At 36.9% G+C, this 57,671-nt stretch carries 46 protein-coding genes, 1 tRNA gene and 1 CRISPR repeat array (2 of these 48 only partly in view); of the genes, 8 read left to right on the forward strand and 39 right to left on the reverse strand.

The genetic code is table 11. The features are described from left to right. The 18 genes from guaA to ACSSV9_RS04870 all read right to left on the reverse strand — a co-directional run. Positions 1-196: the start of a glutamine-hydrolyzing GMP synthase gene (gene guaA, locus ACSSV9_RS04785; RefSeq protein WP_437346091.1), read on the reverse strand. The gene continues 1,346 nt to the left of window position 1, outside the view; only the first 196 of its 1,542 coding nucleotides appear in the window; the start codon lies at positions 194-196; its stop codon lies beyond the left edge, outside the window. Between the two features lie 6 nt (positions 197-202). Then, on the reverse strand, positions 203-580 hold the full coding sequence (gene gcvH / locus ACSSV9_RS04790) for a glycine cleavage system protein GcvH (protein ID WP_437346092.1): 378 nt from the start codon (positions 578-580) through the stop codon (positions 203-205). Then, positions 577-1,929, reverse strand: coding sequence for an acetyl-CoA carboxylase biotin carboxylase subunit (gene accC / locus ACSSV9_RS04795; RefSeq protein WP_437346093.1), 1,353 nt, complete (start codon positions 1,927-1,929; stop codon positions 577-579). The genes gcvH and accC overlap by 4 nt, the downstream gene beginning before the upstream one ends. A gap of 11 nt (positions 1,930-1,940) precedes the next feature. Continuing rightward, positions 1,941-2,399 (reverse strand): acetyl-CoA carboxylase biotin carboxyl carrier protein, encoded by a 459-nt coding sequence (accB, locus tag ACSSV9_RS04800; protein ID WP_437346094.1) that lies wholly within the window; start codon positions 2,397-2,399, stop codon positions 1,941-1,943. Between the two features lie 12 nt (positions 2,400-2,411). Further along, positions 2,412-2,978 (reverse strand): elongation factor P, encoded by a 567-nt coding sequence (efp, locus tag ACSSV9_RS04805; RefSeq protein WP_437346095.1) that lies wholly within the window; start codon positions 2,976-2,978, stop codon positions 2,412-2,414. A gap of 50 nt (positions 2,979-3,028) precedes the next feature. Beyond that, positions 3,029-3,718 (reverse strand): tetratricopeptide repeat protein, encoded by a 690-nt coding sequence (locus ACSSV9_RS04810; protein WP_437346096.1) that lies wholly within the window; start codon positions 3,716-3,718, stop codon positions 3,029-3,031. Between the two features lie 47 nt (positions 3,719-3,765). Further along, a complete protein-coding gene (locus ACSSV9_RS04815; RefSeq protein WP_437346097.1) occupies positions 3,766-4,809 on the reverse strand; it encodes a PHP domain-containing protein in 1,044 nt (347 codons plus the stop codon). 21 nt (positions 4,810-4,830) lie between these two features. Continuing rightward, positions 4,831-5,127 (reverse strand): antibiotic biosynthesis monooxygenase, encoded by a 297-nt coding sequence (locus ACSSV9_RS04820; RefSeq protein ID WP_437346098.1) that lies wholly within the window; start codon positions 5,125-5,127, stop codon positions 4,831-4,833. 11 nt (positions 5,128-5,138) lie between these two features. Then, positions 5,139-5,972 carry a diaminopimelate epimerase gene (dapF, locus tag ACSSV9_RS04825; RefSeq protein WP_437346099.1) on the reverse strand — a complete coding sequence of 278 codons (834 nt, stop codon included), beginning with the start codon at positions 5,970-5,972 and terminating at the stop codon, positions 5,139-5,141. A 146-nt stretch (positions 5,973-6,118) separates the two neighbouring features. Beyond that, positions 6,119-7,351: an ABC transporter permease gene (locus ACSSV9_RS04830; RefSeq protein WP_437346100.1), complete on the reverse strand. Its 1,233-nt coding sequence runs from the start codon at positions 7,349-7,351 to the stop codon at positions 6,119-6,121. Further along, positions 7,351-8,589 carry an ABC transporter permease gene (locus ACSSV9_RS04835; RefSeq protein ID WP_437346101.1) on the reverse strand — a complete coding sequence of 413 codons (1,239 nt, stop codon included), beginning with the start codon at positions 8,587-8,589 and terminating at the stop codon, positions 7,351-7,353. Before ACSSV9_RS04835 ends, ACSSV9_RS04830 begins: the two co-directional genes overlap by 1 nt. 10 nt (positions 8,590-8,599) lie before the next feature. Beyond that, positions 8,600-9,322 (reverse strand): ABC transporter ATP-binding protein, encoded by a 723-nt coding sequence (locus tag ACSSV9_RS04840; RefSeq protein WP_437346102.1) that lies wholly within the window; start codon positions 9,320-9,322, stop codon positions 8,600-8,602. Positions 9,323-9,334: 12 nt separating this feature from the next. Next, positions 9,335-10,609 (reverse strand): efflux RND transporter periplasmic adaptor subunit, encoded by a 1,275-nt coding sequence (locus ACSSV9_RS04845; RefSeq protein WP_437346103.1) that lies wholly within the window; start codon positions 10,607-10,609, stop codon positions 9,335-9,337. Positions 10,610-10,624: 15 nt separating this feature from the next. Next, entirely contained in the window at positions 10,625-11,971 is a 1,347-nt protein-coding gene (locus tag ACSSV9_RS04850; protein ID WP_437346104.1) for a TolC family protein, read from the reverse strand. An 86-nt stretch (positions 11,972-12,057) separates the two neighbouring features. Then, positions 12,058-13,470 carry a CCA tRNA nucleotidyltransferase gene (locus ACSSV9_RS04855; protein WP_437346105.1) on the reverse strand — a complete coding sequence of 471 codons (1,413 nt, stop codon included), beginning with the start codon at positions 13,468-13,470 and terminating at the stop codon, positions 12,058-12,060. Further along, the gene (locus tag ACSSV9_RS04860; protein WP_437346106.1) at positions 13,463-15,655 is read right to left on the reverse strand and encodes a tetratricopeptide repeat protein; all 2,193 of its coding nucleotides are present in this window, start codon (positions 15,653-15,655) and stop codon (positions 13,463-13,465) included. The genes ACSSV9_RS04855 and ACSSV9_RS04860 overlap by 8 nt, the downstream gene beginning before the upstream one ends. Further along, complete coding sequence (gene murA, locus ACSSV9_RS04865) at positions 15,645-16,907, reverse strand: UDP-N-acetylglucosamine 1-carboxyvinyltransferase (RefSeq protein ID WP_437346107.1); 1,263 nt, start codon at positions 16,905-16,907, stop codon at positions 15,645-15,647. The genes ACSSV9_RS04860 and murA overlap by 11 nt, the downstream gene beginning before the upstream one ends. Positions 16,908-16,914: 7 nt before the next feature. After that, positions 16,915-18,822 (reverse strand): protein kinase domain-containing protein, encoded by a 1,908-nt coding sequence (locus ACSSV9_RS04870; protein ID WP_437346108.1) that lies wholly within the window; start codon positions 18,820-18,822, stop codon positions 16,915-16,917. A gap of 164 nt (positions 18,823-18,986) precedes the next feature. Here ACSSV9_RS04870 and ACSSV9_RS04875 point away from each other — a divergent pair. From ACSSV9_RS04875 to gltX, 6 genes are all read left to right on the forward strand, one after another. After that, a tRNA-Leu gene (locus tag ACSSV9_RS04875) sits at positions 18,987-19,069 on the forward strand. A gap of 30 nt (positions 19,070-19,099) precedes the next feature. After that, on the forward strand, positions 19,100-20,410 hold the full coding sequence (tig, locus tag ACSSV9_RS04880) for a trigger factor (protein ID WP_437346109.1): 1,311 nt from the start codon (positions 19,100-19,102) through the stop codon (positions 20,408-20,410). Further along, positions 20,400-21,068: an ATP-dependent Clp endopeptidase proteolytic subunit ClpP gene (gene clpP / locus ACSSV9_RS04885; protein ID WP_437346110.1), complete on the forward strand. Its 669-nt coding sequence runs from the start codon at positions 20,400-20,402 to the stop codon at positions 21,066-21,068. The genes tig and clpP overlap by 11 nt, the downstream gene beginning before the upstream one ends. 53 nt (positions 21,069-21,121) lie before the next feature. Further along, positions 21,122-23,263, forward strand: a complete 2,142-nt coding sequence (locus ACSSV9_RS04890; RefSeq protein WP_437346111.1) for a S9 family peptidase — start codon at positions 21,122-21,124, stop codon at positions 23,261-23,263. A gap of 71 nt (positions 23,264-23,334) precedes the next feature. Further along, on the forward strand, positions 23,335-25,650 hold the full coding sequence (locus ACSSV9_RS04895) for an ATP-binding response regulator (protein ID WP_437346112.1): 2,316 nt from the start codon (positions 23,335-23,337) through the stop codon (positions 25,648-25,650). 31 nt (positions 25,651-25,681) lie between these two features. After that, a complete protein-coding gene (gene gltX / locus ACSSV9_RS04900; protein WP_437346113.1) occupies positions 25,682-27,130 on the forward strand; it encodes a glutamate--tRNA ligase in 1,449 nt (482 codons plus the stop codon). A 47-nt stretch (positions 27,131-27,177) separates the two neighbouring features. On the opposite strand, the gene ACSSV9_RS04905 is transcribed toward gltX, so the two are convergent. From ACSSV9_RS04905 to ACSSV9_RS04960, 12 genes are all read right to left on the reverse strand, one after another. Continuing rightward, complete coding sequence (locus tag ACSSV9_RS04905) at positions 27,178-28,839, reverse strand: glutamine--tRNA ligase/YqeY domain fusion protein (protein ID WP_437346114.1); 1,662 nt, start codon at positions 28,837-28,839, stop codon at positions 27,178-27,180. Between the two features lie 13 nt (positions 28,840-28,852). Next, positions 28,853-29,437 (reverse strand): hypothetical protein, encoded by a 585-nt coding sequence (locus ACSSV9_RS04910; RefSeq protein ID WP_437346115.1) that lies wholly within the window; start codon positions 29,435-29,437, stop codon positions 28,853-28,855. A 1,353-nt stretch (positions 29,438-30,790) separates the two neighbouring features. After that, a CRISPR array of direct repeats spans positions 30,791-32,141; the repeat unit is 30 nt; unit sequence CTTTCAATTCTACTATAGTTCGATTAAGAC. Between the two features lie 118 nt (positions 32,142-32,259). Continuing rightward, a complete protein-coding gene (locus ACSSV9_RS04915; RefSeq protein ID WP_437346116.1) occupies positions 32,260-32,823 on the reverse strand; it encodes a 2-oxoacid:ferredoxin oxidoreductase subunit gamma family protein in 564 nt (187 codons plus the stop codon). Beyond that, complete coding sequence (locus ACSSV9_RS04920) at positions 32,820-33,605, reverse strand: thiamine pyrophosphate-dependent enzyme (protein ID WP_437346150.1); 786 nt, start codon at positions 33,603-33,605, stop codon at positions 32,820-32,822. Before ACSSV9_RS04920 ends, ACSSV9_RS04915 begins: the two co-directional genes overlap by 4 nt. A 38-nt stretch (positions 33,606-33,643) precedes the next feature. Further along, complete coding sequence (locus ACSSV9_RS04925; protein ID WP_437346117.1) at positions 33,644-34,717, reverse strand: 3-methyl-2-oxobutanoate dehydrogenase subunit VorB; 1,074 nt, start codon at positions 34,715-34,717, stop codon at positions 33,644-33,646. Continuing rightward, complete coding sequence (locus ACSSV9_RS04930; RefSeq protein WP_437346118.1) at positions 34,714-35,004, reverse strand: 4Fe-4S dicluster domain-containing protein; 291 nt, start codon at positions 35,002-35,004, stop codon at positions 34,714-34,716. The genes ACSSV9_RS04925 and ACSSV9_RS04930 overlap by 4 nt, the downstream gene beginning before the upstream one ends. Positions 35,005-35,270: 266 nt before the next feature. Next, positions 35,271-36,176 carry a lipoyl synthase gene (gene lipA / locus ACSSV9_RS04935; protein ID WP_437346119.1) on the reverse strand — a complete coding sequence of 302 codons (906 nt, stop codon included), beginning with the start codon at positions 36,174-36,176 and terminating at the stop codon, positions 35,271-35,273. Positions 36,177-36,195: 19 nt separating this feature from the next. After that, positions 36,196-37,743 (reverse strand): 2-oxo acid dehydrogenase subunit E2, encoded by a 1,548-nt coding sequence (locus tag ACSSV9_RS04940; RefSeq protein WP_437346120.1) that lies wholly within the window; start codon positions 37,741-37,743, stop codon positions 36,196-36,198. Between the two features lie 12 nt (positions 37,744-37,755). Next, positions 37,756-39,834, reverse strand: coding sequence for an alpha-ketoacid dehydrogenase subunit alpha/beta (locus ACSSV9_RS04945; RefSeq protein ID WP_437346121.1), 2,079 nt, complete (start codon positions 39,832-39,834; stop codon positions 37,756-37,758). Further along, positions 39,821-40,549 (reverse strand): lipoyl(octanoyl) transferase LipB, encoded by a 729-nt coding sequence (gene lipB / locus ACSSV9_RS04950; protein ID WP_437346122.1) that lies wholly within the window; start codon positions 40,547-40,549, stop codon positions 39,821-39,823. Before lipB ends, ACSSV9_RS04945 begins: the two co-directional genes overlap by 14 nt. A gap of 102 nt (positions 40,550-40,651) precedes the next feature. Next, a complete protein-coding gene (locus tag ACSSV9_RS04955; RefSeq protein WP_437346123.1) occupies positions 40,652-41,347 on the reverse strand; it encodes an endonuclease III domain-containing protein in 696 nt (231 codons plus the stop codon). 45 nt (positions 41,348-41,392) lie between these two features. After that, positions 41,393-42,994 (reverse strand): sensor histidine kinase, encoded by a 1,602-nt coding sequence (locus ACSSV9_RS04960; protein ID WP_437346124.1) that lies wholly within the window; start codon positions 42,992-42,994, stop codon positions 41,393-41,395. 138 nt (positions 42,995-43,132) lie between these two features. On the opposite strand from ACSSV9_RS04960, the gene glmM reads away from it, so the two are divergent. Continuing rightward, a complete protein-coding gene (gene glmM, locus ACSSV9_RS04965; RefSeq protein WP_437346125.1) occupies positions 43,133-44,473 on the forward strand; it encodes a phosphoglucosamine mutase in 1,341 nt (446 codons plus the stop codon). Between the two features lie 102 nt (positions 44,474-44,575). Here glmM and ACSSV9_RS04970 read toward each other — a convergent pair whose 3' ends face one another. After that, positions 44,576-45,736, reverse strand: a complete 1,161-nt coding sequence (locus ACSSV9_RS04970) for a DegT/DnrJ/EryC1/StrS family aminotransferase (RefSeq protein WP_437346126.1) — start codon at positions 45,734-45,736, stop codon at positions 44,576-44,578. 289 nt (positions 45,737-46,025) lie between these two features. Between ACSSV9_RS04970 and ACSSV9_RS04975 the strand changes: the two genes are divergently transcribed. Continuing rightward, a complete protein-coding gene (locus ACSSV9_RS04975) occupies positions 46,026-47,330 on the forward strand; it encodes an MFS transporter (RefSeq protein ID WP_437346127.1) in 1,305 nt (434 codons plus the stop codon). On the opposite strand, the gene ACSSV9_RS04980 is transcribed toward ACSSV9_RS04975, so the two are convergent. The 8 genes from ACSSV9_RS04980 to ACSSV9_RS05015 form a co-directional block, all read right to left on the reverse strand. Beyond that, positions 47,331-47,837 carry a methylated-DNA--[protein]-cysteine S-methyltransferase gene (locus tag ACSSV9_RS04980; protein WP_437346128.1) on the reverse strand — a complete coding sequence of 169 codons (507 nt, stop codon included), beginning with the start codon at positions 47,835-47,837 and terminating at the stop codon, positions 47,331-47,333. Between the two features lie 31 nt (positions 47,838-47,868). Then, positions 47,869-50,889, reverse strand: coding sequence for a PAS domain S-box protein (locus ACSSV9_RS04985; RefSeq protein WP_437346129.1), 3,021 nt, complete (start codon positions 50,887-50,889; stop codon positions 47,869-47,871). Positions 50,890-50,904: 15 nt separating this feature from the next. Then, positions 50,905-52,143 (reverse strand): fibronectin type III domain-containing protein, encoded by a 1,239-nt coding sequence (locus tag ACSSV9_RS04990; RefSeq protein ID WP_437346130.1) that lies wholly within the window; start codon positions 52,141-52,143, stop codon positions 50,905-50,907. Beyond that, positions 52,140-54,044, reverse strand: coding sequence for a hypothetical protein (locus ACSSV9_RS04995; protein ID WP_437346131.1), 1,905 nt, complete (start codon positions 54,042-54,044; stop codon positions 52,140-52,142). The genes ACSSV9_RS04990 and ACSSV9_RS04995 overlap by 4 nt, the downstream gene beginning before the upstream one ends. After that, positions 54,035-54,469: a hypothetical protein gene (locus ACSSV9_RS05000; protein WP_437346132.1), complete on the reverse strand. Its 435-nt coding sequence runs from the start codon at positions 54,467-54,469 to the stop codon at positions 54,035-54,037. Before ACSSV9_RS05000 ends, ACSSV9_RS04995 begins: the two co-directional genes overlap by 10 nt. 23 nt (positions 54,470-54,492) lie before the next feature. Further along, a complete protein-coding gene (locus ACSSV9_RS05005) occupies positions 54,493-55,884 on the reverse strand; it encodes a glycosyltransferase family 2 protein (RefSeq protein ID WP_437346133.1) in 1,392 nt (463 codons plus the stop codon). Positions 55,885-56,123: 239 nt separating this feature from the next. Beyond that, a complete protein-coding gene (locus tag ACSSV9_RS05010; RefSeq protein ID WP_437346134.1) occupies positions 56,124-57,359 on the reverse strand; it encodes an SGNH/GDSL hydrolase family protein in 1,236 nt (411 codons plus the stop codon). Positions 57,360-57,372: 13 nt separating this feature from the next. Beyond that, positions 57,373-57,671 carry the final stretch of a tetratricopeptide repeat protein gene (locus tag ACSSV9_RS05015; protein WP_437346135.1) on the reverse strand. The gene runs 2,860 nt beyond the window's last position, so the window shows 299 of its 3,159 coding nt (coding positions 2,861-3,159); its start codon lies off the right edge, out of view — the gene reads right to left on this strand; it ends in the stop codon at positions 57,373-57,375.

Here is a 57,671-nt window from a genome sequence, read left to right on the forward strand (position 1 = left end):
GTGCGTCTTCGTCGTAAACACTCATTGGTCCACCGGATAGAATAATTCCTTTTGGTCTTTCTTCAATTATTTTTTTCAGGTCGTAATTATGGGGATGGATTTCAGAATAGACTTTCGATTCCCTGATACGACGTGCAATAAGTTGCGTATACTGCGAACCAAAGTCGAGTATAATTATTTTTTGATGATGCTCCATCTAAAATCAGGCAATTTGATTTTTATAAGCTTCGGCATCAAGCAGTTGATTTACCTGATCGGGATTTGTGACTTCAATTTTAATCAGCCAACCTTCGCCATAGGGGTCGGAATTAACAACTTGCGGTTCATCCTGCAATTTGGGATTAATTTCAATTACTTTGCCGTCTACTGGAGCATAAAGTTCGCTAACAGTTTTAACAGCCTCGATTGTACCGAAAGATTCGGACATTTTAACTTCTTTGATATTTGGGTTGATATCGACAAAAACGATATCGCCCAATTCGCTCTGGGCATAATCGGTTATTCCGATAATCCCCACATTGCCTTCAACTTTGATCCATTCATGATCTTTTGTGTAGTATAATTCTGCTGGTACGTTCATGACATCCTCATTAATTTATTTAAGTTTTTTTCTATAAACGATGTGTCGAAATTACCATTGACAAAATCTTCATGTTCTAAAATTTTCTGGTGGAAAGGAATTGTAGTTTTAATTCCTTCGACAGCAAATTCTTCAAATGCTCTTTTAGCCCTTGCAATAGCGTGTTTTCTGTCGGTTCCCCATACAATCAATTTTGCAATTAGTGAATCGTAATATGGTGGGATAACATACTGATTATAGACGTGTGAATCGATTCTTACGCCGAAACCGCCCGGGAAATGAAGATACTCAATTTTTCCGGGACTCGGTCGGAAATTGTATTCTGGGTCTTCGGCGTTTATACGAAATTCTATCGAATGACCTCGTGGTTCCATAGGTGAATTATCGAGTCGCTCTCCAGCTGCAACCAGTATTTGTTGTTTGATCAGGTCGATATTTCTTACCATCTCTGTAACAGGGTGTTCTACTTGAATCCGCGTATTCATTTCGATAAAGTAAAAATTTAAGTATTTATCCACGAGGAATTCAATTGTGCCAGCGCCTTCGTAATTGACTGCTTTTACGCCAAGAAGGGCTGCTTCGCACATTTTTTGTCGAACTTCTGGAGTAATAAGCGGAGAAGGGGATTCTTCAATCAGTTTCTGGTGTCTGCGTTGAATCGAGCAATCGCGTTCGCCGTAATGGTATGCATTGCCGTATCGATCGCTCATAATCTGTATTTCGACGTGATGTGGATTTTCGATAAACTTTTCGATATAAAGGTCGGGCACGCCAAAAGCAGCTTCGGCTTCGGAGCTGGCAGTTTGGAACATCTTCTCGAGTTCTTTTTCTTCCCAGACGATTCTCATCCCTTTTCCACCGCCTCCAGCTGAGGCCTTGAACATAATTGGATAACCAATTTGAGCGGCAATTTCACGGGCAGATTTTATGTCCTTCACCACACCGTTGCTGCCAGGAACAACAGGCACACCAACGCTTTTCATGGTTTCTTTGGCAAATGATTTATCGCCCATCTTTCTGATTGAATCGGGAGATGGTCCGATAAATTTAATATTCGATTCCTCGCATATTTCACTGAACTCTGCATTCTCTGCGAGGAATCCGTAGCCGGGATGAATAGCCTCGGCTCCTGTTATGGCGGCTGCCGATAGTATGTTGGAAATTTTCAAATAGCTATTAGTGCTATGTGGTGGTCCGATACAGACGGCTTCGTCTGCTAAGTATGTATGTAAAGAATCGCGGTCGGCTTCCGAATAAACAGCAACCGTTTTAATTCCCATCTCTTTGCATGTACGGATAATCCGGACGGCTATCTCACCGCGATTTGCAATAAGGATCTTCTTAAACACTTTTTCCTCTTTTACGAAGTTTCGATTAAAAAGAGCGGCTGATTGTATTCAACAGGTGTTGCATTTTCAACCAGAATTTTCACAATTTTACCACTAACATCACTTTCAATCTCATTCATTAATTTCATAGCTTCAACAATACACAAAACTGTACCGGGGCTTACTTCGTCGCCAACCTTAACATACGGGTCGGCATCGGGAGCAGGAGCTCGGTAAAATGTACCTACAATAGGCGATCTGATTTCGTGAAGATTTTTTGGGGGAGTTTCTTCTGCGGGTTGTTTTTCGGTTACCGGAGGAGCTGCTTGAACTGGCTGCTGAGCCGGTGCAATTTTTGTCAATGCTACCTCAGCGTGCGAATCGGAATTTTTCGATATCTTTATCTTAACATCACCTTCCTGTATCGAAATTTTCGATATTTCGCTTTGCTCAACTATTTTTATCAGCTTTTTAACTAAGTTAATGTCCATTTTCGCCCTTATTTAATTTTTAACTCGTTCGACGTATTCACCGGTTCGGGTATCAATTTTTAATATATCCCCTTCATTTATAAATAGAGGTACGTTAATCGTAGCGCCGGTTTCAACTTTAGCCGGCTTAAGTGCAGTGTTTGCAGTATCACCCTTAAAGCCAGGTTCAGTTTCAACTACTTTAAGTGTAACAAATATCGGGATTTCAGCGGAGATAATATTTTCATTGTCATCAACAAGTAATTCAATTTCTTCTCCTTCTTTCAAAAAGAGAACTTTTTCATCCAGCAATTCTTGTGGAACTGTAATTTGTTCGAAAGTTTCATTGTCCATCAAAACAAGTCCAGCTGCTTCTTTATAAAGGAATTGATATTTTCTTCTTTCAACACGAACGATTTCAACAGATTCGCCCGATCGGAAGGTATTATCGAGTACACGACCGGTTCGAAGATTTTTTAAGGTTGTTCTTACAAAAGCTCCACCTTTGCCAGGTTTAACATGCTGAAATTCAACAATTACGTAAGGTTCTCCTTTGAATTTAATTATAAGACCGTTTCTGAAATCAGATGTATCTGCCATTTATCACACCTTCGTTTGTTAATTAATATTAACGTTTATTACCAATTTAGTTAATTTTCTGCAAGTGCCAAATACCTGTTTACTTCCTCTATTTGCGGGTAATTTTTATATTCGTCTTGAATTTTCAAGAATAATTTTTTTGCTTCCTCTTTTTGGTTTATGTTCAATAGTGCAATTCCAGCTTTCAGTAGATATTCTGGGTTTGAAGGATTTTCTTCCGAAATTGTAGCTGCTTTGCGATAGAATTCGGCAGCTTCTTCGTATTTATCTTTCGCTTCAAAATAGGCAGCTTTTCCTGCCAGAGAAGTTGCTATCAATAATGGATTGTTGCCGCTGTAATCGTCATACAATTCATAAGCTTCATCAAGCTTACCGGTTAAAAGATAACTATTTGCTAAATATATTTTTGCAGTTTCGCCCTGTTCAGTTCCATCGTATCTGTCAACAATTTCTTTCAATCCTGTGATATTTTGAGCTTTGTTGCCAGCGATAGCCTCTTCGTACTGAGCGGCTTCATAAAGTGGGACTACTTTTGTCAATAGACTTGCTGCCATGAGATTATCATTTTCTTTTTTGTTCGTATAGAGAATGACAGCAACAATTATCAAAGCTACTATCGCCGCACCGATGTAAATTTTCATCTGGTTTTTCTGGAAAAAAGCAGTGAACTTATAAAATGTTGTAACTAATGAGTCTTGTTTGATCTCTTTTTTGGTTATTTTTTTCTTTTTTTGTAACACAGCAACCTCACAATAATTTTAAAATCGAGGGTTAAATTTAGTAAATATTAGAGTCCAATTCTAATATGATTGGAAAAAATCCAGCCATTGTTTCCGACGAATACTTCCGCTCTATAGACGCCAGCTTCGTCAACGGGCAAGGATAATTCAGCAGTTTCATCTTTTTTAGCAAATATTTCACCGTTTCGAATAATTTTTATCGTAGCTGGCTTCCCGGGTATTTCAACATGGAGTTTCAAATTGTTCATTTTTTTTACTGTATCGCCCATATAAAATATGTCTTCGTCATTTTCAGCAAAAAAATTAAAACCTTTAGCATCGCCCCGGTAAAAATTTGATACAAAACATTTACCTTCTTTCAAAGCATTCAACACAATACTTTTATTTTCTGAAAGGATCTTTGACGATTCGATGGGTTCATCCGTAAGAATATGTGTGCGTATCGATTTAAACAGTACTTTATAAGGGAAGACTTCTACTTCGAAAAAACCGAGCAGATTAACTTTATGGGCATGGGCGTCTACTCCACCAATTCCGACTACTTTTCTTTTCAAATTAAGTTTATCCCATACTTCAATAGTTTCTTGTGGGGGAACACTTATAGATCGAAGTGGATGAACGAAGTAATTATACTTGTTTTCTTCTGTCAATCCCTCCATCCATTCTGACATGTGATTCCAAATTTCGATACCTGTAAAATCCTCTGTATCCCATTCTGTCCAGGGATATGGAGGATGTTTTTCCATCGAATTTCTTTTTTCGTGAGGATGAGCAATAAAGCCGATACCACCGGCTTCTTTTACAAGTTTAACATATTCTTTTGCGCTTAGACGTGTTGAATATGCTTCGTTTATTCCAAATGCCAGAAGATGGTTCTTGTTTTCTTTATCGTTAATTTCACATCCAACCAACACCAAGGTTTTGTCGTACCATCCTTCATATCCTTCATGGAGAGCTCGGAGTGTATTATGGTCGGTAATAATTATATAGTTTAATTCAGCTTCGTTTGCAAACGATGCAATTTCTTCTACCGTTCCTGACCCGTCCGAGAAATTCGAATGGATGTGGATGGCGCCCGTGTATTCATACATAATACACTCGATTATCTTAATCTACACTTCGACGAGTGTTGTGTATTGAGTAGTTTGTTCTTTTATCAGGTCGGATAATTTAGTCATCAAAAGATCGATGCGTTCGTCCTGATTATCGTCAAAATTTTCGAAGGCTTCTTCAGAATTAAAGATATAAACTTCTTCAAAATAGTTCGATTTATTTTTTTGTTCGTAAACCGAATAACTTTCCAGACCTTCAGCCTGAACAAGATTTTTTAATTCCTTCACTACGTTTAGGTATTCGTTCCTTTTTTCAGGGATTATACTGTAACGGATTGAAAAAATAACTCTACTCATTTATTTCCTCTTTATAAGTTTAATAATTCACCTTTATAAATAATTTTTGCAGGACCGGTTAATGAGAGACCTGCGATTTTATTTTTATCTTCAACAAAATCCACTACAAATCGATCGCCACTTTTTGGATACAAAACAATTGGTGGTTTATAATTAAAAATTTTATATGCCACAATTGCGGCTGCAGCGCTTCCAGTTCCGCATGAAAGTGTTTCGTCTTCCACCCCTTTTTCGTATGTTCTTATTTTCAATTCACGACCTAGTAATTTCACAAAATTTACATTAATTCCCTCCGGTTTAAACCTCTCGGAGTATCTTATTTCTCTGCCTAATTTAACTACAGGCAAACTATCTAAATCCATCTCCTTTGTAATGTCGTCAACGTTTACCACCAGGTGCCGTGCTCCTGTATTTATTTCGTAACCATCGATACTTTTTCCATTCACTTCTAAATTATCGATCTCTTTAATATCACCTATTTCCGAAAAATAAAATTTAATTTCACTCTCGTTTACTATTTCTCCTTTGTATTTTTTTCCTCCCGCTTCGAAAACGATCACGTCATTTCTTATTTTGCCAGCGACACTGGCATATTTAAGAGCGGTTCTTGCCCCGTTAGCGCAGAGCATACCACCTGAGCCATCGGCATTATAATAATTCATTTCGAAATCTGCCCTGTCAGATTTTTTTATAAGAATAATACCATCTGCCCCAACGCCAAGTCGGCGATCGCATATTTTCCGTATAAAATCTTCTGTAAGTTTTAGATTCGGCGTAATTTCAGTATCAAAAAGAACAAAATCGTTTCCTGCCGCAGAACATTTGTAAAAATAAATTCGATTCATAGCGATTTCAAATTTAATTCAATATTGAAATGAAAGCAATCAAAAAAGATGTTTTTTGAGAAGGGCATAAAATTTGGCCGAAATTGAACTTCAAAAAAAATGGTTGTCCAAACAATTATATCGGTTATTTAATTAACGAGAATATGTTATTCATACCTGAGTGCTTCGATCGGATCAAGATTAGCCGCTTTGTAGGCCGGATAGGTACCAAATACAACCCCGATTATCACACACAAAAAGACACCGATTAATACCCAATCTACTGGAATAACCGCTTTTGCATTGAGGAAAGAACCTGCAAAATTGCCGGCTACAATTCCTAAAATAATTCCAATTATTCCTCCTAATAAAGAGAGTGTTATCGCTTCAAAAATAAATTGAGTAAGAATATTGATTTTTTTTGCACCAATAGCTTTCCTTATACCAATTTCACGCGTACGTTCTGTTACAGAAACCAGCATAATATTCATAATACCTACCCCGGCGGCAAGCAATGCAATTGCAGCTACAACAATAGAGCCGATTCGTACTCCAGATGTTATATCATTAATTTGCGATAATACCTGTTCGTTCGACCATATTTCAAAATCACTTTCTTCGCCCGGCGGGACTTTTCTAATAAGTCGGAAATAACCCTCTGCCAGTTCAATTAGATTGTTATAAGATTCTTTATCGTGGGACATAACTGTAATGTTAATACTCTGGGAGCGTTTTCCGTAAAACGATTGAAAAGTAGTTATCGGCATAATTGCAAAATTATCCTGACTCTGTCCAAAAAAGTCGCCCTGCGATTCCAGCACACCAATAACACGCAACTTATGACCGTCGACTTTAACTTCTTGATCTATTGGGCTGGAATTAGGGAAAAGACGTTTTGCTACATCTGGTCCAAGTATAATATAACGTTCATATCTTTGAACGTCTCTTTCATTAAGCGCACGACCAGATTCTATTTCCCATTTATTATTTGGAAAGGCTTCTGGTGTTACTCCTGCAAGTGGCACATTAGGATTTGTTTCAAGATTAGCCGCCTTCAATTGTTTTCCGAATTGCCACTGCTCAGCACCCACATATTTAGCTTCTTTTAGTTTCTCTTTAAGACGAAAATACTCTTCGAGTGTTATATCCGGTCGATTTCGATATTTCATTCTTTCGGCAGGTCCACCAGTTTGTACTGCAGGCCACTTTTGAATCTGGAACGTATTCTGTCCCAATTGAGAAACTCCTTTTTCTATACTCGTCTGCAACATTTCGATTATTGTGCTGATTGCAATAATTGAAAATATGCCTACAATAATACCGACGACCGTAAGTATTGAACGGAGTCGATTTGCTTTCAAAGAGTTTAACGCTACTTTAATAATTTCGATGAACTCCATTATTCATACCTCAATGCTTCTACTGGATCTAATTTGGCTGCTGTATATGCCGGAGCAAAACCCGACACAACGCCCGTAGCTATCGATATAACTATTGCAAGTATAATTGTATCAACCTGAACCGACGTGGGGAGAAATTGATTGACTACCAGACTTAAGATCAACGCAATGATGAGTCCTATTGTACCACCAATCATACAAATAATTGCAGCCTCTGTTATAAATTGACTGAGAATTGTTCTTCTTTTTGCACCGATTGCTTTTCTAATTCCAATTTCTTTTGTTCGTTCTTTGACTGATACAAACATAATATTCATGATTCCAATTGCACCGACAAATAGCGCCAGACCCGTGATGAATAATCCAGCAATCTGAATTACCCCAACAGTTTGATTAATTGTATTGAGAAGACCTTCCTGTTGATTTATAGAGAAATCGTCTGGTTCATTATATTTCAAACCTCGTACGCGCCTCATAATTCCAATTGCTTCTTCTTTTGTGGCTTCTACCATCAAACTATTCTTAGCTCTGACATTGATTGTAATGCTTCTGAAATCTGCCGATTGAAAATACTTGTATATATTTTGCAATGGCACAAATACCTGTTTATCGGGATTAAAGTTTCCCATCACCCAGCTTCCCTGTTCATCGAGCACACCGACCACTTTGAATTTATGTCCTTTTATTCTAACATACTCTCCAACAGCATAACCATTAGGGAAAAGATTTTTAGCAATTTCAGATCCAAGTACAACAACATTTCTGCCACTATTACTTTCAAGTTCGTTAAAAAATCTGCCTTCGTTGAACGTAAGGTTTGTAGTTTTTATGTATTCGTGATTTGTTCCTTGAATAATTATCGATTCTACAGTTCTGTCCTTATACTTGATATTCTGAAAAGACCAGACTGTAGGTGCGGTAGCTAAAGGTAATTTTGCTAATTCTTTATATTTTTTGTAGTCTTCAATAGTAAGATTTCTACGGTTTCTAAGTTCCCACCAGGGAGTATCGTTATTGAACCACTCCCATTTATCAATATAAAGATTATCCGAGCCGAGCGACGAAACACCATTTTGAAATGCGTTATCAATTCCATTGATAGCAGTCGACATTAAGACAACGGAAGTAACGCCAATTATAATCCCAAGAGTAGTCAATACCGAGCGGGCTTTATTGGCACCTATTGCTCTCAATGAAATCAACAGGCCTTCTTTCAATTCATATAAAAACTCTTTCATTTCAGCTCCTTTATAATTTTGAGGCGCCGTTTTTCTGAGGAATATATCTATTGACAACTTTCTCGTCTTTTTCAATTAAACCATCACGAATTCTGATGATCCTTTCTGCATGTTCGGCAATATATTCTTCGTGAGTAACAAGAATAATTGTATTTCCCTGCTCATAAATTTCATTAAAAAGCGCCATAATATCTTCGCCGGTTTTAGTATCGAGATTACCAGTCGGTTCATCTGCAAGTATAATTGCGGGCTCGGTAACAAGCGCTCTTGCAATTGCCACACGCTGACGTTGACCGCCCGAAAGCTCATTTGGTTTATGATGAATTCTGTCGGCCAGGCCTACATGTTCCAGAGCCAGGCGCGCTTTTTCTTTTCTTTCATGAGCCGGAACACCTGCATAGATCAATGGAAGTTCAACATTATGTAATGCGTCCGAGCGTGGCAACAGATTAAAAGTCTGAAACACAAAACCGATTTCGCGATTTCTAATTGCAGCCAGTTCATTATCGCTCATTTCACTTACGTTTACGCCCTTGAATTCATATAAACCTCTTGTTGGAGTGTCAAGACAACCGAGAATATTCATTAAAGTCGATTTTCCTGAACCAGAAGGCCCCATTATAGCCACATATTCACCTTTTTCGATTCGTAACGATACATCTCTAAGAGCATGAACTTCCTCACTGCCAACCTGATATATTTTTGCAATATGTTCTATATTGATTATGTTCATAGCATTACCGCCTTATTTTTCGTTTTGTGCCAATTTTGTTTTGCCGGATGTAACTGTAACAGTTTTCCCGTCTTCAAGTTCTTTCGAAATAGCACGATAAGGACCGCTAATGACTTCTTCATTACCTTTGAGTCCTTCAATAATTTCAATATAGTTATCGTCACTTATACCTGTTTTCACTTTAACCATTTTTGCTTTTCCGTTTTCAACAATAAATACTACTTCCTGGGGTTTATTATTTTTCTTATTGTTTTCATTTATAACCCCTTCCTCACCTTCTTGATGTTTTACGGGTTTCGGCGCTCTGGCAGTTACACTTTGAATTGGTACCGCAATAACATTTTCTTTAGTTTCGGTTTCAATATCTGCATCACACGACATTCCAGGACGTATTTTATCATCTTTGTCGATTAAACGAATTTTAACTTCAAAATTGACAACTTCATCCTGTGTACCTGTACCAGTGGTGATAGCGCTGTTGCCTATTTGTGTGACAACGCCTTTAAATATTTTATCTCCGAAAGCATCGATATTAATTTTTGCCGTATCACCTATTGAAACAAGTACTACATCGTTTTCATCAACTTCAACTGTAGCTTCCATATTATTCAAATCTGCCACTGTAAGAAGTTCTGTCCCAGTAAAGCCGCTGCCGATAACTCTTTCGCCCAGTTCGACACTCAATTTGCTTATGGTGCCGTCCATCGGAGCGTAGACATAAGTTTTATTCAAAGTCTCAGTTGCTTCTTTTAGAGCTGCTTCTGATTGCGATACTAATGATTTTTGCGATTCGTAATTACCGAGTGTTTGTAAATAATTTGAACGCGCAGCTTCCAGTTCGGCATCACTTGCCAGACCTTTTTGAGCCAATTCCTGAACTCGTTTATAATCGGATTCAACTTTTTCGAGCAAAGCTTTAGTAGAATTCAACGAAGCTCGAGCTTGTTGTAATCGGGCTTCGGCACTGTTTTTTTGAGCTTCATAAATATCGGGTTTTATACGCAACAACAATTGTCCCTTTTTAACATTGTCTCCCTCTTTAACCAACAGACTTACAATTTCGCCTGTGGCTTCAGCGGCAATTTTAACCTGAAATTCGGGATTAATTTTTCCTGTTGCCGTTACAACCTGTGTAATTGTCCTTCGTGATACTTTTTCGGTTTGCACAGAGATAATTTCTTCCTTATTACCTGCGAACGCTACCAATAGAATTACAACTATAACCAACAATCCAAGTCCGCCAAAAACAAATAATTTTTTTCTGGATTTCTTATTTCCATTAGCCATTTTAATTTACTCCTTTTATTCAAATTTTTTGTAATCTAATTTACCGAGAGAATTTTGTAATCTGTCGTACTTTGTGTAGAAGTCATACAATGCATTAATTTTGTTTCTAACAGCATCGATGTAATCCCTGTCAGCCTGGAGAACTTCGAGAATAGTGCCTGCGCCCAGATTGTAACGTTCCTGGTTCAATTTTAGATTTTCTTCGGCAGCCTGCACATTTTTAGTGGCAACATCCAGGCTCTTCTTGGCTGCAGTAAGGTCAAGATAACCCTGTTTAATTTCGATCTTAATCTGTCTTTCAAGTGCATTCAAATCTTCATTGATATTTTTAAGATTGACTTCAGCCAGTTGAATTTGATTTTCGGTAGACCAGTTAGAAAATATCGGTATGCTCAATGTTGCTCCGATATAGAATACTTTCCTATCGAATAACTTATTGACATCGACAGAAGAAGTAGACCAGGAATAATTTGCCGAGAGTGTGGGAAATAAACCTGTACGGGCAATATGGAGTCCTTTTTGTGCCGAACTCAGATTAAATTCCATACTTTTATAGTCGTTCCTGTTTTGCATTGCATAATTAACCATTGTTTGAATGTCTTCGAAATCCTTCATATAAAAATCGGTATCGATACTTTTCTTTCCCTCGAATGGATCGACAAGTTCATAATCTTCAAGTACGTCTAGTCCCAGGAAATTAAGTAAATTGCTCAAAGCTGTTTCGTATGTATTTTGCGCTTGAATTAATTGGAGCTCAGCATTGCCGAGTTGAACCTGAGCGGTATAGACGTCAGCTTTTGCCACAGCACCCAATTTATTTTTCTCATAAACTGTTTCGTAAAACTTTTGATAATACTTAACATTTTCTTCACGAACCTTCATCAATTCACGTGCATTTAAGACCTGATAAAAATAATCTGTTGTTTCATAAACCACATTTTGTTTTACTTTTTCGAGATTATACTCGGCAGCTTTTATATTATATTTTTTCTGATAGATATTGGAAATATTTGCAAGACCGTCGAACAAAACTAAATTACCACCCATTCCTACCGAATAGTAGCGGCTATCAGTTTGAGAAGGAGGGATTTCGACAACATTGCCGAAGAAATCTCTCTGGGTACCGCCCACGTCATTAACTCGCTGCCAGTTCCATTGTGCTTGCAGGCCGAACGACGGCAGAAGTTCACCATATGCATTTTTTAGTTGAGAGTAATTCGATTCGAGATTATTCTGCGTTTTAATCAGATTAGTATTGCGATTTAACGCAATCGATATTGCCTTATCGAGTGTTAACTTTTTCTGTGCCATTAAAGGGATGGCAGTCAGAATTATTAAGATTAGCAGAATTATTTTTTTCATTATCACTCCTTTTGTGCTCTTAATTTGCACCTAATTTACATTGATTACGACGTCATATTAAGAGGAAAGTTTCAACATCGTAAAAATTATTTTTCTTTCTTTAAATATTCGTCTTTAATTTGCAAAAAGTAATTATAGGCATCTTCATAATTATTCTGAATTTTGCCGTCGAGTATAGCTTCTTCGATTGCTTTTTTTATTTCACCCACAGTTTTAGAAGGAGGAATACAACAGACCCTCATAATTTCGTCTCCACGCACAGGTGACTGGAAAGCTCTCAAGCGATCTTTTTCCTGAACTTCTTTAACTTTTTCCATTACTCGATCGTAATTCGACAAATATTTACTTACTCTTTCGGGATTTTTACCCGTTACATCTGCACGACACAATGTAATTAAGTCGTCGAGGTCCTCGCCTGCAGCGGCAGCCAATCTTCTTACTGCTGAATCGGTAACGTGCTCTTCCACAAGCGCAATGGGACGCATATGTAGTCGAACTAATTTTTCGACATAATGAAGTTTATTCATGGGCAATTTCATCTTAGTAAATATACTTTTCATCATTCTTGCGCCCAATTCTTCGTGACCGTGGAATGTCCATCCGATTCCTTCAACAAATTTTTTTGTTTGCGGCTTTGCGATATCGTGAACTAATCCGGCAAATCTCAGCCAGATATTATCAGTTACTTTTGCAAGGTTGTCAACTACAATACATGTATGATAAAAAACATCTTTGTGATGGTAATCCTTACGTTGTTCAACACCACCCAATTCATCTACCTCAGGAAACACAACTTTCATAATTCCATTTTCATACATTAATTTTAGTCCAATCGACGGTACAGGCGTTGATAGAATTTTAAAGAACTCATCGGTAATTCTCTCCTGTGACACAATTTTGAGGCGTTCTGCCATCATTGATGCGGCTTGTAGAGTTTTTTCCTCTATACTGAAGCCCAATTGTGCAGCGAATCGAATAGCCCTCATAATTCTTAGCGGGTCGTCGTCGAAAGTAGCTACAGGATCCAACGGAGTTTTTATAATCTTGTTTTCAATATCATTAAGTCCGCCGAATCGATCAATCAATTCTCCAAATGAATCTTTATTCAACGAAAGTGCCAAAGTATTTATTGTAAAATCTCTTCTGTTCAAATCGTCCTCCAGAGTACCTGGAGCGACCTTAGGATTTCGGCTGTTTCGATTATACGATTCCTTCCTTGCGCCAACAAATTCAAAAGAAATTCCATTGTAATTGAAATGAGCTGTGCCAAAATTCTTATAAATAGTAACATTACCAACATTAAATTCTTTCGCTAATTCTTGAGCAAATTCGGGTCCGTTGCCTACAATCAAAAAATCCATTTCCTCTCTACTTCTATTCAAAATGACATCCCTTACAAATCCTCCAACGAGGTAGACTTTTTCATTCCTTTTATAAGCCAGTTCGGTAAATTTTTTTAAAAAATCGTATCTGGTTAGTGTATTTTTGATATCAATCATAATTCGGAGTTGTTATTTTGTATTCTGTTACCTCTGCGAAATTGACGAACCAATTGACCATTCTGAGATTCTCGACAGTCGTTTCCCGCCAATAAATATCGTTAATACCTTCTGCAGCTTTCACTGCAATTTTTTTTGCAATTTGGTGGTATCCCCCTTTTAAGGCACAACGCGATAACTTAATTAGCAGGTACAAATTGTTTACATTGTTTTTATCAACATTCAGGTAATTATTAAATACATGTAAATATTCATCTTCAGAATCCATCATGTTGCATAACTCATATAAGGCTTCATAATTACCGTCCTGCAAAGCATCGTATAATATTTTTTTTCTTATGGTTCTATCTCCCATCAGAAATTCTTTGATTCGGTTTTGCTCAACTAAAAATATTCTTAATGAAGAAATGAAATAGTATTCAGGATTAAGATTCATACTTCTAATTTCCTTGAATAAACCGAGAGCACCCTCATAATCATCATTTAAAGCAGAAACGTCACCATAAAATAATTTTAATGCGTAAATATAAGGAGTTTCTTTAAAGTATTTAATTTCGTTTGAAAGAATTTTTCTGGCTCCCGAATATTTCTTTTGTGCAATGTAAGATTTTATCAATCCTGCTAACGATGAATACGATTTTGTTTTCGAATAAATGTTTTCGAATATTTGAGTCGATTTCAAAAAATCGCCCTGATTATAGTACTCATAACCTCTGTTTGTTTCGCGTGCAGCATAACGTACACAAGTTTTTTTAAAGATCGGCTTACCACCGAAATAAAGTTGAGCAGCTTCTTTATTCGTTGTTTCAGGAAGACTTCTAAGAAAACTGTAATATTCTTCGACGACTTCTTCGAGTGGTAAATTGAATGCTTTTATAAAATCGTTCGAGCTATAAAACTCGATAACATTCTTTATACTGTATTTATCAATTAAGTATTTCACGAACGAACCAGCATAGACATACGATAATCCAGCATAATTTGCATAAAAAGAATAATTCGAAAATAATTTATTAATATCCATGCGATAGCCGTTATCGAATGCAGTCTTTGCCATAAAATGCAAGGGATAACCGTAATAATTGTTGTCCAATGCAGATGCAACGCCTTCCAGAAGAGCTGGATTTAAAGGGATATAAAATGGTGGATTAGAATATTTTGCCATTAAAACATGAACCATCTCATGTTTCAAAGTGGATTCAAGGCTGCTAATATCAGTAAAAATCTGTTTCCTCCACGGTTTTGCTACATCCGCACTCCCGCTACCGAACAAATCTTTTTTCTGCTGGTTATCTTTAAATACAAATACTTCCATCTGTTCTCCGTCCAATTTGAATAGTTCTCCAAGTCTTTCGTAATAATATTCGTAAATGAGAGCAGCATACTTTCCATTTTCGTAATCGGGAGGGGCATATATTTGTGAATGAAGAGTTTCAATTTGTTGACCGAGCTTATTCTTTAGTGAATCGACATTTGTGGCAAATCCGAATGCAGGTTTAAGTATCCAGAAAATGAATGAAATCGTAACGACTAAAGTGATGATTAAGACGTCGTTTAAAATTTTCTTTTTCTTTACTTCAATTACCGCCCGCAATATTCCCAGACCTATCAATAAATTAAGTACTCTGTAGAGAATAAGTTTATTTGTTACGACAATGCTCTCGTCGTACAGTGTGCCTGAAAAAAATCCAAAGAGTGGATTATAAAAATAAAGTTGAGGATATAAATAAAATTCGATTAACGATAATGAGAACAAAATTATTGAAGATAGTATAAGAATGAGAAAATTATATTTTCTAAAAATTAGTTTGATTATATATGCCATTACGGTGCCATTAAAAAGAGAAGGCAGAGTAATAACGAAATAAAAAGCAAAGCCATATAGAATCGAACAGCGATTAATAAACAGGTAAAAAAATACTCCGTTTGCCAGAACCAAACCAGCTGCAATTAACAATTTTAGTGCAACTTCCCGGTATGCTGAAATAACAGAATTTAGATCCGTTGAAAATTTCAAGAAGATCAGACCACCGACAATAAATAACACTATGCCATTCAAAGCGGAAAATTCATAGTCGAATGTGTTTAGCAGTGGGAATCTTGAAAGCAACAGTTCAAAGAGAGCCAGCAAAAAAAACAATACATAGAAATACCTGTGGCCCCAGTAGAACTTTTTAATACTCATCGGTTACTACTCTTTCGATATCGGCGCCAAGAGCTTTTAATTTTTCTTCGATTCTCTGATATCCTCTATCGATATGATAAATACGCAGAATTTCCGTCGTTCCTTCTGCTGCCAGTCCCGCAATTACTAAAGAGGCACTTGCTCTCAAATCTGTCGACATGACTTTTGCACCGGTTAATTTTTCTACTCCTTTAACCACAGCGCTGTTATTGACCACTTCGATATCTGCACCCAATCTTATCAATTCAGGTACATGATTGAATCTATCTGGATAAATAGTGTCTGTAATAGTAGATGTCCCTTTTGCCAGCGACATTAAAGCAATCCATTGTGCTTGCATGTCGGTAGGAAATCCAGGATAAACATCGGTGGTTACATCCACATTTGAAATTAAATCAGTCGAGCTGAGCTTAATTTCTCTTTCATTATTTTGAATATAAAAACCTGCTTCTTCCAGTTTAATCAAAATAGTTTCGAGGTGTTTCGAAATCACATTGGTAAGAGTAATGTTGCCACCTGTAATTCCTGCTGCAATTAATAAAGTGCCCGCCTCAATTCGGTCAGGGATGTTTAAAAAATTAGCTGGGGTTAGAGAATCTACGCCTTCAATTTCGATTATCTTTGTACCGATTCCATTAATTTTAGCACCCATTCGGGTAAGATATTCCTCAAGTGCGACAATTTCGGGTTCTGTTGCAGCATTGGAAATCAAAGTTGTTCCTTTTGCAAGTGACGCAGCCATAAGCGTATTTCCAGTGGCACCTACCGAAGGAATATCGAAATGAATTTTTGTGCCGTGTAGACGCTTGGACTTAGCAATAATATAACCGAGTTCGAGCTCGATTTCTGCTCCCAATTTTTTCATCGCTTCAAGATGAAGATTAATTGGGCGTGGACCCCAGGCGCATCCACCCGGCATGGAAACTTTAGCATAACCAAAACGCGTCAATAATGGCCCTAAGACATAGATCGATGCTCTCATTTTCTTAACTAATTCATACGGCGCTACCTGATTATTAATTCTCGAATTGTCGATTGTAAGCGTATAATCCTCGAACTTAATATTCGAACCCAGCTCTGTCATTAATTTCATCATCGTATAGATATCGTTGACTTCGGGTGCGCTTTCGATTGTATTAATTCCTTCGTTTAAAAGAGTAGCTGGCATGAGTGCCAATGCTGAATTTTTTGCACCGCTTACCTCAACTTTGCCCTCAAGTTTTTTGCCGCCTTTTATTATGAACTTTTCCACAGGACCTCTAAAATATTTTAATGATCAAACCATTTACACCAACTATAAAAAGTTCTCGTTCTGGATTCAATTCCAGGTCGTTCATATTGGAATAAATCCTGCTGTCGAGCAGGTTCCATGTTTTACCTTTATCTTTCGAAAACATAATAATACCTTTACTGCCGGTCGCAACTGCATAATTATCGGAAATAAAAAGAACTTTTTGTAAGCCGCCTAATTCAGCTACTTTTTCTATTTCCCAATCTTTACCGTAATCGGAAGATCGCAAAATAGTTGCATCGCCTCCCGCTGCCAGGCAATAACCTTGTTTCGTAACGTCGATCGATTTAATATAATTGTCAAATTTAATCTTTTCTATCGGTTTCCAGCTTTCACCGCCGTTTTCTGTCATGAGTATTAGTCCGTTCCAGCCGACGGCTATTCCATTCCTTTCGTTTACAAAATCGATGTCGAATATCAAATCTTTTGCGTTCGTAACTACTTTATACCAGCTTATTCCTCCGTTGACTGTTTTCAAAATAAGACCGTCGTTGCCTGTAATAAAACCGATTTGTTCATCAATAAATTTAATTTTGAAAAAAGTATATCCACCTTTGACTTGAACAGTGCTTATCGAATCGAGAAAATTTGTGCTGTATAAAATCGTGGATGAATCTCCAATAATAATTGTCTTGCCGAGCGGTGAACAATAGACATCGCTCAGATTAACTTTTTTATCGTAATTAACCAACTTCCAGTTTTTACCATTGTCATTAGAAGTTAGTATAACACCAGAGTCCCCTACAGCCACTGCAAAAGTATTTCCGGAAAAGGAAATGCCATTAAGGTTTACATTAACAGGCGAATTTATTCTGACAATTTCTTTGAAATTAAATTCGTCTTCGGGCGAAGAAAAGAGAGCTTCTATATTGTACTTTTTCAATTCTTCCAATGCATTACTCTTTAACAATTCATCTACCTGAGTGTAAACGAAATACGAAATTCCAATAAGCACAATAAAAAAGAGAGCGAACGCTGAGGCGGACATAAATTTATACGTGGCAGATCGAGCCTCTGTTTTTCTAAAATAATTTGTATAAAGTTTTGCTACCTGCTGATCGACGCGCTGGACCTCGTTGTACATTTCCTCGCAGGTTGAATACCTATCGTTAGGATTTTTAGCCATTGCTCTTAAAATTAATTCGTCGACCATATCAGGAATCCCTGCAATTGCCGATGAAACTTTAGGTGGCGCTTTTTTTAGGTGACTATCCATTATTTCATATTCGCTCTCGTAATCAAAAGGAGGTTTTCCAACGATCATTTCATATGCCGTACAACCAAGAGAGTAGATATCGCTTCTGTTAGTAACGTCGTAACCTTTTATTTGTTCGGGACTCATATAATAGACGGTGCCGACTTTTGCGCCTGTCTTCGTAACTGCAGTATCATCAAACAACGATTTCGATATGCCAAAATCCATCACCTTGGCTACACCTTCTTTATTCAGCACAATGTTAGAGGGTTTTATATCCCTGTGAACGAAACCTTTGGAATGGGCATAACCGAGTCCCAGCAAAATTTGTTTAAGTATATAAAACACGTCGTAAAGATTAAATCTGCCCTGTCTCTTTATAATTTTATCGAGGCTTTCCCCTTCGACGTATTCCATTACTATACCAAGCAGATTATCGTATTCGATAAAGCCATAAACAGTAACGATGTTTGGGTGTGACAACTTAGCCTGGTTTTTCGCTTCCCTTTTGAATCGTTCAATAAATTTGAGACGGTCGTACATGTCGGAATTCAACATTTTGATTGCTACAAAGCGGTCGAGTTTAGTATCGTAAGCTTTGTAGACTATCCCCATTCCACCTTTGCCCAGTATAGAGACAATCCTATAATTATCAATTTGAATTCCGATAAGATTTTGCATAAGCCCATTAAAATTGACCAATCAATATAAAAAATTATTAATATAACATGCTTTGTAAGTAGTTATTAAAATAGCAATTTCGTGAGGATTTACAGAATTTCATAAAAGCACGGTTTGCACCCTCTTTTATTTTTGAGTTTATTTGCATATTTTTGCAAGTCATTGCGAGAGTGGCGGAATTGGTAGACGCGCTAGACTTAGGATCTAGTGTCGCATAGACGTGGGGGTTCGAGTCCCCCCTCTCGCACTATTTCATCACTAAAGGTCAGAGGTATATTTGGAATTCAAGGTAAATCAAATATCCGATTCATTACAGGAACTCGAAGTAAAATTATCTTACGACGAAATTAAACCCGAAATTGAAAAAGCCTACGAAGAAGAAAGAAAAAATATTTCGATTGACGGTTTCAGAAAAGGTAAAGCCCCACTTTCAATTATAAAAAAGCTTTACGGAGAAGCTATCGAATATAAAGCTTCCGAAAAAATAGCCACTAAAAAATTCTGGGATATAGTCGACCAGGAGAATCTTCAGCCAATCAGTACTCCTCAACTGACAGATATCGACTTTAATATTGGCGAAAAACTTCACTTCAAAATTCAATATGAAATAATGCCGAAAGTAGATGTGAAAGATTATAAAGGAATAGAAGTTGAAAAACCGGTATTTAAAGTAAAAGACGAGGAAATTGAAAAAGAAATTGAATATCTCATAGCGCCACATACTAAGTACGAAGAAGCTGAATCTGTCGAGTCGAAAGAATACAGGATAACTGTCGATCTGCAGCAACTCGATGAATCGAAAAATCCCGTTCCAAATCAAAGAAGCGAAAACATAACAATCAATCTTAACGACGAAAAAGTTAATCCCCAAATATTCGAAAATGCGAGAGGCAAAAAAGTAGGAGACATTTTCAATTTCAGTTTTGTGGATGAACATTATCATGGAGAAGAACTTCATCGCCAGGAATTTAACTACGAAGTAAAAATCAAAAAAATTGAGAAGTTGATTAAACCGGAACTAAACGAGGATTTGATCAAAAAAATCTCCAACGAAAAAGCTTCAACCATTGACGAATTGCGCAGTTTGTTGCATAACAACTTCAGAAAATATTACGAAAAACAATCCGACGAAATCTTTACCAATTCGTTATTGAATAAAGTAGTTAAGAACAACGACTTTACACCTCCGACGGGATTGGTCGAATCGCTCCATAAACGATTTATCGAATTGGAGAAAGAAAATGCACGCCGATACGGCCAAAAGAATATTGACGAAAAACAACTTGCAGATTACCTTAGACCTCGAGCCGAATGGACTGCAAAATGGCAAATTATTTTTACAAATATTGCCGAAAAAGAAAATATCAAAGTGGAAGATTCTGAACTACAAAATCTGGCCCAGGAAGAATCAGAAAAAACTGGCATTAGTGTCGATAAACTGGTTAAATATTACAAAGACACAAATAGAGCGGACTATCTGCTCGAAGATAAAGTAATTAAATTCTTGAAAGAAAATGCCGTAGTTAAGGAAGTTGATCCAGAAGAAATGAAAAAGGAAAAAGAAGGGAATAAAGAAAATGAAAAATGATTTTTTTACAGATATTGAAGCAATAAAAAAACATGAAATATTCAATCAGCTGGTTCCTTATGTAATTGAACAGACGGGACGCGGAGAGAGAGGTATGGACATCTTTTCTCGCCTCTTACGCGAACGCATAGTATTCTTAGGAACAGCCATCGACGACCATATTGCAAGTCTTATTATTGCACAGTTATTATTCCTCGAAGCTGAAGATCCTGATAAAGATATTTATCTCTACATAAATTCACCTGGTGGCAGCGTTTCGGCGGGACTGGCAATTTATGATACAATGAAATATATCCGCTCGAAGGTTTCCACAATTTGTGTCGGTCTTGCAGCAAGTATGGGAGCTGTTCTTCTTGCTGGAGGTGAAACCGGAAAACGCTCAGCTCTCCCCCATTCAAAAATTATGATCCATCAACCATGGGTCGGTGGTTTGCAGGGTCAAACTACAGATATCGAAATCCATGCTAAAGAAATGATTAAAACACGCGATACTATTTATAAAATACTTGCCGAACATACCGGAAAATCATACGAACAGATTGCTAAAGATTGCGACAGGGACTATTTCATGACAGCAGAAGAAGCTAAAGAATATAACCTGATTGACAATATTCTGACTCACCGTGTTAATCCATCAGATAATAAATCGAAAAAATAAAAAAAGGGGTTTTATAACCCCTTTTTTAATACCCAAAAATGTTAGAGGTATTTATGCCCCGCATTAAATTATCTATCGTATTTTTTCTACTAATCTCATCTTTTATTCATCCACAGAAGAAAAACTTTACCATCGATGACGTAATAACAAATGCGTATACCAAACTTATGCCGGAAAATCTTAGTCAACTAAAATGGATACCAGACAGCCATGAATTTTCGTTCGTTAAAGATAATTTTATTATAAAAGGTTCAGCTGAATCGGAAAAGTACGATACTGTTATATCTTTAGAAAAAATCAATAGGCTCCTATCTCAAAATGGAGAAGAAAAGATTAATTATTTTACGTCGATTTCATGGATAAACAAAGATGAATTTAATTTCATTTACGAAAATAAATTAATACGAGTAAATATATCTGCACAGAACGCAGATATTATTAACCGGGCACCTGATAAAGCAGAAAATTTAACAGTAGCTCCAAACCACAGATATCTGGCATTTACAATTAAAAATAATTTATATGTGAGTCTGGATGGCAAAGAATACAAAGCAATTACTAACGAAGCTGACAGTAATATTATTTCTGGTCAAGCGGTACACAGGAACGAATTCGGGATTGAAAGTGGCATTTTCTGGTCACTCAATTCGAACTTTATAGCATTTTACCGTATGGACCAGAGGATGGTTACGGATTTTCCTCTACTCGACATTTCATTTAAACCAGCTCGTATAAAGAATATAAAATATCCAATGGCTGGTCAAACAAGCCACCATGTAACGGTTGGAATTTACAGTTTAAAGGATGAAACGACGACTTGGTTAAAAACAGGCGAGCCGAAAGATCAATATCTTACTTCTCTTACCTGGTCGCCCGATGAAAATAACTTTTACATAGCTCATCTTAACAGAGACCAGAACCACCTGAAATTAATCAAATACGACGCTGGTTCCGGCGAACCGATAAAAATTCTTTTTGAAGAAAAAGACAATGAATACGTCGAGCCGGAAAATCCACTTTATTTTCTCCCTGGTTCAATAAACAAATTTGTCTGGCTATCCGAACGCGACGGTTATAAACACGCTTATCTGTACGATACAGAAGGCAACCTGATTAAACAATTAACAAAAGGTGAATGGGTAATCACTGAGTTCAATGGTTTCGATAAAAACGGAAAATATCTCTTTTTTACAGCTACGAAAGAATCACCTCTTGAAAGACATTATTACCGACTTGATTTAAAGAATAACAACCTCGAAAAAATCACAGATGAACCTGGCACTCACTATGTACAGAAATGCGATGATGGCACATATTTCATCGATAACTTTTCTAATTACGAGATCCCGAGAAAAATAGTTCTTACAAAATTAAATGAGCCATTGAGAAATTTACTTACAGCTCAAAATCCTTTTGCTGATTATAATCTGGGAAAGACAGAAATTTTTACGATTAAAAATAAAGAAGGCATTGATTTGTATTGCCGAATGATTCTTCCTCCTGACTTCAATCCTGCAAAAAAATATCCAGTAATATTCTATGTTTATGGAGGACCACATGCGCAATTAATTACTAATTCATTCGGCTACGGTAGATATTTCATCTGGTTTTATTTGATGGCACAGAAAGGTTATATAGTATTCACGCTCGACAATCGAGGCTCGGATAACCGTGGCCTCGAATTTGAACAGGCAACCTTTAGAAGATTAGGTACTGTTGAAATTGAAGATCAGTTATGCGGCGTCGATTACTTGAAAAAATTATCTTATGTTGACACTTCCCGATTTGGTGTATTTGGCTGGAGTTATGGAGGATTTATGGCAACTTCTCTTATGCTGAGAAGCGGAAACCAATTCAAAACTGGGGTAGGCGGTGGTGCTGTGATCGACTGGAGTCTATACGAAGTAATGTATACAGAAAGATATATGGATACACCCGAAACAAATCCCGAAGGTTATAAAGAATCATCGCTTCTAAACTATGTGGAAAATCTAAAAGGGAAATTACTTTTAGTCCATGGCACTTTCGACCCGGTTGTCGTATGGCAGCATACTTTGCTTTTTGCAGAAAAAGCCATGCACTTGAACAAGCCTCTTGATTATTTCCCCTATATAAAACACGAACACGGTGTTAGCGGAAGCGATGCTCTGCATCTTTATACTAAAATTACCAATTATTTCATCGATAATTTATAGAGGAACTCTTCTCATGATGTTCTTAAAATATAAATTTATTATTTTTATAAGTATTATTTAGGATTGTCTGGATGAAGAATCTAATAAATGGTATTGAAGAATTGATTGAATTTGTAATTTCGGGCGACGAGTCTTTTTATAACGAAGTCTGTCGTTTTTTTGTACGTAATTTCAACCTCCATTCGGCTTCATTATTCAGTATTTCGGAGAAAGCTAATCTTAAACTCATTGGTAAATCTGACAATGTCACATTGAACTCCAGTACTAATTACTCCTGTCCGAATTGTAGGGTAATTAACAATAATCTTAGTAACACACTAAATTTCGACAGCAACTGCGGAATTCCTTCTGACACCTCGAAATTCAATGCGTGTTTGATGTTGAACGATAATGCCGGCAATCGATTCATCCTTTCGATTTCGAAAAAATCGCCAATTGACAAAAACGACAAACAGAATATCGAATCGGCTTCGGCATTAGTTAGCCGTCTCCTTTCCTTCAGGATGCCGGCGTATAAATTCAATCAATCTAATTACGAGTTATTTGAGCTGGTCAACAATTTTTCGGACGATATCAGAAATATAGCCAATTCAATTATCGGGTCGGTTACGATCTTATCCGAGAAATCGGAAACCGGTTTGAAACCCGAGAACTATGCTCCTATACGCCGCTCGGCTCAGAGTATTCTTCTATACTTAAACGACCTGAAAGAATCGACACGAATATTGTCGGGTGACTATACTGTGAATAAGAAAGAGGTCGACTTAACGTCGATACTGGAAGATTTAATTAAATTGTTCCGGCATCGTTCTAATAACAAATTCTACTTCGATACTAACATTCAAATAGAAGGTAAGATTAAATCGGATGAATTCAAATTAAGATACATATTCAGCAATCTCATCTATACGGCATCGCTCCTATCGACATCTGGCAATTTTGCCCTGAAGGGAAATAACAAACAAACAGGAGGAATTGAAATTACATTAACCGCGAAAGATGCGATCGATATTCCTGCCGATGTAATTAAAAATTTTTTCAAACCTTTCGTAATAAAAAAAATTAATGAAATTAAGAATTCCAACTTAACGGGATTAAGCTTATATTTAACAAAAAAATATCTCAATCTTTTGAATGGAGATATAAGTGTTGTTCAATTTAACAACCAGCTTATATTCAAAATAACAATCGATGGAGCAATAATGTCTGAAATTGACAAAGCATTAAACAATATTCCAAAACCTGATACAGAGAACAAAGTTTTGGTAATCGAAGACGATTATGCTACCTCAAAATTGTTGAGCAATTATTTGAATAAATGGGGCTACAAACCGATAATCGTCTCAACAGAAAAGGAAGCTTTCGATATCATTAATTCTGAATCGCTCCTGGCAGTTATTTTGGACATCGAGCTACCCGAGACAAACGGTCTCGAACTTCTTAGAAAAATCCACGAACACGAAAGAACGAAAAATATTCCTGTGATTGTTTGCTCCATCGAACACGAACAGCAAAAGGCATTTATGATGGGTGCTGTTGAATATTTCGTCAAACCGATAAATTACAACTATCTGGTCGAAGTTCTTACAAGTTATAAATTGAGAAAAAATTCAAATATCTTATGCGTTGACGACGATGTACCGACTCTCAATCTCATAAAACAGGCAATTGAATCCGCTGGATTCAAACCAGTAGCGGAAAATATTTCAGCAAATGTAATGGATTTATTAAAGGAGAAGGATATCGACCTGGCAATAATCGATCTGGATATGCCTCATCCAAACGGATTTGAATTGATAAAATTGATCAAATCGGAACCGAAGTTTGCACACCTTCCAATTATCATTTATACTGGAAAAGAAAACTATCAGGAAGACCTTAAAAATATCGAAGGACTTTTCGACGATTTGCTCGAAAAGAGATCTACTAACATCGAAGATCTGGCAGATACAATCCGCAAAATGATCAATCAATACGAAGTGCCACCTCCGGAAGAAGAAGTACTTACCAAAAAAGGAGTAAAGAAAATATTGCTGGCGGAAGATTATAAGCACTCGCAAATTATCGTTACAAGATTGCTGAAGAAAAACAATTTTGAAGATATAGTCGTTGTTGAAAATGGTGAAGATGCGGTCAATATGGCTAAAAAAGAAAAATTCGATTTGATTTTGATGGATATGCAAATGCCAATAATGAATGGATTCGAGGCTACCGAAAAGATACGACAGATGCCCGAATATAAAAATGTGCCAATAATAGCACTCACGGCTTTTGCTATGAAAGGCGATAAAGAAAAATGTCTCGAAGCAGGCGCAACCGATTATATTCCCAAACCAATTGATAGCAAAGAGTTTATCGACAAAATTAAATACTACACGAACAGTTAATCTAATCGTCAAATTAATTTAGGGAATTGTTATGAATATCAGGGTACGATTTGCTCCGAGCCCTACGGGATATTTACACGTGGGCGGATTGAGAACTGCGTTATATAATTATTTATTTGCCCGAAAAAACAACGGCAAGTTTATTTTGCGTATTGAAGACACCGACAGAAATAGATACGTCGAAGGTGCTGTTGAAAATTTGATCAATTCACTCAAGTGGTGCGGACTCGACTACGATGAAGGTCCAGATATAGGAGGAGATTTCGGTCCATATATGCAATCGCAACGGCTCGATATTTATAAAAAGTATGCAGATGAATTGATATCCACAGGACATGCTTATTATTGTTTTTGTACGCCGGAACGACTTGAAGAACTTCGTAAAGAACAGATGGCTAAAAAATTACCTCAGGCAAAATACGACAAACACTGTCTTCATCTTTCAAAAGAAGAAATTCAAAAGAAGCTGGATCAAAACATTCCACATGTAGTACGGCTTAATGTAGAACCTGGTAAAAAAATCATCTTCGAAGATGTTATAAGAGGCACGGTTGAATTCGACTCCAAAAATATAGACGACCAGGTTTTGATAAAAAGCGATGGCTACCCAACGTATCACATGGCTAATGTAGTCGACGACCATTTAATGAAAATCAGTCATGTTATTCGAGGCGAAGAGTGGCTTTCTTCCACTCCCAAACATATTCTGCTCTATAATTTTCTGGGATGGGAACCGCCAGTTTTTGCGCATCTTCCCTTATTACTCAATCCTGACCGATCGAAACTAAGTAAACGTCAGGGCGACGTGGCAGTAGAAGATTACAGGGCCAAAGGTTATTTGAAAGAAGCATTAATCAACTTTGTTGCTCTCCTGGGCTGGAATGCAGGAGATGACAAAGAGTTCTATTACATCGAAGAATTAATTGAAAAATTTTCGCTCGAAAGAGTTAACAAGTCAGGCGCAGTCTTCGATATAGAAAAATTGAATTGGCTCAATGCAGAACACCTGCGAGCTAAATCCGATAATGACTTGTTAACATTGTTAAAAGAGGAATTGAGTAAAAGCAAGTATGCTGATTTAGCTTTATCTGATGATTATCTTCTCAATGTAATTCATGCTATGAAAGAACGAGTTTCGTTTGTTAACGAGTTTATCACTAAGTCTCCTTATTTTTTTGAGACCCCCTCGTCTTACGAAGAAAAAGCCATTGAGAAAAACTGGAAAGCCGAAACTCCTGAACAATTGAAGAAATTAAGAGATAAATTTGCGCTACTGGAGAATCCATCAAAAGAAGATTACGAAAAAGCTTTAAAGGAAACCGCCAATGAATTAGGAATTGGAGCCGGCAAATTAATTCATCCACTTCGTCTGGCTTTATCGGGAATGAGTACGGGACCTGGCATTTACGACATTTTGTTTATTATCGGGAAAGACGAAACAATAAAAAGGATTAATCAAGCTATCAATACTCTTAAATAAAAAGAACTGAGCAATCTTTTGGATTGCTCAGTTCTTTCTTCAATAAATCACTCCCCTTTTTTCTTAGCCCAGCTATCTTTTAATGTAACGGTTCTATTGAATACAAGCTTATCGTCTGTGGAATATTTTGAATCCACACAGAAATAGCCCTGTCTTTCAAATTGGAAGATATCGCCTGGTTTTGAATCTTTAAGAGAAGGCTCAACATAAGCATTCTCAATAATATTAAGTGATTGTGGATTTATATAATCGAGCCAGTTTTCTTTCGATGCGGGATCTTCAATGGTAAATAGTCTGTCGTACAATCTAACTTCTGCATTGAAAGCGTACTTAGCCGAGACCCAGTGAATGGTTCCTTTAACTTTTTTATTACTTGAACCCGAACCGCTTTTTGTATCGGGGTCGTATGTGCATCTCAGTTCTATAATATTACCATTTTTATCTTTAATAACATCTTCGCATTTAATTATGTAAGCATATCGCAATCTTACTTCGCCGCCGGGTATTAATCTTTTGAATCCTTTGGGAGGTTCTTCCATAAAGTCAGCTCTTTCAATAAAAAGTTCTTTAGTAAATTTAATTTTTCTGGTTCCTGCAGATGGGTCTTCCGGATTGTTAACTGCTTCGAGTTCCTCTTCGCCTTCGTAATTTGTAAGGACAACTTTAATGGGGTCGAGCACGGCCATGACACGTTTTGCACGTTTATTCAAATCGTCGCGAATTGCAAATTCGAGCAATGCAATGTCGGTCATGGCATCGCGCTTTGCCACACCTACAAGCTCTGCAAAATTCCATAAAGATTCGGGTGTAAAGCCGCGTCTTCTCAAACCCGATATTGTTGGCATGCGCGGGTCATCCCATCCATCTACATAGCCTTCTTTAACTAACTGAAGCAAACGCCGTTTACTCATAACAGTGTAACTTAAATTCAAACGTGCAAATTCAATTTGCTGAGGATGATAGATATTCAATTCATCGAGAAACCAGTCGTATAAAGGTCTGTGATTTTCAAATTCTAATGTACAAATTGAATGCGTTATTCCCTCAATTGAATCCTCTAAACCATGAGCCCAATCGTAAGTTGGATAAATGCACCATTTATTGCCCTGCCTGTGATGTTCTGCATGGATAATTCTGTACATTACAGGGTCGCGCAAATTAAGGTTCGGCGACGCCATATCAATTTTTGCCCTCAAAGTTTTCGAGCCCGTCGGGAATTCCCCTTTTCTCATTCTTTCGAAGAGGTCAAGATTTTCTTCTATTGTCCTGTTGCGATATGGACTTTCTATACCAGGTTCGGTTAAGGTACCTCTGGTTTTCCGTATCTCTTCGGCAGATAAATCGCAAACGTAAGCCTTCCCTTTTTTTATAAGTTCTACTGCATATTGGTACATCTGTTCAAAATAGTCAGACGCATAAAAAATTCTATCTTCGAAATCAGCACCTAGCCATTTGACATCTTCGATAATCGATTCTACGTACTCAGTATCTTCTTTTTCTGGATTTGTATCGTCAAATCGAAGGTTGAATTTACCGTTATAATCGCGAGCTATTCCATAGTTCAAACAAATTGACTTGGCATGACCAATATGGAGATAGCCATTTGGTTCCGGAGGAAAACGAGTATGAACACGTCCTCCCCATTTATTTGTGCGAATATCTTCGTCAATAATTTCATAAATAAAATTTTTCGGCTTTTCTTTTTCCATAACGTCCTCATGTTTAATCAAAATATGGTCTGAAATAATTTTTTAGTTCTTTATTTTCTTCATTAAGTAATATTAATATCGATTTTAAAATGCCGATAATGTTACCAATATCTTCGAAGCTATTTACTTTAAAAATAAGATACCACGCAGAAATTGAACGTGATATTGCTACTTCAGCAAGTTTAAGCTGGATTAACTTTTCATCGTCATCACTTTCGTAGGAATTTTTCAACTTCAGTAAGATGAAATACTGATAATAATGAATTACTTCCAGAGCTTCTAAAATGTCCGCATTCTTATTATTATTTTGCTTAATCAACAATTCGTTTTTTGCCAGCCAATTGTTACATTCCTTAGCATAAAGTTCGGAAAGTTCCATTAAGTTTCGACCGTAATATTCGATAGCATCGAAAGAATCGTAAGCCTGAGCAAATAAATTCCGAAGGACATTAAAAAATCCTTCTGGATTAAAAACGACTTTTTTTCTTTCGTTTTTATAAATTGTTTCGATGAAAAGCTCACATCTTGTTGTATAGATACACCGGTCACACCAGTTATCACAATACTTGTGTATATCTGTAATTAAATCAAGTTCCATAATAATCGTAAAAATTTAAGTACAAATATAGAAATTAATGGGGTATTCTTCTGTGTAAATTTCATAATTATTCTTTGTACTTTATTAATGACACCATTTTGCAGATTTCTAATTTTATACTTTTAACAATTGTTATGTTACATATTCAGTAACCATACACTTATGTAAAGAATTACATTTAATGTTTACCATAATTAATATTGACCTTTATCCTACAGGTTAAAATCGAGAATTTAAAAAAGCGAAGTAACTTTATTTTTTCATTTTTTTTGAAAAAGTTTTCTTTTATTTAGTTTTGCCCGATATGAAAAATTTTTCATTACTATCGGTATACAGCTTCATTCATATAGCGCAAGTTTATGATTCTAGGCACATTGTATGTTTAGTAATTTACTACTATTTATTTTTACTATTTTTTTGAAGGATAAATAAATTTATAAAATGACAAGATAATCGAATTGAATACTTTAAATTGAGCATTTAAGAACAAATTTCTCATTTTATCGTATTGAAGCGTGATCCAACAGGATACAGATCAATTTTTGAATTTCTTGACATTGCTGACATAGAGTTTAATTTATTCTACAATATTGTGGAATCGTCTGTATAAAATTTAATAACCAAAACATATAGTAAAGATATATCTACTTGAGGGCAATTCTACAATATTTGTCGGACTCTCACGGACTCGTCCGAACCCTGACGGACCTGTCCGACTCTGACGGACCTGTCCGAACCCTGACGGACTCAATTAATCCCGCCGTTACGTGACTCGTCGGACCACTCAATTTTCGGAGTGAGTCCCACTCATTTAGTGGGACGAACGACGACCCCGCCATAGGCGGGGGCAATTCTACTATACCTGCCCGTCTTTGACGGGGCTTGTCCGACTCAGACGGATTCGATTAATCCCGTCGTTGCGTGACTCGTCGGGCCACTCAATTTTCGGAGTGAGTCCCACTCATTTAGTGGGACGAACGACGATCCCGCCTTTGGCGGGGCAATTCTACTATAGTTCGATTAAGACGCAGATTGACTACAATAGCGCGTGAATTCATTCAGATTTCAATTCTACTATAGTTCGATTAAGACTATATAACTTTTCGCACATCCAGCAAGCAATATCATTTCAATTCTACTATAGTTCGATTAATCCCGCCGTTGGCGGGACGACTCGTCACGTCGTTGCGTGACTCGTCGGACCATTTGATTTTCGGAATGAGTCCCGCTCGTTTAGTGGGACGAACGGCGACCCCCGCCGTTGGCGGGGGCAATTCTACTATACCTGCCCGTCTTTGACGGGGTTCGATTAAGACTAAAATTTCAAGGCGCCTTCGGGCGCCAAAATAAAAAATTTCAATTCTACTATAGTTCGATTAAGACTGGGTGGTGCATATGTGATAGCAGAAGAATCTATATTTCAATTCTACTATAGTTCGATTAAGACGGAAATTAAAGCAACAAATTTAAGATGGACAGCGAATATTTCAATTCTACTATAGTTCGATTAAGACTGAAGAGTTCAACCCTACGATTTTTGTACGAATTTTATTTCAATTCTACTATAGTTCGATTAAGACTATTTCTGTCGAAGTTTTTCTCTAAAGACAATATTCTTTCAATTCTACTATAGTTCGATTAAGACTACCGGAGATGCAGATATAATTTTTGTAATATATATGCTTTCAATTCTACTATAGTTCGATTAAGACATATCCATTGACTTGGTTCTCTTCCCAAATATAAACCTTTCAATTCTACTATAGTTCGATTAAGACCAGTAAAAAAGCGAATTGAGGCAAGATTTGAACAGCCTTTCAATTCTACTATAGTTCGATTAAGACATGATTGGTTAGTCATAGAAATAAATCATAACAAATCACTTTCAATTCTACTATAGTTCGATTAAGACTATGATTGCCTGCGAAAATGAAGCCAACTCGTTTCTCTTTCAATTCTACTATAGTTCGATTAAGACGATGCTTTATACCGTTACGCAAGCCGTACGGTATTCTTTCAATTCTACTATAGTTCGATTAAGACGTATACTAATAATGATTCAACGAACTCTATGTTTTTACTTTCAATTCTACTATAGTTCGATTAAGACGTTTAAAATCGTTGCTCAAGAGAATGACGGCGGGCATCTTTCAATTCTACTATAGTTCGATTAAGACTGCAGTACCTGGTTCATACACAATAATCCTGAAAGGCTTTCAATTCTACTATAGTTCGATTAAGACTCAGTGCAGTTGTCAACCAAAACAACAAACGCATTTCTTTCAATTCTACTATAGTTCGATTAAGACTGATTTGTTAGTTATATTTTTCGGCGGCGGCAAGGCTTTCAATTCTACTATAGTTCGATTAAGACGCTCCGTTGTCATCTGATATTATTTAGATTTAGTATCTTTCAATTCTACTATAGTTCGATTAAGACTGTGTAGAAGCATACGAGCCGACGCCCTGTCGTTCGACTTTCAATTCTACTATAGTTCGATTAAGACTATCTGAGAACAATCCTCAAATTCAGCAAGTCTTAACTTTCAATTCTACTATAGTTCGATTAAGACTCAACAAAGAGAATTATTCAGAGGCCGAATATCGCCTTTCAATTCTACTATAGTTCGATTAAGACAAAGTTGATTTGCCTGAAAATCCAGGCGTTGAATTTCTTTCAATTCTACTATAGTTCGATTAAGACACCTGAAAATTCTGCATTTTTAAATTATTTTGCAAGCATTTTTTTAAAAAAATGTCGTCGACCTCCAATAATGCAAAATTCCCAGGGGGTCGACGACTTTTTACGTAAAATTAGAAAATTATAATTTCTGGTAGACATTAATGGCTTTTTCTGCTAAGTCCATACCAATTTCAATTGCTTGTTTATTTAGAGGAATTAGATGATGATATCTTTCGGGCAAAACTTTCTTTAAAGCTTCGAGTGCCGTGTCGAAAGAAATTATTGGCTTTTTCTTCAAATAGGCACCAAGTATTATCATGTTCATCACACGCGTATTCTTAAGACTTGCAGCTTCGTTTGCTGCTTCGATTGGCAATATTTCGATATCTCTCCTTTTGGGTGGATTTATAATTGTGCTGGCTTCATAGATTAAAAGTCCCCCTGCTTTAACTGAATTTTCAAATTTATCGAGCGAGGGTTGATTTAGCGCTATTAATGTGTCGAATTTCGATATTATCGGAGAACTAATTTTAGTATCGCTGATAATTACGATACAATTTGCTGTACCACCTCTCATCTCAGGACCATATGACGGCATCCAGCTGACTTCTTTATCTTCGATAACTCCGCCGTAAGATAATATCTGTCCCAGAGATAAAACCCCCTGTCCTCCAAATCCAGCAATAATAATTTCTTCGGTCATTCCTTCTCTCCTTGATTTTCTGGAACTTTCAGTTCGCCGAGTGGATAAAAGTGCAACATATTTTCTTCCAGCCATTTATTGGCTTCCACTGGTGTCATTTTCCAGTTTGACGGGCAATTCGAAACAACTTCTACAAAACAGAGACCTTTCTTATGGTCTTGATATTGAAAGCCTTTGAGGATTGCCTTTTTTGCCTTTCTGACATTGTTAGGAGTATTTACTGCTACACGCGCGCAGTAATAAACTCCAGGTAATTGCGCAATTAACTCTGTAATTTTGAGGGGGTTTCCCATTATTTCGGGAACTCTGCCTTCGGGACTTGTAGTTGACTTCATACCAACGAGTGTTGTTGGGGCCATTTGTCCACCAGTCATTCCATAAATACCATTATTAATAAAGATGATTAAAATGTTTTCGCCCCGATTACATGTATGAATAGTTTCGCCTGTACCGATTGCTGCCAGATCACCATCCCCTTGATAAGAGAATACATATTTATCGGGCAGCATCCTTTTAATTCCAGTAGCCACAGCCGAAGCTCTGCCGTGCGCTGCTTCGGTCATATCGATGTCTAGATAATTATATGCAAAAACAGAACAACCAACCGGAGCCACACCGATTGTTTTCTCCTGAATTCCGAGTTCGTCAATAGCTTCTGCAATTAAACGATGCGCTACTCCGTGGCCGCAGCCCGGGCAATAATGCATCGGTGTATCAATTAAGGTCTTCGGTCTGTCGTAGACTAAATTTTCTTCAACACAGATGCTTTCTTCGGCAATCATTTCTTCGAAGTGTTTTTCTTCTTGTAATTTATTGTCGATCATACCAATTCTCCCGAAAATTTTTCTTCAAGTTGAGTAAGTATTTCTTCCGGAGATGGGACAATTCCTCCCATTCTACCGTAGAAATGAACTTCGACTTTGCCATTGACCGCAAGTTTAACATCTTCAACCATTTGTCCTGCATTCATTTCTGTAACGAGAATACCTTTGACATTACTAGCAAGTTCATTCAATTTAACGTAAGGGAAAGGATAAAGAGTAATTGGTCTGAATACGCCGACTTTCAAGCCTTTCTGGCGGGCAAGTTCGGCAGCTTTCGAACTAATTCTGGCAACCAATCCAAAAGCGACAATAATTATATCTGCATCGTCGCAATTAATCATTTCAAAACGGACTTCATTTTTTTCTATCTCTCTGTACTTTGCTTGGAGTTTATTGTTAATCTCTTCCATTTTATCGGGTTCTATATGAAGGGAAGTAATCACATTTCTCTCTCTATTTTTCGGTTTGCCAACTGTAGCCCATTCCTCGATATTGGTTTTGCGTGGAATTGGTTCAAAGAGTTCGACTTTTTCCATCATCTGACCTAAAGCTCCGTCAGCAAGGATCATGACCGGATTTCTGTATTTAAATGCGAGTTCAAAACTAAGGGGAACGAAGTCGACCATTTCCTGTACAGTCGAAGGAGCGAGAACAATTAATTTATAATCGCCGTGTCCGCCGCCTTTAACAGCCTGGAAATAATCTCCTTGCGAGGGTTGAATTGTCCCGAGACCGGGTCCACCTCGCATAACATTAACAATTAGACAGGGAAGTTCAGCGCATGCGATGTATGAAATTCCTTCCTGCATAAGACTTATTCCCGGCGAGGAGGAAGAGGTCATAACTCTTTTACCAGTACCAGCGGCTCCATAGACCATATTAATAGATGCAACTTCGCTTTCGGCCTGTAGAACGACCATTCCAGTTCTTTTATAAGCTTCTTTTGAAAGATACTCTAATACTTCCGATTGCGGAGTAATAGGATAACCAAAATAACCATCGCAGCCGGCTCGAATTGCGGCTTCGGCCAGAGCTTCGTTACCTTTCATTAAACGGAGTTCTTTTTTCATTGCCGCACCGTTATTGTTATATCATTTTTGACGTCGGTTATTGTCGCAAGGTGTTCTTTTTTCGCTTTATCGGTCTTGCGATAAACTCTGATTATGCCTTCTGGGCAAACCAGAGCACAGTTTGTACACCCTGTGCAATTATCTTTGACTTTAACAACGTAATGATACCCTTTCGAATTTAACTTTCGGGAAAGCTCGAGTGTTGATTGCGGACATGCAACCGTGCAAATTTCACACCCTTTGCATTTCTCGATATCAATCAGGATATCTCCTTTTACTTTTGCCATATTTACCTCAGTTTATTTAAAATAAAAAAAGGTTATAGTTTTGCTATAACCTTTCCTCGGTTTAAGGTATAAGATTAGTAGTATTTCAATTAGTAATAGCTTCATAGTTCCTTCATTAGAAACTAACATGCCAAAATAGAGATACAAAATTTGTTGTTTAAAATAATGATTATTGGCAAAAAATAAAGCCTAAAAGGGAAGGTTTTGAATTTATATTAAAGGAGCAATAGTCCTATTTCCAAACCTGAGATATCGATTTCTTACAGTTAGGATAATGTAGCGTGTTTATCCGCGTGGTAAGAACTCCTCACAAGAGGTGAAGATTCAACAGCTTTGAATCCAAGACTTAATCCGAAATCTTTATATTCTTTAAATTCTTCCAGTGTAACATAACGATGTACTGGCAAATGATTTTTTGTAGGTTGAAGGTATTGACCTATAGTCATTATATCGCAGCCAGCATTGTACAAATCTTTCATCAATTCGAATACTTCTTCTTTTGTTTCTCCTATACCAACCATAATTCCACTTTTCGTTCTCAATCCCTTTTGTTTGAACCATTCGATTAGTTTAAGACTTCTTTCGTATTTTGCCTGAGGACGAACAGCATGATAGAGACGTTTGACAGTTTCAAGATTATGATTCAGAATGTCTGGTGGATTCTTCATTATGATTTCAAATGACTCGGTATCACCTTTAAAGTCGGGTATTAAAATTTCAATTGTAGTAGAGGGCATTTTAGAACGAATGAGCCTTACAGTTTCAGAAAAGATTGACGCACCCCCATCTTTAAGTTCATCTCTGTTGACAGAAGTAATTACAACGTGTTTCAATTTCAACTGCTCAACCGATTCTGCCACACGTCTGGGCTCATCGAGGTCAAGTTCGGAAGGGAGTCCCAATTTAACATTACAAAATCCGCAACTTCTCGTACATACGTCCCCAAGTATCATGAAAGTTGCAGTACGCCTGTTCCAGCATTCAGCAATGTTTGGACAGCGAGCTTCTTCACATACAGTGTTAAGCTTCGCTTGCCTCATCAAGCGATGCACATCTTTATAATTCTCACCTGAAGGAAGTCGTACTTTCAACCATTCGGGTCTTTTCCCTAAATCCGGCCTTTCTTTTTCGATTGCTTCTTTGAAATTTTTTTGATGTTGATTGATTTTCATTTAATCTCCGAATTAAGAATTAAACAGAACTTGTATCGAAATTTTCTAAAATATTTTTAATCGACATTAGAAATTTACTACCAATCATACCATCAATCAAACGATGGTCGTGACTGAGCGATAAATAGAGCATAGGTTTAATTGCAATCGAGTCGACTCCCCCATTTTCAACAACTACAGGTTTCTTTACGACAGCACCTACGCCTAAAATACCAACTTCAGGCTGATTTATAATCGGCGTACCGATCAATGTACCAAATACTCCATAATTTGTTATTGAAAAAGTTCCATTTTGAACATCTTCCGGCACAAGCTTTTTTGATCGGGCGCGTTCACTCAGATCGGCTATAGCTTTTGCCAATCCGAGTACACTTTTTTCTTCCGCGTGTTTAATGTTCGGCACAATTAATCCGTTTGGCTCAATTGCAACTGCAATACCGAGATTGATGTATTTTTTGATTATAATGTTTGTTCCTTCAATCGATGAATTCATGAGTGGATATTGCTGTAAAGCTTTCACTGTAGCAAACGCTATAAACGGCATGTAAGTCAATTTAATAGTGAATCTGTTTTTACTCTCTTTGATAAAATTGTAAATAACCGACATATCCACTTCCGCAACTGCAGTAACATGCACTGAAGTATCTCTGCTTCTTACCATATGTTCCATAATCCTGCGGCGATTATGATCCATCGGAATAATTTCCTCGCCAGTAGAAGTAGAACCTGTTGCTTTTTCAAACTTCTCTGGCTGGCCAGGCTCTGAAGTTGTTGTGGATGATCTCTTTGACTCGATGTACTTTTCCAGATCTTTTTTGGTTAGTCTTCCCTTTAATCCTGTCCCTTCGATAGTATCGAGTACACTCAAAGGAATTCCTTCGGCTCTTGCAAGATTGATGACCGATGGAGAATAAAATCGAGTTTCACTTTTTCGGAAGTCTTCCTTATGTTGAACTGGCTTTTCAATCGATTCGATTTCTTTCTTTTCGGCAGTTTCGTACTTCTCGGTAACCGAAGGGAGAGGCTGCAATCCCGTTGTGGTTTTAAGCCTTGCAACAGGTTGTCCTACTTCAACAGTTTGATTTTCGTTGTAGAGAATTTCTAACAATATTCCTTCTTCGGGCGATGGCACTTCGGTATCAACTTTGTCCGTACTGATTTCAAATAAAATCTCATCTTTATTAATTTTTTCGCCGACCTTTTTGTGCCATTTGATAATTGTTCCTTCTGTGATTGATTCGCCCATCTTTGGCATGACAATATCAATGATCTGGCCTCCAACTTGAGTGGTGGTAGGCGTATCTTCAAGTTTGTCGATATATTCAGTATTATCTGTTTCAATAATTGCTACAACTTTACCAACTTCAGCCGATTCGTTTTCTTGTACAAGGATTTCTTTCAGTATTCCGTTTTCTGGACTTGGCACTTCAGTATCGACTTTGTCTGTACTTATTTCGAATAATATTTCGTCTTTTTTAATTTGCTGGCCAACTTTTTTATGCCACTTGATTATTGTTCCTTCGGTAATACTTTCCCCCATTTGCGGCATAATTATTTCAACTTTCATCAAAACCTCGAATTAATATTGCAATAATAATTTAAGCTGGTCGTAGATTTTATTTCTATCTGGCAGCACAAATTTTTCAAGATTTGGAGCATAGGGAATTGGACTATCTTTTGCGGCAATTCTTTTAACTGGTGCATCGAGAAACTCAAAACACTCGTCTGAAATCCGTGCGGCAATTTCAGCGCCAAAACCTGCCGTAAGTGTATCTTCATGAATAACAGCCACCTTGCCAGTTTTTTTCACGCTTTCGGCTACCATGTCGAAATCAAGGGGAGATATTGTTCTTATATCGATAATTTCAATCGAGTAACCTTCATCTTTCAGCTTTTTCGCTGCAAAAGTTGACTCGTACACCATTGCGCCGTAAGTAATTATAGACAAATCAGTTCCTTCGGTTACTTTTCGAGCTTTTCCAAACTGAATAAGATACCCTGCATCCGGTTCGGGCGATGTGGCATAACTTTGTCTATAAAGACCTTTATGTTCGAGGAACAAAACCGGGTCGTTGATTCGAAGAGCCGTTTTTAATAATCCTTTTGCATCAGCTGCATTTGAAGGATATGCAATATAAAGTCCCGGCATGTGTGCAAAAAAACCTTCGATATTTTGACTGTGATATAATCCGCCGTGAATAAATCCTCCGACAGGCACACGTATCACCACTGGGGTTTCGAATAGATTGTTCGAACGATAACGATACATAACGAGTTCGTCACGGATCTGCATGAATGCAGGCCATATATAATCACCGAATTGGATTTCGACACATGGTTTTAATCCTGTTAGAGACATTCCAATGGCAACTCCGATTATACTTGCTTCGGCTAATGGAGAATTAAAAACTCGTTCGTTGCCGAATTGTGTTGAAAGACCTTTAGTGGCTGTAAACACTCCACCCTTTTTGTCCGCCACGTCCTCGCCGAAGAGGTAAATCTTATCGTTAAATTCGAGTTCTTCTTTCAGTGCATGATTAATTGCATCGACCATTACAATATTTTTTCCGAAGCTTTTCGATTTTTCATAATTAAGCTTCGATTTCTTGTCCGATTCGTCGTAGACATATTTAATGGCAGAATCTGTGTCTGGTTCTGGTTGCTTCAAAGCCCAGTCGGCAGCTGCAGTAATATGGTTTCTGACTTCTTTGTAGAGTTCCTCAAGTGCCAGTTCGTTCAAAAAGCCCCTGTCAATTAAAAACTCAGAGAATAATTTAATTGGATCTTTCCGTGCGTCTTGAGCCAGCGATTCAGGAGTTCGATATTTTTTCTGGTCGTCCGAAGATGAATGTGAAAAAAGCCTTACTACATGAGCCTCAACAATAACCGGTCCTTCTCCATTGCGTGCATATTTAAAAGCCGACTTCGCAATCGCATGTACTTTAAGAAAATCCGTTCCGTCAACTTCGAAACGGAGTAAATTTTCAAAGCCCTTTAGCAATTCTGAAACGGAAGAATTTCTTCCCGCATTTTGATTTTCTACGGGGACGGAAATTGCCCATTTATTATTTTCAACTAAAAATACGACCGGCAGCTTTTCGCGACACGCCCAATTAACTGCCTCGAAGAACTCACCTTCAGAGGTAGCTCCTTCGCCGCTGCTAACATAAACCACGCCATCTTTTCTTTCTTTCTTCAAAGCAAGCGCAGTACCGACGGCTTGCAAAAACTGTGTGCCGGTTGGACTCGATTGTGTGGGCACATTTAATTCTTTAGACGACCAGTGGCACGGCATCTGTCGGCCTCCGCACATCGGATCATTTTTACGGGCAAGAAAATGAAGGAATACATCCTCCGGTTTAGTTCCGGCAGCCAGCATGAATGCGAGATCTCTGTAATATGGATAAGCCCAGTCGATTCCCTTTTTGATTTGAAGTCCAAATGCAATTTGAACTGCTTCGTGCCCTGAACCGGGTATGTGAAAAAATGTTTTACCTTGCTTCAATAGTGTAAGTTGTTTGTCGTCGATCGTACGGGACGTTATCATCAAACGAAGGACATTTAACAATTCTTTTTTCGTCATGCCCCCGAATGAATCGAGCTTGCCCGTAGGAGTTAATTCTTCATTTAAGATTAGCTCAGATTTATCTTTCTTCATTCGCCGCCCTTTCAAATTCTTTTAGTGAATTAAGGAAGTGACCTTTATCGAACTCAACGTAATGACGGTATTCAAATATTTTCACGAATTCTTCCACCAGCTCTTTTTTAATAGAATTGATATCGTGTGTTCTACCAGTTTCTTTTTCAAGCGATGTCACTTCTTTATCTCTTATGCCACACGGAATTATACCGTCAAAGAGGGATAAATCAGTATTGATGTTGAAAGCAAAACCGTGCATTGTAATCCAGCGACTTACTTTAATTCCAATTGCTGCTATTTTACGATCTTCAATCCATACTCCTGTTAAACCTTCTTTGCGACCGGCATCGAGTCCATGTTTTTTGCATACGTTGATAATAAGTTGTTCCAGATTCCTCAAATAAGCGTGTGTATCTTCTTTCCACTCCTTAAGGTCGATTATTGGGTAGCCAACGATCTGCCCCGGTCCGTGGTATGTAATATCTCCGCCTCGGTCAATATCATAAACTTTAATTCCCCGTTTCGTAAGTTGTTCATCTGTCAACAATAAATTCGATCTCGAAGCTACTTTACCAAGCGTATATGTATGAGGATGTTCGAGCAAGAAAAAAGTATCACCTGTTTTGCCAGCATAACGTTGATTAAAAATTCTTTTTTGAAGCTCCCATGCTTCATCATAATCGATAAAACCGAGATCACAGTATCTTAATTCTCTAATTTGATTATCCTTCATATAAGGCAAATAAAATGCACTAAATTAAACTTCTACTTTTGTTTGGGTTTAACAAATATAGAAGATTTTACGTTCAAAAGACAAATTATCTTAGAAAGGAAATTAAACATTATCGAGTAATAAAAAGTCACTTTTTTTTCGTTTCGGTGCTCTATTATTGTTTTTCTCCGGATATGCACACAGGTCTGCTACAGGACATATTGTGCAATCTGGATTTGTGGGACGGCAAATTTCCCTGCCCAGTTTAATTAGATTTGTATGAAGCGAATGTGCAATTCCATCGGGAAGATTTTCATTAATTTTTTGAAATGTCTTATCGGGCGATTTTTCGTTAACAATGCCAATCCGATTTAATGTTCGATGAACGTGAGTGTCGACTGGACAGACATTTCTGTACAAAGAAAAAAGGAGTACACAACTGGCAGTTTTAACTCCGACACCTTTAAACGAAGTTAAAAATTCGAGAGCTTCTTCGTTCTTCATTTTTTTAAGGAAATTCATATCGAGACGATTTTCTTTTGAAAGATTTACAACCAGATTTTTAATTGTACGCGCTTTTTGCCTGGTCAATCCCGCTTTTCTAATAGCCTTTTCGATTTGACCTAACGGCGATTTTGCCAGCTTGCTCCAGTTAGGGAATTTTTGCTTGAGATTTAGGTAGGCCTCGTAAGAATTATTGTCATTAGTATTTTGAGAAAGAATTGTGGCAATTAACAAATCCAGTGGCTCGGGCTTGCGTCTATTCCGCTCGGGCAAACCGAAATGTTCAATTAGTCTACTGTTTAGGAGTTCCAGCATTTTAATAATCTTTAAAAAAGGTGAGTTAAGATACGAAAAATGGAGTTATCTCTTGATATATTGAAAGATTGGAACCGTAAAATAAAAAGTACTTCCCTTTCCGAGTTCGCTTTCAACCCAGATTTTCCCGCCCATTTTTTCGCAGAATTCTTTACATAGGATTAAACCTAATCCTGTTCCTTTTTCTTTGTGTTGCCCTATTTCTGCATTGTTGACGTCAATTCTGAAAAGTTTGTTTTTATCGGTTTCGCTTAAACCTATGCCACTATCTTCTACTGCAATGACTACAAAACCATTTTCGTCACGTGTTGAAACAGTAATTTGTCCGCCTGGATCCGTAAACTTGATTGCATTTGTCAATAAATTCCTTATTATCGTTTCGAACAAATTTTTGTCGGCATAAACCATCAATGTCGAATTAATGTCTACTTTGATTTCGATATTTTTCTTTTCCGCCTGCGTAGTTACAATATCCACAGTTTCTTTTATAACGTTTCGTATCGATAGAGGTTCGAGATTGACTTCGAGGCGGCCGGTTTGTGCGCGCGACCAGGTTAATAAATTTTCGAGCAATTTCTGTATTGAGGCTGCAGTTTGATAAATTGTTTTTATATATCCGAGTTTTTCCTCGTCGGTCATTTCATTATAATCTTCTTCGAGAATTTGAGAAAAACCGAGAATAGTAAAAATGGGATTTTTTAGGTCGTGCCCGATTATTGAAAAGAGTTTATCTTTTGCTGTATTCAATTCAAGTAATTTTTTTTCTGATTCGGCAAGTTGGACGTTAAGCTCGACATAACGAGCAGCTTCCTGTTCTATCTGATCTCGCGAATATGCAATATCCTGAAGCAATTTTTCTCGTTCCAGTTCAGCTTCTATCCGATCCTGAATATCGCGGATCATAAAGAGAATTAATACAGGATTCTTGTTTTCGTTGAGAATAGCGCCGATATTCGACTCGGCATAAACTGCGTTGCCATTATTATCTTTAAGACGAAATAGATACGATTTTATTGGGGTGCCGGTTGCAGCAACAGAAATGTTCTCTTTGAACAGTTCCCTATCATCTTCAAATATGAAATCGAGGATATTTTTCGAAAATATATCTTCAACCTTTTCGATGCCGAGCAACGACAAAAACTTATTTGACGCGTAAGAAATTGTACCGTCAAGTTCAGTTGTAACGATTGCATCGGGTGAAGTCGATAAAATCGATTGAGCAAATAATTCACTCTGGATTATCTTCTCTTCAATATTTTTCTTTTCGGTAATGTCTCGGACTTTAAGTACAATTCCATTTTTCTTATCATCGAGCTTTAAACGATGGAAATTAATTTCGAAGTACCTGTCTTTGAGTTTTGGGGATGTATAAACCTCAGAAAACGATTTTACTTTTAGAGCTTTTTCAAGATTCTTTTCCCAATACAATCTGTCTTCAAATGGAAAGATTTCCAGAAAATTTTCACCTTCATCATGATTTAATCCGTCGTACAAAATTAGATAAGATTTGAATTTATTATTACACTTCAGGATTTTGTAATCCTGGTCAAGAAGACAAAACATCTCATCCGTATCAATTAATACGTTTAGAACTCCATACGGGTCAATTTGAGTCCACTGCTCGTTATTTACTATTTCTTGATTCATTATTATCTGCGGGCTCATTCATCCGCAATTATTATCGAAATTTTTCGGGAAAATTTAAATTTATTTTGTTTTTTGTTCGAATTAATAATTCATTTCTGTTATTATTTTTGTGTTTTTTTTCAAAAAATAAGAGGTAATATGGACACTTTAATGGTTAGCATATCAGGAATAAGAGGAATCATTGGCGAAGGTCTTTACCCTTCCACGATTGTAGAATACACTTCTGCATATGCAGATTTTTGCGGTAAAGGTAAAATTGTAGTTGGCAGTGACGGTCGAATATCAGGAAATATGGTAAAAAATCTTGTAATCGGGACATTGATTGCAAAAGGAAACGACGTAATCGACCTGGGCATCTGCCCCACACCCACTGTACTTTTCAATGTAAGAAATTTAAAAGCAGCAGGCGGTATTCAGATTTCAGCAAGTCACAATCCAAACGAATGGAACGCATTAAAATTGCTGAATAATAAAGGCGAGTTTATGAGCCCAGAAGAACACTATAAAATGATTTCACTTTTGAAAGAGACTCAAAAACATTATGCGAAGTGGAATAAACTCGGAACGGTAACTGAATACAGTAAAGGACTTTACGAGCATATCGATGCTGTGCTTTCTATGCCTTACATCGATCTGAAGAAAATTCGCAGGAAAAAATTTAAAGTTGTACTTGACTGTGTTAACGGTGCAGGTGCTTATTCGATGCCGTATCTTCTCGAAAAATTCGGCTGCGAAATTATCCAAACCAATTGTGAAAAGAACGGCATATTTCCACGACTGCCTGAACCTGTACCTGAAAACCTCACTAAAACTATGAAACTCGTCAAAAAGAATAAAGCTGATTTCGGAATTGTTGTTGATCCGGATGTAGATAGGCTTGTATTAATCACAGAAGAGGGTAAACCTTTTGGAGAAGAAAATACAATTACTCAGGCAGTTAAATTTATTTTATCAAAAAAACGTGGTAATGTTGTCGTAAATTTATCTACTACTCGCGCTGTTGATGACGTAGCCGCGAATTTTAGATCGAAAATTTACAGGTCACCAGTGGGCGAAGCAAATGTCGTCAAAAAGATGAAACAGGTTAAAGCCATTATTGGAGGTGAAGGGAGCGGAGGGGTTATATTGCCTTCGGTAAATTTTGGACGCGACGCTTTAGTTGGCACGGCTCTTTTATTTCAGCATCTGACGGAATTTGGCGGAACTTTAGGAGAGTTAAAAAAGTCTCTGCCAGAATATTTCATTGTGAAACGCAAAATTGAAATCGGCAAAAAGGACCCCGACAAAATTTTATCCAAACTCGCACTGAAGTATTCAAAATATTCACCAAACAGTGAAGACGGACTGAGAATTGACTTTGAGGACCACTGGGTTCATTTCAGAAAATCGAATACTGAGCCAATAATTAGATGTATTGTTGAATCCGATTCTAAAACGAAATCAAACGAGTTGATTGAAAAGTACATGAAAGAATTATAAAACAAAGGGTTGTCTGAAACTGCTGTTCTAAAAAAAATTTGAGATTAATCGTGAAATTTGCGCCTCTCATAAAAAACTACTTTCAGACAACCTTTTTCAATATCACTTATAAAATTCGCTTATTTTTTGAACAACGTACTCAATTTGTTCGTCACTCAATTCTGGATATATTGGCAATGCCAGTGAAGTTTCGGCAGCTAAATTCGATACTGGGTAGTCACTATCTATAGTATTCAAATACGCAAAACATTCCTGACGGTGGAAAGGAACGGGATAATAAATTTCGCAGCCGATGTCATTCTTTTTAAGATATTCTAATAAACCGTCGCGGTCTTTTACACGAATTACAAATTGATTATAGATATGATAGTTTTTAAGTCCGTCAATATTTTTATAGACCGCTTCAGGAAGAATTACTTTTTCGGGATTTAAGTAGTTATTTTTCTCGTCAAGTAGACCGGTCTTTTCAAATAATTGATAATAGAGCTGTGCGTTTAATCTTCTTTTTTCAGACCATTTATCGAGATGTGGTAGTTTTACCCTTAACACAGCAGCTTGAAGCGCATCGAGTCGGAAATTTCCACCAATAAACTTATGATAATATTTTGGTTCCATACCATGGACTCGCATGATTTTAAGTTTGTGATAAATCTCCTCGTCGTTTGTTGTAACAATTCCGCCATCTCCAAAGCCACCTAAATTCTTGCTCGGGAAAAACGAAAAACAGCCGGTATGACCAATAGTACCCACATAACGTCCATCTTTATATTGAGCACCAATTGCCTGGGCTCCATCTTCAATAACGTATAAATTATGCTTAAAAGCAATTTCCATAATTTCATCCATTTCTGCACTCTGACCATAAAGATGAACGGGTATAATTGCCTTTGTACGAGATGTTATTTTCCTTTCAATCTCTTTAACATCAATATTAAACGTGATAGGGTCAATATCAGTAAAAACAGGAGTTGCCTCCAGACGAGCCACTACACCAGCTGTGGCAAAAAATGAATATGTTGGAAGAATAACTTCATCCCCGCCTTTAATTCCAAGTGCCATCAAACTTAGCAAGAGAGCATCTGTTCCTGAGGATACACCGACAGCATACTTTGCACCAATATAATCACAAATTTCTTTTTCCAGAGCTTCAACTTCGGGTCCCAATATGAAATATTGCGACTCGACTACTTTCATTATCGCTCTGTCGACCTCTTCTTTGATAGATTGATACTGAGGTTTCAAATCCAAAAGGGGTACTTTCATAAAAACTCCTCAAAATTATTTTTAGAAAATTAAACAAATACAGATTGAATAACTAAATGTAAAATTTGATTTTTTTTCTTCACTTAAAATTTTTGTACAGATGATCTACATTAATAACTTCACGCTTTCTTTGCTTAACTGTTTTATTGGTTAGTGTTTTTGTATTCAAGTTATCGATGCACGTATAAAATTTTTTACTATATTAAGCACCTAAATCATTGAGACAAAATATTACTATAACATTACTGGTAAACCAAATTAAAAGTGCTAATAATTTTACGGTGCATAAATGACATTATCGAAAAAGATCGAAAGGTTAAAATCAAATTTTAAGTCGTCTTTCTGGGTTGCCAACGGGATGGAACTCTTTGAAAGGTTGGCATATTATGGTCAGGCTACAATTTTAAGTATCTTTTTGCGGGATCATCTTAAATTCACAGAAGTAGAAGCAGGACAGCTCTCCTCAATTTTTGGCGGTTTGATTTACTTACTTCCAATTTTCGCAGGAGCAATAGCAGATAAAATAGGATTTAAAAAAGCTTTCTCGTTTGCATTCGGTGTTCTGGCGGCAGGATATTTTCTAATTGGAGCAACAGGAATGAAAACCTTTTCTAACTTAATTCCTCAGTCGATTCTTTTCCCCTTTCTTACAATTATTTTGATATTCACAGCGCTTGGAGGTTCTTTTATAAAGCCGAGTGTGCTTGGCACTGTAGCACTTTCGACAACCGAAGAGACGAAATCACTCGGTTATGCAATTTATTACTGGCTGGTTAATATCGGAGCGGCTATCGGTCCTCTGCTTGCATATCTGGTTAGAGATTATTTCGGAATTGAGTTTGTTTACCTGGTTTCGGCAATAAGTTGTGCTTTAATGTTTATTGTAACGCAATTTTTTTATAAAAATCCGATACAAAATTACAATTCGCAGAATTTAAAAACCGTTTTGAAAAATTTGATCAAAGTCCTCACGAATCTTCGTTTTATGACATTCTTATTGATTTTTGGACTTTACTGGGTACTTTTCTGGCAATTTTTTATAATAATTCCATTTTACATATCGGACTTTATTTCGCTTGATACTCCAATAGAACTGATTTTATCGACCGGAGCCTGGACGATAATATTATTTCAAATACCGGTTAACCGTCTCACAAAAAAAATTTCGACTCAAACTGCAATTGTAATCGGTTTTGTATTTGCAACTGCTACATGGCTAATCTGGTATTTTGTGCTGCCTATTACAAATGGAAATACATATAATATTTTTGGGACAGAGGTATCAGTTAGTATTCCAGTAATTGTATTTGGCATATTTCTCTTTTCGATTGGTGAACAGACACAAGCTCCGCGCTTCTATGAATATATTGCCGACCTGGCTCCAAAAGGTCAGGAAGCATTGTTCCAGGGTTATGCGTTTTTGCCAATAGCTCTTGCCTGGGGATTCGGCGGTACATTTGGTGGTTGGGTTTATCAATTATTTACAAAAGATACGAACAATCCTCAGATGATATTTCTTGTAATAAGTGGAATCGGTATGCTGGCAACAATACTGATGTTATTTTATAATAGATTTACAAAATCGAAAGGATAATTAATAGAAAAGATTAAGTTGCTTTTCGTTATTAATAACGGCTGCTTCGTGTTCGAGCAGCCATTTCTTTCTCCAAACTCCGCCTGAATAACCCGCAAGACTTTTATCTGAACCAATAACTCTATGACACGGGATGATTATTGGAATTTTATTTTCTCCACTTGCTCTGGCAACAGCTCTAATCGACCTTTCGTTGCCTAATTGTCTGGATAATTTTAAGTACGAAATTGTTTTTCCGTATGGAATATTCTTTAATTCATTCCATACTCTTTTCTGGAATTCTGTTCCTTCAGGTTCTGTCGGGATACTGAAGTTTTGTAAATCACCATTGAAATATTGACTCAACTCATAGACACATTTTTCGAGTATTTCATTTGGATTTTCCTGTTCCAATTCAACGCCGTCGATATCAAGCATAAAATGTATCGATTTGATAACGCTCTCGTCTGCAGTAATTTTCAATTTACCGATGGGCGATTCGTAATATGTCAAATACTTACCCGGCATCAACCTCCCGAATTATCGAACGAAAATATAATTAAGATGCGGAATAAATTCTTGACAAAATTTCGATTACTTTATCACGGAGCAGTGGTTTAGAAATAAAGTCAGTAAATCCTGCAGCTATAAAATTTTCCCGTGCTCCTGGTTGCATGTAAGCCGTAGATGCGATGATTGGGATCTCTTTGTAGCCGGGCATTTTGCGTACAATTCGGAGCACGTCCAATCCATTATATTCTCCCTGCAAATTAATATCGACAATCAAGAAATCGAAACGCCTTGTTTTTAATAAAGGGATTGCGCTCTCTAAACTCGGTACTACCTCAATTGTTTTAAGATCCTTCATCTGGCTCTTGAATAAAATTTGAGAATCTACCTGATCCTCGAGATACAAACAGGTCATCGAAGATAAGTCAAGCTTTTTCAAGATATTAGGTGCTTGCTTTTCAATTGTATTATAGGATATTTTTTCAATTTTTTCTTCAGGTTTCTGTTTTTCTTCGATTTCGACTTCACCACCTTCAAATGGAGTAAATTTAAATGGAATACTTATTCCCACCTGTTTTTTATCTTTCTCACCAATTATTTTGAAACGTGCTCCAATTATTTCCATCAGTTTTTTTGCCAATTTCATCGAGAATCTGGAAAAGCCGTAATTCTTCCTACTGAAGTTTTCGTCGTCAGTAAGTATATCCTGTAAACCTTTCAAAAGGTATGGACTTGCTCCCTCTTTTAAATCGTCGATCAAAATAATGAAATTTTCGTCGTCTACTTTCTTAGCAGAAATCTTTAATTCTTTTTCTTTTGTTATCGTAATTGCAAAATTCAACAGCATACTGAGAAGACTTACAAATTTCTGCTTGTCCGTTTCGAATATAAGAGACGAAGAAATTTTTCCTTCTTTAACAGATTTGTCGTGTTGCTTAACACTCTTTGAAATAATATCCTCAACTTCTGGCATCAAATTGGCTAATTTAACTTGCTCAACTTTGTACTTAATATTTTTACGCAGATATGCAGCATATTCAACTGCATTATCCATAATCTGAAGTAATGTTTTCTGATTCTCTTTTATAATTTCGACTGCTTCTCTCTGTTCTTCATTTGGATTTTCGATGTTTTCCCATAAGTCCTGTGTAAAGCCCATTATTACGTTCAATGGCGTCAACAATTCGTGGAATAAATTCGAGAGAAAAGTTGCATCGATATTCGAACTTTCATTTGTTACTTCGGCTAATTTATTTGTTTTCTCTTCTGGCTGTAGCCGGATTAATACTATTACTTGTTCTATCTCCCCTTCATAATTCTTTATCGGATTTGCAAATAGTTCGGCTTTTGTCAATTCGCCATCTGACTTTTTGAGCGAAATATTTAATTTAATTGTATTATTCGATTCTGAATGAAGTACATTTTTGTTAATTACCGCTCTATCATCATCCGAGACAATACTGATGATCGGTCGGCCTTCGAGTTCTCTTTTAGAATAACCGAGTTGACGGGGTACAGCATCATTAACCGAGATAATAAATCCGTCTTTATCGGTTAATACAACCAGCTCATCTGTATTTTCGTAAACGTGTTTATAAAGCTGGCTCTCTCTGCGTGCCTTTAATTCTGAGGATACTTCCCTTACTAAATTTAAATGAGCTTTTTTCCCTTGAAATACAATTTCAGTGCTCTTAATTGTAACGTAGATATCTTTACCGTCGCTTCTTTTATGTTTGAGTGGCTTACCGCGAAGGGATTTATCTTCACTTTGTATTAATGCCTGCACATCCTCTGGAGCATATAAATCCGTCAAGTCGAGTTCGAGAAATTTTTCTTTAGAGTAGCCGTAGAGTTTGAGAGCTTCATCCGTTACGGCAAGAAATTTCAAATTTTCCAGATCATATACATAAGCGGCGTCTGGTATAATTTTAAGATATTCTTCGATCCCGATATGCATAGTTTTTTCAGCAGGTCTTACAATTTGATATCCAGTTAAAATTAGATTGCTGCCTGCTTTTGATACTGAGAAAGAATACAGCTTTTTATCCAGCGCCTCGACTTCGAAAAGATCTTCTGTTCGACTTTTATCCTCTTTAAGAAATGAAGTAATCTTATTTACTGCCTCATTTCCGAATAGTTCAATTGGTTTGGATTTTTTCTTATACAACTCGAATAAGCTTTCGAATATTTCATTGTACTCAGTAAATTCAAGATTAGCATCAATCACACAAGCAGGCAGAGGAATATGAGCTGTCAAGGAATGGAACGTTTGTTTTTCTGATTCGAAATATGAAAAGCCAATCATTGCAATAACACGATTTTCGAGATCAGAAATCGGAACGAGATAAATCGAAAAGTTCTTTGATGCGCCTGCTGATTTCAAACCACTTACAACAATAATATTCGAACTACTTTTAATAAAATCATTAATTTGTGAATAAAGATTCAAAAGATACTTGGGCAGGAAATCACTCTCGTTCTTATTTTCGAGTTTAGCCGCAGTAGTTCCGAGCCACGAAGCATAAGCCTCGTTAGCCACAACAATTTTGTCATCTTTGTCCTTGATCCAGAAAAAATTTTTAAGATTATTTATTTCTTTCTGGAATTTTATTTTTTCAATGAAAGTGAAAGGATAAGAATTTTTGACTCGTTCAATTTCTCTTAAAACTTCTCTATCCTCAATTAACTCCTCAATTTGATTCAGTGCAATTTTAATTTTATATGTATCTCTTTCTTCTGATTTTGATTCGCCTTGCTGAATGAAATCAATATAAAAGTAGATATTATTTTCACTTCTCAAAGGCGTATAAATCAATATATAGATTTGTTTATTATCATCAATTGTAATTGGTAATTCTGTAGAAGTGACATCATTTTTACTTTTGCATTCTTCGAACTTTTCAAGAATTCTGAATTTGTGTTCTTTCTCAACGGAAAGGAGATCTTTCCAGTACTGAAAAAAATTATTCTGGGGTATAAGTCCTGGGAATAATTTTCTAATTTCATCACTTACGGCGATAATTTTGCCGTTTTTATCGACAATCAATCCGTGTTTATTTTCGTAATTCACTTTTTAATTCCTTTGTCATGGAACCTTAACAGTAGCAATATTTGAATAATCCGTATAAATCCTGTTGCCCAGTTTTTGTCGTATCCGATATTGATAAGTTATACCCGACATAACCGAAGTATCGAAAACAAAAGTAGTGTCAGAATCTGCTGACATCAATTCATTAAATTCGCCCGCCGTTCCAATTCTCCTTTCGACAATCAACGAAACCGATAGTCTTAACTTGTCGTTGTTTATCCAATCAAGTCGGACAGTATTGGGTCCATATACAGAGGCATTGAGATTCGATGGTGCTTCTACGTCCGTGTAAAAAGTCGAGACAGTAGCTTCATTTGAATAGCCGCTTATAGATGTTGAAGTAAAATATGCGACTCTGTATTTATACGCCTTGCTTCCTTCCACATTATGGTCTTCATAGTAAGTTTCATTTGGTCCAGTAATATCGATCAATACCCATGCGCCAGTAGAAGAATTATATCTTTCAATCTTAAAGCCCAATTCATTTACAGCAAAATCGTTCCATTTCAAGATAACCATGTGAGTTCCAATTGCCTCCGCTTGAAGATTCCACATTCCGCCCGGAAGAGATGAAGTGCTTACTTCGTTGCTAAACTCAGATTTTCCCGATTCGTTAAAAGCTCTTATTTTGTAGAAATAATCAGTAAACGGAGAAACCCCGTTGTCAATTGTGCTAATTGTATTGGGTGGTAGAGTTGTAATCAAACTGTATGTTCCTGTACCCTCTTTACGCCATACTTCGAAACCATCCTCGTTTGTAGAATTGTCCTGCCACAGCAAAGTTACAGTATAATCTCCTGTTCTTTTTATTATGAGATTGGATGGTGCATCGGGGATTTTATCTTTAACATAAATATTGCTTTGTACTTCGCTTTCTTTGGCTTTCCCATTTTTATTATAAACTTTTACAAAATAGCTAATGCGCTTACCAAGCAGTGCTTCGCCAATATTAAGATAGAGGATGGGATTTGTACCATCTGAATTTTGCTCAAAACGTTCGGTAAAAGTATTGTTGACATAAATTTCATAAAACGAGAGACCTTCGCCACCTGTACCGTCGGAGGCATCATAATTAATTAAATTTTGACCCACCATTACGGAGTCCCCAGTAACAGGTGAAAAAATTTGGATGGTAGGTTGTGATGATGTAGTCTGAGAATTGGTAATTGGTTCAACACATCCGACTATTATTATAACAATTGCTATAGGCAAATATTTAAATAATTTATTGGTCATACACTATTTTCATCAATATTATCAAAATCGATTAACAACGATCGTGTTTCGTGGGATTTCATCCTGTCAATATAAAAAATTACAGATTGACTATCTTTACTAACTTCATAACGGGGGATTTTAGTATTCAACATGTCTGAACTAATTTTAACATTTTTCACTTTTTTATTCAAATTAACTTCAATTACTGCATTTTCAATATCATATTCCGTTGGATTCGTAATTTCTACTGCCACTCTCCTTTTACTTCTTGATTCATACCGAACTTCAAGACTTTGTTTCTTACGCCACCAATTCTTTAATTCGTCCAGCGATGTAATCCAGAAATCTTTTGACTTGGCGTATCGAATAACATCGTTAATTACGGAAACGTATTGAGGGCGCAGTTGATAATTCGTATGTACCTTAAAAACAAAAAGACCACCTTCAAATAACAGGCGGTCGACGTCTTCTTCATAAGTGTATCGTTGAAATTTTGTTTCCGTCAAACCGTAGTTACGAATTATTTCATAGTCGTCCCTTGCTGTTTTAGTTATGACCATGATCTGTTTATTATTCCGAATTTTGATTTCGGGTACGGATCTGTCAGTAAGAGAATCAGTCAATAGGAAACCGATATCTCTATTTGCCAGAGCCTGCAAAGTGAAATCGTTATAAAAACCGTATAATGGCATTATAGCTTTAATCGGTTTACCAATAATTTTACCAATTGAATCCTGCGCAAAAGTTATATTTGAAAATTGAGTTTGCTTATCATAAAGCATATTTACCGTATCTTCGGGATATTCTAAAAATCCAATATCGACAATTGCACCGAACTCCCCACTTTTTGCGAGCGATTTTATGATCGATCTATTTTTCAATGCAGTATAAGGGTCTATAAAAAAAGTTGGCTCGATATTATGTTTGTTAGTAATCGAGCTGATTGTCTTAATGTTTTCGAGAGCATCGTCGACCGTAGGAACTAATATTAACGCTGCTTTATAATCTCCCGGCCAATCTTTTGTAAATGCAGTAGGATTATAGGTTAGCCAGTTAATTGAATTATTAAAGAGTTTCTCGAAATAGACAAAATCCTTCTGAACGCCTAAAACTGAGTTGATTTCGAAACCGAACCAGACAAAACGACCTTTGCCGTATGTGCCAAATGCAATACCGGCACTTTTCTGAATTTCTTCTCTCACCAGGCCTGCTTCCCTTCTGAAGTCGTACCAGAAGCTAACCTGTGTAGTTCTCGGTTCAATTACTTCGGCATAGATCGGTCTATCCCACGTAGCAATTTTAAGGGCGTATCCTGTAGGGATACCGGCTGTTAAAGGCAGATTGCCTCTAAGAGTGTGGATTTTATAAGTTTCTTCGGGTTTAATTTCCTTGTTGAATTTAAGACCGAATACTTCGGTAAAAAAATCCCATCCTCGCCATTTACCCTCGTCGGAAAAGGTGGCTGGTCCACCTGTTACAAAGAGGCTTCCGCCTTCTTCAACATATTTTTTAAGAGCTATAATCTGTCGGTCGCTTAACGATTTTGAACCGGGTAATACAATTATTTTGTACCCAAAATGTTCGTTGCCTTCAATTTTTTTATCGTCAATTATGTCGTATTTATATCCGGAATTTGTAACAAAACGTTCCCAGGTATCGATATTGTCTTTTAGCCAGGTACTGCCAGCTGGCAGCATATTTTGTGTATACTGCGAGTAAAGGATTGCTATTTTACCAGCTTTTTCGTCTTTAATGAGATTTTCTTTGGTCGGAATAATCTCTTTTATTTCGTAATTACCGTAGATATTTTTTAGTATTAATAAAAAAACAAGAAGAGCCGTGAAAAGCAGAACTAATCCGCTTAAAAAAATAATTAAGTAATTAACCCTCAGTCCTTTATAATTTTCTTTTACCGCCACCTGAGGTTATCCTCTGTTTTTTTCCGCTGAACGGATGGTTCTTCGTAGCCTTCGGAGGTATAACGCATAAATTTTTTTCGATGACGTTCAACAGTTGGAGTTCTTTCGGAATCTCTCGTGAACTCACCCTGGTACGAAGCTGGAGCTGGACCGACATAAGTTGGTCTAAGCTCGGGTCGTTCCATCTGCTCTCTGATGGGTTCGTAGCCTGCCTGTTGTTCAAAAGTGCTTCTGTATTGTGCTGATTCTGAAGCCATTGGAACTGGTGCTATCAACTCTGCTGGTATTGCAGCAGGTTGAGCTGCTTTTTCAGATACACCTTTTTTCTCTCTAATTTTATAGAGAATGTAAGCACCGACAGCCAGAATGAACGTTGAAATCGTTGCTACCAAAACTATCAAAGATAAAATCGGTATTAATTCCATTTCCCTTTCCTCATATTTACTTATTATCTGGATGCACCCACTCTTTCGAGTTTTCCCCAAGTCATACTAAATCCAATAAATTCTTCCACTGTCGCCATAGCCTTTGTAACGTCAATCAGTAATATAAAAAAGACACGGTAAATTATTGCATAAGGTACAAGTCTGAACTCTTCCCTTTCGGCCGCTATACAAAAGACAGCCGACATCAAGTCGAGTACAGCGATACCAACCCACCAGAGAAAGAGCGTAATATGAATTCCGTAAAACAAAGCAACAATAATAAAATAGAGATTAACAAAGATGTTCATCGCCGGCCAGATAAGCGCTTCGTAAAACATCGACCACATTATAAAACTATTGTTGAAATTCAGAGTGGGATTATAAAGATATTTTTTATGTTTTCTTATAGCCTGTAAAATTCCTCGAGTCCATCTATAACGTTGTTTGAGAAGCTGATAAATTGTAGCAGGGGCTTCGGTATAAGCGATTGCTTTGGGCTCATATACAATTTTCCAGCCTTTAGCTAAAATTTTTAGTGTAATGTCGGCATCTTCTGCAAATGTATCACTCGAATAAAAGCCGGCATCTCTGAGGGTTGATTTTCTGAAAACCCCAATTGGGCCGGGAATTATATTGACCATCTGCAAAAAACCTTGTGCACTTCTTGCCAAATTCAAACCTTCAAGATATTCAAGTGCCTGAAGATCAGTCAACATCTTTTTACGATTTTGCACTTTTACGTTGCCAGCAACTGCTCCCACCGCTGGATCAACAAAATGGCGCATAGCCATTTTTAAGGTGTCTGTAGTCAATTGTGAATCGCCATCCATACAGAGGACAAATTGAGCTTCAGAATACTGAATACCGGCATTTAAGGCCTTCGACTTCCCACCGTTTGGTTTGTTAATGAGCGATACTTTTATCATCGCTCGTTTTCCTTTATGATAACCTACCAGACTTTCTGCCACTTCGGCTGTGTTGTCCGTCGAACCATCGTTTACAATAATAATTTCATAATTAGGATAATCGAGTTCAAGCAGCGACTCAATAGAAGATTTGATAATTTTTCCCTCATTATAAACGGGAACGATAATAGAAACGAAGGGATAATATCCCGGTTTGGTTTCAACTGTATATTTGGTCAGGTAAAAATATGACATAAAGAGGATACCGAAATAACGAATCAATAGGATAAACAAGAAGATAACAAGCGAAACAATTGAGGAATAAACGAATAAACCGCTCCAGGTCAACACGGTAAAAGGCATTGTATATATAATCATTAAAATTAGGAACAAAGAAATTAGACCCGATATAATGATTGTTCGAATTTTTTCACGCGCCACATTCCGCTTTGGCGGCTTAATTTCCCTGTTATCCAGGACGATTTTATATTTTGACTTTTCCTGTCTCATCAAATTTAGACTATACTCATTAAATATTATTCAATAAAAATGCCATTATTTTTTTAGTCATTATGAACGTTAATCAAACAGCTAAATATTAATTTCCCTTACAATTAGATAAAATGGCTCAAAAATAGACATAAAGAATATAGTCTTTTAATTAAACTATTGCAAGCTAATAAGTTACATAATTGACCTAATTCTTTAGTATAAAGAAATTAATATAACTTGTTATAAGAGTAAAAAATTTATTTCGCTGAATATGCTTTCATTATTGCATTAAAGAGGAGTTCAGCCACTCTTTTTCCGCCTATCTTTGTAAAGTGTGAATAGTCTTTAAGAGCCATAGGTGGATTCGAATTGACCCAATCTTCCATCGAATTTTCGCCGCCCATTGCTTCCCAAAGATTCCAGAAAGCAATATTTCCATCTTTTACAATTTGCTTTTGTGCATTCAAAAGCAATGGCACGTCGGGATTAGTAATAAATCGTCCGCCCCGTTTCATGGTTTTATCGCCCACTCCAACCAGAATAAATCCAACTTTGGGAAATGCTTTTCTAAAATGTTCAATAACTTTCAGCATTTTATTTTTATATAACTGGTAAATCGATTTGTTGGGCGAGTTCACGTTTGCTCCATAGGTTAAAATAATCAGTCCGTAATTTGTAAGCCTGGCAAAATCCTGGAGAATTTTTTCTGGAATATCGATTAGCGATACTCCGCTATTGCCCGGCATAGGAAAATTGTCCAGATAAACGCCACCACCGCTTTCAAGACTAACTCCGTAAAAATAGGGTCGTTTACCGTCGATAAATTTTATTTTCAGTAAATGAGCTTCTCCCTTGACATCGATAATCAACTCCTTCAGATCATTCCCTTCCTTTAGATTAATTTTAACTGGGGCTCTGTTATCAATCGTATATTCAATTACACTATTATCGGCGGCGTTGCTATAAAATAAACGGGCAAATTTGAACGAAACAGATGATTTCAATTCTCTACTTGTTTCATACTGAACCCAGCTGTTTTTATTTGGTATAGCAACCGAACCGCTTATTCCAATAGGTAAATTGTCCGGATTTCTGGTAATAACTGAGACGTAATCCCAGTCGCTTGAATAACTATGACGCGTTGTCGTCCTCATTCTTATATCATTTGCAATAATTTGCATCATACCTACACCCTGACCTCCGAATCGCTCCTGGAATAATTCGCGGAGATATTCTGAGATTACATCTCCCTGTATCAGCGAATCGCCAAAGTGAGCAATCCTGAGGACCAAACTTTTGTCTTTATTCTTTAAACGGTCGAGTTGCTCGAAAAAATATTTCAATTGTTCCAGATTTCCGGTCAAAGGTTCGTCCTTACCGAGTGAAAAATAAAGGACGTCATTTTTCGGAGCTATAAAATCAATTTTTACCGGTTCGGATGCGAAAACAAAATTATATATAATCAATAATAATATTAATGTAACTCGGCTCATATAATTCCTTTCATTAATTAATGTTCCAGAAAAGTGACAAATATGCAGAAAATGCTTTATAGCCCGTATCGTAACGATAGCTGTTAGCATACGATATTCTACCAGATATGAAAAAATATTCAAAAGGTTTATAAACAGCGTCGGCATAAAGTTCACTAACAATAAAATCAAGGAATGGCAGATATCCTATTTTCCCGCCCGTTTTTAGTGTAAGATAATCGCTCTTCTCCAGAATAAAATCCGCCCACAGGCTGTGGGATACATAATTCTGAGGCGTAAAATAAAATTGAGTTTTGAAACCATAATCCGCAA

Source organism: Melioribacter sulfuriphilus (assembly GCF_051488685.1).
In the GTDB taxonomy this organism is placed as follows: domain Bacteria; phylum Bacteroidota; class Ignavibacteria; order Ignavibacteriales; family Melioribacteraceae; genus Melioribacter.

Bases quoted from the DNA above. Each gene is read 5' to 3' on its own strand.
- gcvH (WP_437346092.1), bottom strand. From the start codon at position 580: ATGAACGTACCAGCAGAATTATACTACACAAAAGATCATGAATGGATC.
- accB (WP_437346094.1), bottom strand. From the start codon at position 2,399: ATGGACATTAACTTAGTTAAAAAGCTGATAAAAATAGTTGAGCAAAGC.
- efp (WP_437346095.1), bottom strand. From the start codon at position 2,978: ATGGCAGATACATCTGATTTCAGAAACGGTCTTATAATTAAATTCAAA.
- ACSSV9_RS04815 (WP_437346097.1), bottom strand. From the start codon at position 4,809: ATGTATGAATACACGGGCGCCATCCACATCCATTCGAATTTCTCGGAC.
- ACSSV9_RS04820 (WP_437346098.1), bottom strand. From the start codon at position 5,127: ATGAGTAGAGTTATTTTTTCAATCCGTTACAGTATAATCCCTGAAAAA.
- dapF (WP_437346099.1), bottom strand. From the start codon at position 5,972: ATGAATCGAATTTATTTTTACAAATGTTCTGCGGCAGGAAACGATTTT.
- ACSSV9_RS04830 (WP_437346100.1), bottom strand. From the start codon at position 7,351: ATGGAGTTCATCGAAATTATTAAAGTAGCGTTAAACTCTTTGAAAGCA.
- ACSSV9_RS04835 (WP_437346101.1), bottom strand. From the start codon at position 8,589: ATGAAAGAGTTTTTATATGAATTGAAAGAAGGCCTGTTGATTTCATTG.
- ACSSV9_RS04840 (WP_437346102.1), bottom strand. From the start codon at position 9,322: ATGAACATAATCAATATAGAACATATTGCAAAAATATATCAGGTTGGC.
- ACSSV9_RS04845 (WP_437346103.1), bottom strand. From the start codon at position 10,609: ATGGCTAATGGAAATAAGAAATCCAGAAAAAAATTATTTGTTTTTGGC.
- ACSSV9_RS04850 (WP_437346104.1), bottom strand. From the start codon at position 11,971: ATGAAAAAAATAATTCTGCTAATCTTAATAATTCTGACTGCCATCCCT.
- ACSSV9_RS04855 (WP_437346105.1), bottom strand. From the start codon at position 13,470: ATGATTGATATCAAAAATACACTAACCAGATACGATTTTTTAAAAAAA.
- ACSSV9_RS04860 (WP_437346106.1), bottom strand. From the start codon at position 15,655: ATGAGTATTAAAAAGTTCTACTGGGGCCACAGGTATTTCTATGTATTG.
- ACSSV9_RS04870 (WP_437346108.1), bottom strand. From the start codon at position 18,822: ATGCAAAATCTTATCGGAATTCAAATTGATAATTATAGGATTGTCTCT.
- clpP (WP_437346110.1), top strand. From the start codon at position 20,400: ATGAAAAATGATTTTTTTACAGATATTGAAGCAATAAAAAAACATGAA.
- ACSSV9_RS04890 (WP_437346111.1), top strand. From the start codon at position 21,122: ATGCCCCGCATTAAATTATCTATCGTATTTTTTCTACTAATCTCATCT.
- ACSSV9_RS04895 (WP_437346112.1), top strand. From the start codon at position 23,335: ATGAAGAATCTAATAAATGGTATTGAAGAATTGATTGAATTTGTAATT.
- gltX (WP_437346113.1), top strand. From the start codon at position 25,682: ATGAATATCAGGGTACGATTTGCTCCGAGCCCTACGGGATATTTACAC.
- ACSSV9_RS04905 (WP_437346114.1), bottom strand. From the start codon at position 28,839: ATGGAAAAAGAAAAGCCGAAAAATTTTATTTATGAAATTATTGACGAA.
- ACSSV9_RS04910 (WP_437346115.1), bottom strand. From the start codon at position 29,437: ATGGAACTTGATTTAATTACAGATATACACAAGTATTGTGATAACTGG.
- ACSSV9_RS04915 (WP_437346116.1), bottom strand. From the start codon at position 32,823: ATGACCGAAGAAATTATTATTGCTGGATTTGGAGGACAGGGGGTTTTA.
- ACSSV9_RS04920 (WP_437346150.1), bottom strand. From the start codon at position 33,605: ATGATTGCCGAAGAAAGCATCTGTGTTGAAGAAAATTTAGTCTACGAC.
- ACSSV9_RS04925 (WP_437346117.1), bottom strand. From the start codon at position 34,717: ATGAAAAAAGAACTCCGTTTAATGAAAGGTAACGAAGCTCTGGCCGAA.
- ACSSV9_RS04930 (WP_437346118.1), bottom strand. From the start codon at position 35,004: ATGGCAAAAGTAAAAGGAGATATCCTGATTGATATCGAGAAATGCAAA.
- lipA (WP_437346119.1), bottom strand. From the start codon at position 36,176: ATGAAAATCAATCAACATCAAAAAAATTTCAAAGAAGCAATCGAAAAA.
- ACSSV9_RS04940 (WP_437346120.1), bottom strand. From the start codon at position 37,743: ATGAAAGTTGAAATAATTATGCCGCAAATGGGGGAAAGTATTACCGAA.
- ACSSV9_RS04945 (WP_437346121.1), bottom strand. From the start codon at position 39,834: ATGAAGAAAGATAAATCTGAGCTAATCTTAAATGAAGAATTAACTCCT.
- lipB (WP_437346122.1), bottom strand. From the start codon at position 40,549: ATGAAGGATAATCAAATTAGAGAATTAAGATACTGTGATCTCGGTTTT.
- ACSSV9_RS04955 (WP_437346123.1), bottom strand. From the start codon at position 41,347: ATGCTGGAACTCCTAAACAGTAGACTAATTGAACATTTCGGTTTGCCC.
- ACSSV9_RS04960 (WP_437346124.1), bottom strand. From the start codon at position 42,994: ATGAATCAAGAAATAGTAAATAACGAGCAGTGGACTCAAATTGACCCG.
- glmM (WP_437346125.1), top strand. From the start codon at position 43,133: ATGGACACTTTAATGGTTAGCATATCAGGAATAAGAGGAATCATTGGC.
- ACSSV9_RS04970 (WP_437346126.1), bottom strand. From the start codon at position 45,736: ATGAAAGTACCCCTTTTGGATTTGAAACCTCAGTATCAATCTATCAAA.
- ACSSV9_RS04975 (WP_437346127.1), top strand. From the start codon at position 46,026: ATGACATTATCGAAAAAGATCGAAAGGTTAAAATCAAATTTTAAGTCG.
- ACSSV9_RS04980 (WP_437346128.1), bottom strand. From the start codon at position 47,837: ATGCCGGGTAAGTATTTGACATATTACGAATCGCCCATCGGTAAATTG.
- ACSSV9_RS04990 (WP_437346130.1), bottom strand. From the start codon at position 52,143: ATGACCAATAAATTATTTAAATATTTGCCTATAGCAATTGTTATAATA.
- ACSSV9_RS05000 (WP_437346132.1), bottom strand. From the start codon at position 54,469: ATGGAATTAATACCGATTTTATCTTTGATAGTTTTGGTAGCAACGATT.
- ACSSV9_RS05005 (WP_437346133.1), bottom strand. From the start codon at position 55,884: ATGAGACAGGAAAAGTCAAAATATAAAATCGTCCTGGATAACAGGGAA.
- ACSSV9_RS05010 (WP_437346134.1), bottom strand. From the start codon at position 57,359: ATGAGCCGAGTTACATTAATATTATTATTGATTATATATAATTTTGTT.